General features: G+C 55.1%; 55 protein-coding genes, 1 tRNA gene and 2 rRNA genes (1 of these 58 only partly in view). 46 read left to right on the forward strand and 12 right to left on the reverse strand.

From position 1 onward, the window contains the following. The first annotated feature begins 174 nt into the window (after positions 1-174). The 3 genes from A0U94_RS13570 (at position 175) to A0U94_RS13580 (ending at position 3,239) form a co-directional block, all read left to right on the forward strand. Positions 175-2,910, forward strand: a 23S ribosomal RNA gene (locus A0U94_RS13570). Between the two features lie 87 nt (positions 2,911-2,997). Then, a 5S ribosomal RNA gene (rrf, locus tag A0U94_RS13575) occupies positions 2,998-3,112 on the forward strand. 50 nt (positions 3,113-3,162) lie between these two features. Further along, positions 3,163-3,239, forward strand: a tRNA-Met gene (locus A0U94_RS13580). 213 nt (positions 3,240-3,452) lie between these two features. On the opposite strand, the gene bfr is transcribed toward A0U94_RS13580, so the two are convergent. Further along, a complete protein-coding gene (bfr, locus tag A0U94_RS13585; RefSeq protein WP_062028124.1) occupies positions 3,453-3,941 on the reverse strand; it encodes a bacterioferritin in 489 nt (162 codons plus the stop codon). Between the two features lie 504 nt (positions 3,942-4,445). Here bfr and A0U94_RS13590 point away from each other — a divergent pair. Both A0U94_RS13590 and A0U94_RS13595 read left to right on the forward strand, forming a co-directional pair. Beyond that, a complete protein-coding gene (locus tag A0U94_RS13590; protein WP_077803672.1) occupies positions 4,446-5,531 on the forward strand; it encodes a hypothetical protein in 1,086 nt (361 codons plus the stop codon). A 306-nt stretch (positions 5,532-5,837) separates the two neighbouring features. Beyond that, on the forward strand, positions 5,838-7,409 hold the full coding sequence (locus A0U94_RS13595; protein WP_208611710.1) for a TolC family protein: 1,572 nt from the start codon (positions 5,838-5,840) through the stop codon (positions 7,407-7,409). Between the two features lie 84 nt (positions 7,410-7,493). On the opposite strand, the gene A0U94_RS13600 is transcribed toward A0U94_RS13595, so the two are convergent. The 3 genes from A0U94_RS13600 to A0U94_RS13610 all read right to left on the reverse strand — a co-directional run bounded on the left by A0U94_RS13600 (position 7,494) and on the right by A0U94_RS13610 (position 10,471). Then, positions 7,494-7,919 carry a hypothetical protein gene (locus tag A0U94_RS13600; protein ID WP_208611651.1) on the reverse strand — a complete coding sequence of 142 codons (426 nt, stop codon included), beginning with the start codon at positions 7,917-7,919 and terminating at the stop codon, positions 7,494-7,496. Positions 7,920-8,094: 175 nt separating this feature from the next. Then, positions 8,095-9,330 carry an MFS transporter gene (locus A0U94_RS13605; RefSeq protein WP_077803674.1) on the reverse strand — a complete coding sequence of 412 codons (1,236 nt, stop codon included), beginning with the start codon at positions 9,328-9,330 and terminating at the stop codon, positions 8,095-8,097. Positions 9,331-9,343: 13 nt separating this feature from the next. Then, positions 9,344-10,471 (reverse strand): alkene reductase, encoded by a 1,128-nt coding sequence (locus tag A0U94_RS13610; protein WP_077803675.1) that lies wholly within the window; start codon positions 10,469-10,471, stop codon positions 9,344-9,346. A 118-nt stretch (positions 10,472-10,589) separates the two neighbouring features. On the opposite strand from A0U94_RS13610, the gene A0U94_RS13615 reads away from it, so the two are divergent. The 5 genes from A0U94_RS13615 to A0U94_RS13635 all read left to right on the forward strand — a co-directional run bounded on the left by A0U94_RS13615 (position 10,590) and on the right by A0U94_RS13635 (position 14,083). Continuing rightward, on the forward strand, positions 10,590-11,498 hold the full coding sequence (locus A0U94_RS13615; RefSeq protein WP_077803676.1) for a LysR family transcriptional regulator: 909 nt from the start codon (positions 10,590-10,592) through the stop codon (positions 11,496-11,498). Between the two features lie 146 nt (positions 11,499-11,644). Further along, entirely contained in the window at positions 11,645-12,262 is a 618-nt protein-coding gene (locus tag A0U94_RS13620; RefSeq protein ID WP_077803677.1) for a YceI family protein, read from the forward strand. 5 nt (positions 12,263-12,267) lie between these two features. Next, a complete protein-coding gene (locus A0U94_RS13625) occupies positions 12,268-12,879 on the forward strand; it encodes a cytochrome b (RefSeq protein WP_077803678.1) in 612 nt (203 codons plus the stop codon). A 4-nt stretch (positions 12,880-12,883) separates the two neighbouring features. Continuing rightward, the gene (locus A0U94_RS13630) at positions 12,884-13,462 is read left to right on the forward strand and encodes a YceI family protein (RefSeq protein WP_077803999.1); all 579 of its coding nucleotides are present in this window, start codon (positions 12,884-12,886) and stop codon (positions 13,460-13,462) included. A gap of 210 nt (positions 13,463-13,672) precedes the next feature. Beyond that, on the forward strand, positions 13,673-14,083 hold the full coding sequence (locus A0U94_RS13635) for a DoxX family protein (protein WP_086649690.1): 411 nt from the start codon (positions 13,673-13,675) through the stop codon (positions 14,081-14,083). Positions 14,084-14,113: 30 nt separating this feature from the next. Here the strand turns inward: A0U94_RS13635 and A0U94_RS13640 are convergent, their stop codons facing one another. Further along, positions 14,114-15,034 carry a LysR family transcriptional regulator gene (locus A0U94_RS13640; protein ID WP_077803679.1) on the reverse strand — a complete coding sequence of 307 codons (921 nt, stop codon included), beginning with the start codon at positions 15,032-15,034 and terminating at the stop codon, positions 14,114-14,116. Positions 15,035-15,290: 256 nt separating this feature from the next. Between A0U94_RS13640 and A0U94_RS13645 the strand changes: the two genes are divergently transcribed. The 3 genes from A0U94_RS13645 to aspT all read left to right on the forward strand — a co-directional run bounded on the left by A0U94_RS13645 (position 15,291) and on the right by aspT (position 20,914). Further along, positions 15,291-16,127 (forward strand): alpha/beta fold hydrolase, encoded by an 837-nt coding sequence (locus tag A0U94_RS13645; protein ID WP_077803680.1) that lies wholly within the window; start codon positions 15,291-15,293, stop codon positions 16,125-16,127. Between the two features lie 322 nt (positions 16,128-16,449). Continuing rightward, positions 16,450-19,170: an aminotransferase class I/II-fold pyridoxal phosphate-dependent enzyme gene (locus A0U94_RS13650; protein ID WP_077803681.1), complete on the forward strand. Its 2,721-nt coding sequence runs from the start codon at positions 16,450-16,452 to the stop codon at positions 19,168-19,170. Between the two features lie 55 nt (positions 19,171-19,225). Continuing rightward, positions 19,226-20,914, forward strand: coding sequence for an aspartate-alanine antiporter (gene aspT / locus A0U94_RS13655; protein ID WP_077803682.1), 1,689 nt, complete (start codon positions 19,226-19,228; stop codon positions 20,912-20,914). A 236-nt stretch (positions 20,915-21,150) separates the two neighbouring features. Here the strand turns inward: aspT and A0U94_RS13660 are convergent, their stop codons facing one another. Together A0U94_RS13660 and A0U94_RS13665 are read right to left on the reverse strand one after the other, a co-directional pair. Beyond that, on the reverse strand, positions 21,151-21,339 hold the full coding sequence (locus A0U94_RS13660; RefSeq protein ID WP_062028178.1) for a (2Fe-2S)-binding protein: 189 nt from the start codon (positions 21,337-21,339) through the stop codon (positions 21,151-21,153). 80 nt (positions 21,340-21,419) lie between these two features. Next, on the reverse strand, positions 21,420-21,884 hold the full coding sequence (locus tag A0U94_RS13665) for an Lrp/AsnC family transcriptional regulator (protein ID WP_062028140.1): 465 nt from the start codon (positions 21,882-21,884) through the stop codon (positions 21,420-21,422). Between the two features lie 93 nt (positions 21,885-21,977). Here A0U94_RS13665 and alr point away from each other — a divergent pair, with 93 nt between their 5' ends. The 5 genes from alr to A0U94_RS13690 all read left to right on the forward strand — a co-directional run bounded on the left by alr (position 21,978) and on the right by A0U94_RS13690 (position 26,311). Beyond that, a complete protein-coding gene (gene alr / locus A0U94_RS13670; protein ID WP_208611652.1) occupies positions 21,978-23,150 on the forward strand; it encodes an alanine racemase in 1,173 nt (390 codons plus the stop codon). An 85-nt stretch (positions 23,151-23,235) separates the two neighbouring features. Further along, positions 23,236-23,682 carry an RrF2 family transcriptional regulator gene (locus A0U94_RS13675; protein WP_062028143.1) on the forward strand — a complete coding sequence of 149 codons (447 nt, stop codon included), beginning with the start codon at positions 23,236-23,238 and terminating at the stop codon, positions 23,680-23,682. A gap of 208 nt (positions 23,683-23,890) precedes the next feature. Further along, the gene (locus A0U94_RS13680; RefSeq protein ID WP_077803683.1) at positions 23,891-24,208 is read left to right on the forward strand and encodes a DUF2849 domain-containing protein; all 318 of its coding nucleotides are present in this window, start codon (positions 23,891-23,893) and stop codon (positions 24,206-24,208) included. After that, positions 24,205-25,878: a nitrite/sulfite reductase gene (locus A0U94_RS13685; protein ID WP_077803684.1), complete on the forward strand. Its 1,674-nt coding sequence runs from the start codon at positions 24,205-24,207 to the stop codon at positions 25,876-25,878. The genes A0U94_RS13680 and A0U94_RS13685 overlap by 4 nt, the downstream gene beginning before the upstream one ends. After that, positions 25,865-26,311, forward strand: coding sequence for a DUF934 domain-containing protein (locus tag A0U94_RS13690; protein WP_077803685.1), 447 nt, complete (start codon positions 25,865-25,867; stop codon positions 26,309-26,311). The genes A0U94_RS13685 and A0U94_RS13690 overlap by 14 nt, the downstream gene beginning before the upstream one ends. Here the strand turns inward: A0U94_RS13690 and A0U94_RS13695 are convergent. Continuing rightward, on the reverse strand, positions 26,308-27,285 hold the full coding sequence (locus A0U94_RS13695) for a magnesium transporter CorA family protein (RefSeq protein WP_062028155.1): 978 nt from the start codon (positions 27,283-27,285) through the stop codon (positions 26,308-26,310). The genes A0U94_RS13690 and A0U94_RS13695 overlap by 4 nt on opposite strands. Positions 27,286-27,465: 180 nt before the next feature. On the opposite strand from A0U94_RS13695, the gene trpB reads away from it, so the two are divergent. Further along, entirely contained in the window at positions 27,466-28,704 is a 1,239-nt protein-coding gene (trpB, locus tag A0U94_RS13700; protein WP_062028158.1) for a tryptophan synthase subunit beta, read from the forward strand. Then, positions 28,701-29,513, forward strand: a complete 813-nt coding sequence (gene trpA / locus A0U94_RS13705) for a tryptophan synthase subunit alpha (RefSeq protein ID WP_077803686.1) — start codon at positions 28,701-28,703, stop codon at positions 29,511-29,513. Before trpB ends, trpA begins: the two co-directional genes overlap by 4 nt. Positions 29,514-29,569: 56 nt before the next feature. Here trpA and A0U94_RS13710 read toward each other — a convergent pair whose 3' ends face one another. Continuing rightward, positions 29,570-30,133 carry an HdeD family acid-resistance protein gene (locus A0U94_RS13710; protein WP_077803687.1) on the reverse strand — a complete coding sequence of 188 codons (564 nt, stop codon included), beginning with the start codon at positions 30,131-30,133 and terminating at the stop codon, positions 29,570-29,572. Positions 30,134-30,420: 287 nt separating this feature from the next. Here A0U94_RS13710 and accD point away from each other — a divergent pair, with 287 nt between their 5' ends. From accD to A0U94_RS13725, 3 genes are read left to right on the forward strand one after another with little or no spacing between them, the layout of a single operon-like run. Further along, positions 30,421-31,290 carry an acetyl-CoA carboxylase, carboxyltransferase subunit beta gene (gene accD, locus A0U94_RS13715; RefSeq protein WP_062028164.1) on the forward strand — a complete coding sequence of 290 codons (870 nt, stop codon included), beginning with the start codon at positions 30,421-30,423 and terminating at the stop codon, positions 31,288-31,290. Beyond that, complete coding sequence (locus A0U94_RS13720; protein WP_077803688.1) at positions 31,290-32,612, forward strand: bifunctional folylpolyglutamate synthase/dihydrofolate synthase; 1,323 nt, start codon at positions 31,290-31,292, stop codon at positions 32,610-32,612. Before accD ends, A0U94_RS13720 begins: the two co-directional genes overlap by 1 nt. A 44-nt stretch (positions 32,613-32,656) precedes the next feature. Further along, positions 32,657-34,171 carry a replicative DNA helicase gene (locus A0U94_RS13725; protein WP_077804001.1) on the forward strand — a complete coding sequence of 505 codons (1,515 nt, stop codon included), beginning with the start codon at positions 32,657-32,659 and terminating at the stop codon, positions 34,169-34,171. Between the two features lie 551 nt (positions 34,172-34,722). Here the strand turns inward: A0U94_RS13725 and A0U94_RS13730 are convergent. Next, positions 34,723-35,031 carry a helix-turn-helix domain-containing protein gene (locus tag A0U94_RS13730; RefSeq protein ID WP_011252760.1) on the reverse strand — a complete coding sequence of 103 codons (309 nt, stop codon included), beginning with the start codon at positions 35,029-35,031 and terminating at the stop codon, positions 34,723-34,725. A gap of 196 nt (positions 35,032-35,227) precedes the next feature. Here A0U94_RS13730 and A0U94_RS13735 point away from each other — a divergent pair, with 196 nt between their 5' ends. The 23 genes from A0U94_RS13735 (at position 35,228) to A0U94_RS13850 (ending at position 54,852) form a co-directional block, all read left to right on the forward strand. Then, positions 35,228-35,533 carry a hypothetical protein gene (locus tag A0U94_RS13735; RefSeq protein ID WP_062108440.1) on the forward strand — a complete coding sequence of 102 codons (306 nt, stop codon included), beginning with the start codon at positions 35,228-35,230 and terminating at the stop codon, positions 35,531-35,533. Continuing rightward, on the forward strand, positions 35,533-36,075 hold the full coding sequence (locus tag A0U94_RS13740) for a hypothetical protein (protein ID WP_077803689.1): 543 nt from the start codon (positions 35,533-35,535) through the stop codon (positions 36,073-36,075). Before A0U94_RS13735 ends, A0U94_RS13740 begins: the two co-directional genes overlap by 1 nt. Before the next feature lie 217 nt (positions 36,076-36,292). Further along, complete coding sequence (locus A0U94_RS15970; RefSeq protein WP_143412388.1) at positions 36,293-36,640, forward strand: hypothetical protein; 348 nt, start codon at positions 36,293-36,295, stop codon at positions 36,638-36,640. A gap of 125 nt (positions 36,641-36,765) precedes the next feature. Next, positions 36,766-37,134 carry a hypothetical protein gene (locus A0U94_RS13750; RefSeq protein ID WP_244178022.1) on the forward strand — a complete coding sequence of 123 codons (369 nt, stop codon included), beginning with the start codon at positions 36,766-36,768 and terminating at the stop codon, positions 37,132-37,134. Then, complete coding sequence (locus A0U94_RS13755) at positions 37,118-38,431, forward strand: phage terminase large subunit (RefSeq protein WP_077803691.1); 1,314 nt, start codon at positions 37,118-37,120, stop codon at positions 38,429-38,431. The genes A0U94_RS13750 and A0U94_RS13755 overlap by 17 nt, the downstream gene beginning before the upstream one ends. A gap of 46 nt (positions 38,432-38,477) precedes the next feature. Further along, entirely contained in the window at positions 38,478-39,896 is a 1,419-nt protein-coding gene (locus A0U94_RS13760) for a phage portal protein (RefSeq protein ID WP_077803692.1), read from the forward strand. Further along, complete coding sequence (locus tag A0U94_RS13765) at positions 39,893-40,408, forward strand: phage scaffolding protein (protein ID WP_231865369.1); 516 nt, start codon at positions 39,893-39,895, stop codon at positions 40,406-40,408. Before A0U94_RS13760 ends, A0U94_RS13765 begins: the two co-directional genes overlap by 4 nt. Positions 40,409-40,478: 70 nt before the next feature. After that, entirely contained in the window at positions 40,479-41,858 is a 1,380-nt protein-coding gene (locus tag A0U94_RS13770; protein ID WP_062030640.1) for a hypothetical protein, read from the forward strand. Between the two features lie 54 nt (positions 41,859-41,912). Then, the gene (locus A0U94_RS13775) at positions 41,913-42,314 is read left to right on the forward strand and encodes a hypothetical protein (protein WP_062030642.1); all 402 of its coding nucleotides are present in this window, start codon (positions 41,913-41,915) and stop codon (positions 42,312-42,314) included. 10 nt (positions 42,315-42,324) lie between these two features. Then, a complete protein-coding gene (locus A0U94_RS13780) occupies positions 42,325-42,924 on the forward strand; it encodes a hypothetical protein (RefSeq protein WP_208611653.1) in 600 nt (199 codons plus the stop codon). A gap of 11 nt (positions 42,925-42,935) precedes the next feature. Next, a complete protein-coding gene (locus tag A0U94_RS13785) occupies positions 42,936-43,922 on the forward strand; it encodes a hypothetical protein (RefSeq protein WP_077803693.1) in 987 nt (328 codons plus the stop codon). A gap of 95 nt (positions 43,923-44,017) precedes the next feature. Further along, the gene (locus A0U94_RS13790) at positions 44,018-45,505 is read left to right on the forward strand and encodes a phage tail sheath protein (protein ID WP_077804004.1); all 1,488 of its coding nucleotides are present in this window, start codon (positions 44,018-44,020) and stop codon (positions 45,503-45,505) included. Further along, entirely contained in the window at positions 45,506-45,931 is a 426-nt protein-coding gene (locus A0U94_RS13795) for a hypothetical protein (RefSeq protein WP_062108428.1), read from the forward strand. Then, positions 45,928-46,245: a hypothetical protein gene (locus A0U94_RS13800; protein WP_062030648.1), complete on the forward strand. Its 318-nt coding sequence runs from the start codon at positions 45,928-45,930 to the stop codon at positions 46,243-46,245. Before A0U94_RS13795 ends, A0U94_RS13800 begins: the two co-directional genes overlap by 4 nt. Before the next feature lie 1,030 nt (positions 46,246-47,275). Continuing rightward, positions 47,276-48,190, forward strand: coding sequence for a hypothetical protein (locus A0U94_RS13810; protein WP_077803695.1), 915 nt, complete (start codon positions 47,276-47,278; stop codon positions 48,188-48,190). Between the two features lie 4 nt (positions 48,191-48,194). After that, positions 48,195-48,407, forward strand: coding sequence for a hypothetical protein (locus A0U94_RS13815; RefSeq protein WP_206034285.1), 213 nt, complete (start codon positions 48,195-48,197; stop codon positions 48,405-48,407). Next, entirely contained in the window at positions 48,404-49,465 is a 1,062-nt protein-coding gene (locus A0U94_RS13820; RefSeq protein ID WP_077803696.1) for a hypothetical protein, read from the forward strand. The genes A0U94_RS13815 and A0U94_RS13820 overlap by 4 nt, the downstream gene beginning before the upstream one ends. Further along, positions 49,462-50,085: a baseplate assembly protein gene (locus A0U94_RS13825; RefSeq protein ID WP_077803697.1), complete on the forward strand. Its 624-nt coding sequence runs from the start codon at positions 49,462-49,464 to the stop codon at positions 50,083-50,085. Before A0U94_RS13820 ends, A0U94_RS13825 begins: the two co-directional genes overlap by 4 nt. Next, the gene (locus A0U94_RS13830) at positions 50,082-50,441 is read left to right on the forward strand and encodes a GPW/gp25 family protein (protein ID WP_077803698.1); all 360 of its coding nucleotides are present in this window, start codon (positions 50,082-50,084) and stop codon (positions 50,439-50,441) included. Before A0U94_RS13825 ends, A0U94_RS13830 begins: the two co-directional genes overlap by 4 nt. Before the next feature lie 44 nt (positions 50,442-50,485). Then, complete coding sequence (locus A0U94_RS13835) at positions 50,486-51,625, forward strand: baseplate J/gp47 family protein (protein WP_077803699.1); 1,140 nt, start codon at positions 50,486-50,488, stop codon at positions 51,623-51,625. Positions 51,626-51,666: 41 nt separating this feature from the next. After that, positions 51,667-52,905 carry a hypothetical protein gene (locus A0U94_RS13840; RefSeq protein WP_077803700.1) on the forward strand — a complete coding sequence of 413 codons (1,239 nt, stop codon included), beginning with the start codon at positions 51,667-51,669 and terminating at the stop codon, positions 52,903-52,905. A 4-nt stretch (positions 52,906-52,909) separates the two neighbouring features. Then, positions 52,910-53,596, forward strand: a complete 687-nt coding sequence (locus A0U94_RS13845) for a hypothetical protein (RefSeq protein ID WP_077803701.1) — start codon at positions 52,910-52,912, stop codon at positions 53,594-53,596. Continuing rightward, complete coding sequence (locus A0U94_RS13850; RefSeq protein ID WP_077803702.1) at positions 53,596-54,852, forward strand: glycine-rich domain-containing protein; 1,257 nt, start codon at positions 53,596-53,598, stop codon at positions 54,850-54,852. The genes A0U94_RS13845 and A0U94_RS13850 overlap by 1 nt, the downstream gene beginning before the upstream one ends. Positions 54,853-54,857: 5 nt before the next feature. On the opposite strand, the gene A0U94_RS13855 is transcribed toward A0U94_RS13850, so the two are convergent. After that, entirely contained in the window at positions 54,858-56,171 is a 1,314-nt protein-coding gene (locus A0U94_RS13855) for a cytochrome c (RefSeq protein WP_077803703.1), read from the reverse strand. Beyond that, on the reverse strand, positions 56,168-56,743 hold the end of the coding sequence (locus A0U94_RS13860; RefSeq protein ID WP_077803704.1) for a GMC family oxidoreductase. The gene runs 1,200 nt beyond the window's last position; 576 of the gene's 1,776 nt are visible here — the last part of the coding sequence; its start codon lies beyond the right edge, outside the window; its stop codon occupies positions 56,168-56,170. The genes A0U94_RS13855 and A0U94_RS13860 overlap by 4 nt, the downstream gene beginning before the upstream one ends.

Here is a 56,743-nt window from a genome sequence, read left to right on the forward strand (position 1 = left end):
GTCTGACCCGTTGCTTTGAAGCTTAGGCTTTGAAGGGACGTTAAGGAAATGGAGAACACATTCAGACAGCGTGAAGAAAAGTGTGACTGACACCGCATAAGTGCGGAAGTCGGCAGCATCTTTATGGTGTGGCTGGTTTCTGTGCATGTGTCTTTGTCTTCGGATAAAGAATGGTGTGAGAATGAGAAGGGCGTTCGGTGGATGCCTTGGCACTAAGAGGCGATGAAGGACGTGGTACGCTGCGAAAAGCCATGGGGAGCCGCGAACAGGCTTTGATCCGTGGATGTCCGAATGGGGCAACCCCCTCGCAAGAGGATCATGCACTGAATACATAGGTGTATGAGGCAAACCCGGGGAACTGAAACATCTCAGTACCTGGAGGAAAAGACATCAACAGAGATTCCGCTAGTAGTGGCGAGCGAACGCGGAGCAGGCCAATGCCTGATCAGGAAGAAGCAAAACGGTCTGGAAAGTCCGGCAATAATGGGTGATAGCCCCGTATGCGTAGTGTTCTGATGAGGATTCGAGTAGGGCGGGGCACGTGAAACCCTGTCTGAACATGGGGGGACCACCCTCCAAGCCTAAATACTCCTTAGTGACCGATAGCGAACAAGTACCGTGAGGGAAAGGTGAAAAGCACCCCGATGAGGGGAGTGAAAGAGACCTGAAACCGGACGCCTACAAGCAGTCGGAGCCTCTTATGGGGTGACGGCGTACCTTTTGTATAATGGGTCAGCGAGTTTCTGTTTGCAGCGAGCTTAAGCCGTTAGGTGTAGGCGTAGCGAAAGCGAGTCTGAATAGGGCGAATGAGTTGCTGGCAGAAGACCCGAAACCGAGTGATCTAGCCATGGCCAGGCTGAAGGTGCGGTAACACGCACTGGAGGGCCGAACCCACGCCTGTTGAAAAAGTCGGGGATGAGCTGTGGCTAGGGGTGAAAGGCCAATCAAACTCGGAGATAGCTGGTTCTCCGCGAAATCTATTGAGGTAGATCGTCGGGTGTTTACCCTGGGGGGTAGAGCACTGGATGGGCTAGGGGGGCCCAAAGCCTTACCAAACCTAACCAAACTCCGAATACCCAGGAGTATAGCCCGGCAGACAGACAGTGGGTGCTAAGGTCCATTGTCGAGAGGGAAACAGCCCAGACCACCAGCTAAGGCCCCTAAATCGTGGCTAAGTGGGAAAGGATGTGGGGATTCCAAAACAACCAGGAGGTTGGCTTAGAAGCAGCCATCCTTTAAAGAAAGCGTAATAGCTCACTGGTCTATTAGAAACCCTGCGCCGAAAATGTAACGGGGCTCAAGCCACGTGCCGAAGCTGTGGGTGCATTCTTTGAATGCGCGGTAGCGGAGCGTTCCGTAAGTCTGCGAAGGAGACGGGGTGACCCTCTCTGGAGATATCGGAAGTGCGAATGCTGACATGAGTAGCGACAAACAGTGCGAGAAACACTGTCGCCGAAAGTCCAAGGGTTCCTGCGCAAGGTTAATCCACGCAGGGTGAGCCGGCCCCTAAGGCGAGGGCGAGAGCCGTAGTCGATGGGAACCAGTTTAATATTACTGGGCCTGCCAGAAGTGACGAATGAGAGATGTTGTCTGTCCTTAACGGATTGAACAGGCTTTTCAATCATTCCAGGAAATAGCTCTGGCGTATAGACCGTACCCGAAACCGACACAGGTGGACTGGTAGAGAATACCAAGGCGCTTGAGAGAACGATGCTGAAGGAACTAGGCAAATTGCTCGTGTAACTTCGGGATAAACGAGACCCAACCGTGGGCAACCATGATTGGGTGGCACAGACCAGGGGGTAGCGACTGTTTAGTAAAAACACAGGGCTCTGCGAAATCGTGAGATGACGTATAGGGCCTGACGCCTGCCCGGTGCCGGAAGGTTAAGAGGAGGTGTGCAAGCACTGAATTGAAGCCCCGGTAAACGGCGGCCGTAACTATAACGGTCCTAAGGTAGCGAAATTCCTTGTCGGGTAAGTTCCGACCTGCACGAATGGCGTAACGACTTCCCCACTGTCTCCAGCATCGACTCAGCGAAATTGAATTCCCCGTGAAGATGCGGGGTACCCGCGGTCAGACGGAAAGACCCTATGAACCTTTACTGCAGCTTTGCAGTGGCATCAGAGACATTCTGTGTAGGATAGGTCGGAGGCTTTGAAGCCGGGGCGCCAGCACCGGTGGAGCCATCCTTGAAATACGACCCTGAATTTTTCTGATGTCTAACCGAGACCAGTAAGCCTGGTCCGGGACCCTGCATGGTGGGCAGTTTGACTGGGGCGGTCGCCTCCCAAAGTGTAACGGAGGCGCGCGATGGTGGGCTCAGGCCGGTCGGAAACCGGCTGTCGAGTGCAATGGCATAAGCCCGCCTGACTGTGAGAGTGACAGCTCGATCAGAGACGAAAGTCGGCCATAGTGATCCGGTGGTCCCACGTGGACGGGCCATCGCTCAACGGATAAAAGGTACTCTAGGGATAACAGGCTGATCTCCCCCAAGAGTCCACATCGACGGGGAGGTTTGGCACCTCGATGTCGGCTCATCACATCCTGGGGCTGGAGCAGGTCCCAAGGGTTCGGCTGTTCGCCGATTAAAGTGGTACGTGAGCTGGGTTTAGAACGTCGTGAGACAGTTCGGTCCCTATCTGCCGTGGGTGTAAGAGACTTGAGAGGATTTGTCCCTAGTACGAGAGGACCGGGATGAACATACCTCTGGTGCACCGGTTGTCACGCCAGTGGCACAGCCGGGTAGCTAAGTATGGACGGGATAACCGCTGAAAGCATCTAAGCGGGAAACCCACCTCAAAACTAGGTCTCATAGAGCCGTGAGAGACCATCACGTTGATAGGCCGGGTGTGAAAGTGCAGTAATGCATGCAGCTAACCGGTCCTAATCGCTCATACTTCTCACATCAAACACATGCACAGAAATCAGCCACACTCTCTTCATAAAAACGCACCAACCTCCACCCTCTCTCAAAAGACAGGGTGGGCTGGAAGACCTGGTGGCCATTGCGAGGGCCCTACACCCGATCCCATCCCGAACTCGGCCGTGAAATCCCTCAGCGCCTATGATACTGCACCTTAAGGTGCGGAAAAGTCGGTCGCCGCCAGGTCCCCCAGCCCACTCACACCACAAAAAATACCCCAACATCAAAAACACCACCGCGGGGTGGAGCAGCCCGGTAGCTCGTCAGGCTCATAACCTGAAGGCCGCAGGTTCAAATCCTGCCCCCGCAACCATCTGAAATCGCAAAAACCCCGCCAGGTCAATGACCAGGCGGGGTTTCGCTTCGTGGACTAAGCTTAGACCGTGGAATAGCAGGTAGGCTCAAAACATGTTTGTTAATGGGTAGTTCTTTTCTTCTTTTAGCCTTGAGGCTGATCATGTCTCTCAACGCCTCGTCGCATAAAGGGCAACCCGGACGATACCGAGTTGCCTGAAAAAATATGTGCTTACTCCTGATCGGGAGCAGCTGCAGAATTTTTATGAATATAACGTTCAATTCCAATCTGTTTGATTAAATCGAACTGCCGATCAATGAAATCTTCATGCTCTTCTTCGTTAACAAGAATCTTTAAAAGCAAATCGCGTGAAACATAATCACGTACACTTTCACAGTAAGCGATACCTTCCCTAAGATCCTGAATGGCTTTCTCTTCGAGCTTCAGATCACATTCGAGAACTTCCTGAACTGTTTGACCAATGAGAATTGAATTCAGGCGCTGCACATTTGGCAAACCACCCAAAAATAGGATTCTCTCGATCAGCCAATCTGCATGACGCATTTCCTCAATAGACTCTTCATATTCTTTTTTGCCGAGATGAGTCACTCCCCAGTGTCTCAACATTCGGGCGTGAAGAAAATACTGATTGATTGCTGTCAGTTCATTTGTGAGCTGCGTATTGAGATGCTCGATAACCACCGGATCTTTAATAGCCATTTTCTAGACTCCCTAAAAATAAAATTTTATCGAAAAAAGCTCATAAAAGAAAATTATATCTCTACGAAATCTGAATTCTTGCCGCGGCATTTTGTAGTGGATTTCTTCAAAACGCCTGCCCAGCGAGCATTCAAATTCATCAAACCGTGATAAAGGCGCGTTGTTTCGACCAGTACTCTGTTTTTCTCATAGGCTAATCAGTTTCACATTAGTGGCTATAATTTCAATCAATAGTCATACATCCTGCGGCCGTACACAGGGATTGAAATTTGGAGCTGAAAGTTTTTGGACTGCATTTCCCTCGTCACGTGAAAGATAGCGCTCATAATTCATTTTTGCAGACTCCTGCGAAAAATCAAACCGACTGAGAAAATTTTTATTATTTTAACCAAAAATATACTTATTGCAATAAACAAATAATATTCTTGACAGGGAAATATTGTTTATTATTATAATTTATTCAATTAAATAAGATTAATTATACTAAAACATAGAGACTGTCGAATGTATAAAATTAAAAAAGCAATTTATATATCTTCCACTTTAATTTTAGGGGGATGTTATAATATTGGCTCCCAAAGGCTTGGTAAGGACCAGGATGAATATTCCATATCTATTATAGAATCTAACAAAAGACAAACACTGCAAAATCTTATCAGGCTGCGATATGCTGATACTCCCGGTCTTCTAGACACGACACAATTAATCTCAGGTTATCAGTTTCAGCAAAGTGCTTTCCTGGGGGTTGCTTCAGATACATTCCCCATTCGTCCAAATGGAGGAATAGCTGCGCAATTGCAGCAGAATCCAACATTTACGTTTCAGCCTGTTACTGGAGATGCTTACGCGCATAGCTTCTTGAGTCCTCTTTCTCCAGCCAGCTTATTACCTCTTGCTATGGGAGGGTTGCCAATTGATGTTTTGTTGCAGCTTTCAGCTCAATCAATCAATTCAATGAGCAATAACAGACCATTTTCAAAAAATGCTGGAGATATGGATAGTAATAATAATTATAAAATAGAGGAATTTTTTGAATTAATACATAATCTAAGATTACTTCAGGCCGCGGGATTGTTGGAAATCCAGCTTCAAAAATCTCCAAAAATTAAAGATAAATCTTATGAAACAAGCCATGTTTTTCTAAATATATACCCGACAAAAAATCCTAATTTAGAAAAAATAACGCAAAATACCAAAAAATTATTGAATTTTTCTCCTGAATACAAACATATGGAGGTTGTATATGGTTCTGGAACTCCAAAGCCAGGGGAGATCAATATTTTATCCCGAAGCATGCTGTCAATATTGGGGCAGATTGCATACCAAATAAATATTCCTGAAGATGAATTATCTTCAGGAGGGACGGCAAAAGCTATAGATGATAAAGAAAATTCCATTGTAAATATCAAATATGGAAAAATAAAACCACAAAATCAATTTGTTTCTGTGTATTATGATAGATATTATTACTGGATTGATAGACAAGATTTTAAAAGCAAGCTCGCTTTCACAATCACTCAAATGCTTTTAGAGTTATCGAAGACTACTCAATCTTCGGGAGCAATTGTAACGATACCTGTAAATAAATAAAAAAACCTAATTAATATCTGGCTTCTTTCCGCTCGTTCTCTACTTTGTGGGTTGGTACCGCTCGCGATCGGTTCCCGTTTGACGGGCGGACTACCCATATTGTCGAGCTTTTCCCCAAATGGCTTTAAATTCCTGTAAGTAGACGGAAAATGTGTATGCGCAGGCCTTGGATTGGCAATAGAGCGACAAGCGAATATGATTTATCCAGCTTGCACAGTTATTTGAGAAAATGGGGAAATATATAATATAATAAATTTTAACCTTGATATTATAAGGATAAAACATAATTCAGGAGAAACTAAATTGATAAATCATAAGAAAAAATTATTTTTCATTACTGTATTTTCAATTATTTTATCGGGGTGTGCATCTTCCGAATTGGATACTGCTCCCTCTGCTCCTGATCATCCTTGGCAGCCTAATGTTACTTCTGCAGGTGTGATTGTTCCAGGGAAAGCAAGAAAAGTATCAAAGTTATCATTTCCAGGAAAATATACTCTTCCTTCAAATCCAGATGCTATCGTTCAGGGGAGTATGCCACTGATCGATGATCGAAAAAAATCAATTTATACTTTGGCAGAATTAATTGATATTTCACAATCTTCTAATCCGCAGACAAGAAAGGCTTGGGATGCTGCGCGGGATGCTGCGCTGGCTGTTGGAATTATTAAAAGTACGTATCTACCCACATTGACAGCAACCGTTGTAGGGGGATGGTCTCGGGCAAGAAGTCAGACTACCGATGCGTCTCTTGATACAGATGAATATGGGTCTATCGGTATTAACGGTACTCCGAGGCGGCACAGTTCAGGCACTGCGGAAGTGCAGACTGTAGGGTTGCGTTGGTTGCTGTTTGATTTTGGGCGTAGAGAAGCATTGATTGGCGCTGCACGTCAGGCGCAATTGGCCACGAACGTTCTTTTTACTGGCGTTCATCAGAAAATAATTTATAGCGTCACAACTGCTTTTTATACACATGCGGCGGCATCTACTCGCGCCCAACTTTTACAAATATCTCTCGAAAATGCAGAGCATGTTCAAGCAGCAGCAGAAGCAAGGCTGAAGCAGGGGCAGGGAACAATTATGGATGTCACACAGGCACGGCAGGTTACCGCACAGGTTAATCTGCGTCTTGTGCAGGCCCAGGGTGAGGAACAGAACACCTATCTCGCGTTACTCAACAATATGGGTGTCTCAACGAATTCGCATCTCAATCTTGAAGATGTATCCGGCCGCTCCCTGTCGCTGGAAGACGTGCGTTTGAGCGACGAGGTGGTGAAGGAGGCAGTCGGGCGTCGCCCGGATGTTTTGGCTGCCTATGCGGCAGCGCGTTCTGCTCACAGCCGTATTTCTGCAGCACGGGCAGCATTTCTTCCAAGTGTTTTTATGACGGGTAACGTGGCGTATTCAACAGGGCAAACAAGCCTGACCTCCATACCGAGTGCTAGCGACAGTGTTTCTCCAACGCTCAATCTTTCGGGAAATCGTTTCAGCACCTTGATTCTCGGAGGAATCAGCGTTCCTATTTTTGATGGTGGTTTGCGCTCTGCCATTGTCAAACGTGCGCAGGATCAGGAAGACAGCGCAGAAGCCACGCTTCGGCAGACAGTGAATGGCGCGGTTCAGCAGATCGTTCTGGCAGAGAATGCCCTTCATACAAGCCTTCAGGCCTACGAGGCGGCGTCCAAACTTCGTGTGGCGTCACAAACGAATTTTGATGCAGCTTTGGTGTCCTATCGCGCGGGAACTGGATCAGTGACGCAGGCTGAACTGGCGCAGAATGGGCTTCTGGATGCCAATATCAGTCGATCGGATGCTTATTATGCCGCGCTGATTGCGGCTGCGGGGCTGGCTTTTGGAACGGGTTCGTTAGGCTAGGGTTTGTCAGGCTGGGTCGTTTTCTGAGCGATAAGCTCTCATGTTCATGAGGGCTTATCGCATAAATATTATGCTGACTGGGTTTTACCAGCCCCAACCCGGGCCGAAACCATAGTCCGGGCCGAAGCCGTCTCCCCAGGGGCCCCAGTCTCCCCAACTCCATTGAGCATCCTGATAGTCTTCTGCGGTCGTCTGCTGTTCGTTGGCGATGCTCTGCTGCTGCTGGTACGCAAGGTAGCGACCGTAAGCGGCCTGATTCCCCACATAGAGGCACCCGCAGACTGTTGGATCGGCGTAGACATAGGTGACTGTGTTGCCGTGTATCCGGCGCACGAAATGATGCGCTGGGAGTTTCTTCAGCATGGCAATCTGCTGTGGCGTTGAGGCGGGTTTCAACAGAAATCCTGCCGCAGCGAGGTGATCGTCTTTTTGAGTGGCAATCTGCTGAGGGGATTCGCAGGCAGAAAGTGCAGCCATACAAACAAGTGAGGCTAAAAAGGTTTTCTTCATTATTAAGTCTCCGTAAATAAATTCATGTATCTGTTGCCGTGCCGATCTTGATATTGCGGCATCGATATTTATGTAAAAGCCGTTCCAAAGTTCCCGGTAGGTAGGGTTTTTTGCAAAAATGCCTGGAAACCGACCGGCTAGAGCTCTTTGTCGGAATGGAAATAATATTCGAATGTTATATCTGTTCAGGCTGCTTTTTTGACAGCGTTTGACCGTGCAGCTGAAGCAGGGTGGCTGACAGGGCCAGTGCCATGCCGAGCATGACGGTACCAGTCCAGCCATATGGTTGCCATGTCCAGATCGCCGCAGCCGAGCCGCCTGCCCCTCCCAGAAACATCGTGCCCATAAAGATCGTGTTCAGTCGTGCGCGGGCCTGTGGGCGCAGCGCGTAAACAACATGCTGGTTGGAAATGAGAGCACTCTGGATCGCAAAATCCAGCACGATGACGCCTGCGATCAGGCCGGCCAGTGAGGTCCACAAACCGAAGATAATCCACGCCACAAGTGTCAATGCTGCCCCCAGAATGATGATCCGGTGGGGACCGTGCCGATCTGCGATCCGCCCAGAAAGGGGCGCGGCGAGAATTCCAACTGCTCCGACAATACCGAAGAGGCCCGCGGCATCAGCCCCAAGGCCAAAGCGGGGCTGTTGCAGGCGGAGGGCAAGCGTCGTCCAGAAAACGCTGAAAGCAGCAAACAGAAAGCCCTGCGTGAGAGCGGCGAGGCGCAGGGCGGAGAATTCCTTCCACAATCCGCCTAAGGACACCAGCAGTTGTCCGTAATTGAGGTTGGTATCGGCGGGGCGGTTCGTGGGTAGCCGCCAGGCCATCAGGGCTCCGGCACCCAGAGCAATCGGCACGGCCAGCCAGAACATGTCGCGCCAGTCGGAATATGTCGCAACCACGCCTGCCAGGGTCCGGCTTAGCAGGATACCGCCCAGAAGCCCCGCCATGACGATGCCAATTGTATGGCCACGGCGTTCAGGAGAAGACAGGTGTGCGGCAAACGGGACAATCTGCTGTGCCACGGTTGCCATGGCTCCCACGGCAAGGGAGGCGACAAGCAGGATGGCGGCACTGGGCGCCAAAGCTGCTCCTGCGAGGGCGAGAGACAGCAGCATGAATTGGCAGGCGATCAGCCGCCTGCGTTCCAGAAGGTCGCCTACTGGAACAAGAAGGAAGAGCCCTGCGGCATAACCAAGCTGGGTAACGGTTGGGATAAGGCCTGTGAAGGGGCCGGGTAGGTCGCGCTGCATGACGCCCAGCATGGGCTGGTTGTAATAGATGTTGGCGACCGCAACACCGGCCGCAACAGCCATTCCCAGCGTCAGAAATCCGGAAAGAGGCGCTGCCGGTTTGCGACCTGCTCCGGAAGCGCGTATTGCGGAATTCTGAAGGGATGCGTCGTCCATCACGGTAAATACCTTATCTGATTGTCGGCCGAGATGAGAGGTTTGACGGTTCGTTCTCTTCATCGCTGAATGTCGGATAGTCCGTATAGCCATGAAAATCACCGCCATAGAATGTTGAACGGTCATATCGGTTTAATGGCCAGTGATTCCGTAGCCGCAGGACCAGATCCGGGTTGGCGATGAAGGTGCGTCCAAATGCAATCAGGTCTGCATCGCCAGATTCCAGAAGCTTTTCGGCGCTTTCGCTCGTAAAGCCGCCTGCCGCGATGATGGTTCGGGAAAAGAGCGGACGCAGGACAGACACATCGACCGGGTCGGGTTCCGCATCGGCGCCGATCCTTGGCTGCACGATATGCAGATAGGCGATGCCCATGGTTTGCAGCATCGAGGCGACATAGCTGAATGTGGCGTGTCTGTTGCTATCGGACATCGACCCGTAAGATCCACTGGGGGTGAGGCGTACGCCGACGCGATCGGCACCCCATACGTCAATGGCAGCCTGAGTAACTTCCCGAAGAAAACGAGCGCGATTTTCGATCGGTCCACCATAGGCGTCGGTGCGGGTATTCGTGCCGTCCTGCAGGAACTGATCGGGCAGATAGCCGTTGGCGCCGTGGATTTCCACGCCATCAAATCCTGCCTGCAGGGCTCGTGTTGCGGCTTGACGGTAGGCTTCGATCAGGGAGGAGATTTCATTGAGTTCCAGAGCGCGGGGGGTGTCGTACGGGACCGGGCCGTCGAGCGTCCATGCCGTGCCATCCGCCCTGATGGCGGAGGGGGCCAGAGGTGCCGCGCCACCGGGTTGGAGACTGCGGGCGGACTGACGGCCGACATGCCATAGTTGCAGGAACATGCGTCCTCCTTTGGCGTGGACCGCATCCGTGATGCGTTTCCAGCCGGGGATCTGTGCGTCATCGTAAATTCCGGCGGCACGTTCAAAACCATATCCCGTCAGGGCAACGGGAGAGGCCTCGGAAATGAGCAGACCGCCCGGCGTGGCGCGCTGGGTATAGTATTCGAGCATCAGGTCGTTGGGCAGATTGCCGATGCTTGAGCGCATTCTGGTCAGGGGCGCCAGGATGATGCGGTGTTCAAGCCGCATGGGGCCTACGAATTTCGGGGAAAAGAGAAGATCGGCCATGGGAAACAGTCCTGTGTGAAACGCGCCATCGGCGCCGTGTTCCAGAGGATGGATATTTCCGCATTGGATTGGCAGTCGTTATTCCAGTATAAATAGAATTCCATAATGGAATACTAAAATGGATCGTCTGCAGGCCATGACCGTTTTTGTACGGGTCGTTGAGAGTGGCTCTTTCTCCGCTGCGGCGCGGCTGATGCATCTCGGGCAGCCGGCGGTCTCGAAGGCCGTCGCCCAGCTTGAACGGCAGCTGGGTGTGCAGCTTCTTCTGCGCTCCGCACATGGTCTGACACCGACCGATGCAGGACAGCGTTATTTCGAGCATGTTGTCCGGATCGTGTCCGATGCAGAGGACGCGGATGCTGCTGCACGTGACAGTACGCTCAGTTTGCAGGGAAGGCTCCGGGTGGCGGTTCCGACAACCTTCGGACGCATTCAGATCGTGCCCCGTCTTGGAGAGTTTCTGAAGGAGCATCCCCGACTGAAAATGGATATTGAACTCGATGACCGGCGGGTGGATCTCGTGATGGAAGGGATAGATGTTGCCATTCGCGTGGGGCCTCTGAATGACAGCACGATGATTGCAAAGCGCCTTGCGAGAGGGCGCCGTTCCGTTCTCGCAACGCCGCGGTATCTGGAACAGTCCCTTGTTCTCGAGACGCCGGAAGACCTGGGTCTGCATCAGGCTGTCACTTATGCGCGGGATGATGGGGTCAGATACACGTTCCGCCAGCAGGAAAGGGAGATGACCGCAACCCTGAGACCGCGCCTGAACCTGAGCGCGGCTGAAGGAATCCGGGCCGCCGTACTTGCAGATCTGGGCCTGACCATTGCGGCGGACTGGATGTTCCGGCCGGAACTGGAGTGCGGAACGGTGGTGCGCTGCCTGACAGACTGGTCCCTGCCGCCTGTTGATCTGTGGGTGGTTTATCCTTCGGGCAGGCTGACGAGCGCCAAGGCTCGGGCTTTCTCGGATTTTGTAGCGGGAGTGATTGGAGACCTGGAAATGGTGCCGCGTTCCATGCACTAAAATCAGGAAACAATGAGTTTCTGTTGTTTTTATTTATTGCTCAATTCGTCTCGCGTAATTCTCGGGTCAACAAGGATGCACGACAGGCTCTTCCGGGGGCCTGGTTCTCTGTCCCTGCTTCTTCATTCTGACCAGAGATTCCCGACATGAAATCCTCTTTTTTCCTGCTTTCCCTAGTCGCTCTGACTTTTGCATCCGGCATTCCCCATCCGGCATCGGCTCAGGTCGTAACGGATTCGGGGCAGGTTCAGTCCGGCACCTATGACGTCGAATCCAGCCATACACAGGTTGGTTTTTCAGTCCTGCATTTTGGTTTCACGAACTACCAGGGCGTTTTTTCGAATGTTTCCGGTACGCTGGATCTTAATGATAAAAATCCTGCGGCGTCCCATCTTTCCGTGACTATCCCGGTTGGATCGGTTCAGACGACCAGCGCCAAGCTGACCGAAGAACTCAAGGGCGACCAGTGGTTCAATGCCGCGCAGTATCCGAATGCGACGTTTGAATCCACCTCCGTCCGACGCACGGGCAAGGCCGATGCCATTGTGACGGGCAATCTGACGCTACATGGTGTCACAAAACCCGAGACGCTGAAGGTTCATTTCATTGGTGCAGGCGTGAACGCGCTCGACAAGAAATATACGATCGGTTTTGAAGCCACGGGCACCATCAAGCGCAGCGATTTCGGTGTGAAGATGTATGTCCCGTATGTCAGCGATGCCGTGCAGCTGCGGATCGCCGGCGCTTTTGAAAAGCAGGGCTGAGTTCTATGGCCGTGCCCGCAAACCAGAGCCGCGGGATCAAGCGATATACCGGTGTGGCGATCATCCTTCACTGGCTGATCGCTGCGGGGATCCTGACCCTGATCGTTTTGGGACTGGTTATGGATCATCTGTCTATCGACCCGATGCGGGTTTTCCAGTTGTACCAGCTTCACAAGTCGATTGGCATTACTGTCATGATCCTGATTGCCCTGCGGATCGTTTGGCGCCTGACGCACAGAGCGCCGGGACTTCCCGCTGACATGAAGGGTTTCGAGCGCATGGGGGCCCATCTGACGCATGCCGCCCTGTATGGCCTGCAGATGCTCATGCCACTGAGTGGATGGGCGATGGTGTCGGTGTCCGTTCTGGGGATTCCTACCGTTCTGTATGGGACCATTCCTTGGCCCGATCTGCCCGTGCTTTCAACGTTGCAGGACAAGCCGCCCGTCGAAGCCACACTGAAAGTCGTTCATCATTGGGGTGGCTGGTTTCTGCTGGCGCTGATTGGTCTGCACGTTGCCGCGGCCCTTCGTCATCATTTCTTTCTGAACGATCACGTTCTGCGACAGATGCTTCCTGCCATAGGCAGAAAATCTGGTTCCAGACATGGAGACTGACATCATGGCTTTTTTTAAAAAAGCAGCCTTTTCAGCGCTTGCCATGAGCTTTTTGGCCGCGACACCTGTTTTCGCCGTAGACTGGACGATTGATCCTGCTCACAGCATCATTGGTTTTTCAGGAACGCAGACTGGCAATACCTTTACAGGACATTTCGGAAAATTCGACGGAACCGTTTCTCTCGATCCTGCTCATCCCGAAGACGGGCATGCGACAATCACGATCAATATTGCAAGTGCTACGACAGCGGACAGGCAGCGTGATGGTGCCATGCCCGGGAGTGACTGGTTCAATGTCGCCAGTTTCCCAACCGCGACGTTTGAAGCCCGCAGCTTCCGGGCCAAAGGGGGCAATGCGTACGAAGCTGTTGGGACGCTCACGATCCGTGGTGTCAGCAGGCCCGAAACTCTGCCTTTCACACTCGATATCAACGGTCCGACAGCGCACGCCAAAGGCCATCTTGACCTGATCCGCTCCGCTTTTGGTATTGGTCAGGGACCGTGGGCTACCGGACAGTGGGTCGCCCTTCAGGTCGGGGTGACCATTGATATCACAGCAAACCAGACGTCAGGGAATCCATGACGTCGTTATCCGCTCTGTCAGCATCATGCGATTGTTTCCGGAGCGGGTCTTCAGAGGCTCAATAAATAAAAAATAGGAAACAGATAGTTTCTTTCATTTCCATTTATTGATGTCCGAGGCGAGGATAAAACTGACATCAGCGGTTTAGGAGAACAATGCATCAAATCTCCGACCGAATGTCAGATACTTTCAAACATGAAAGACAAACCGATGAACACGTCCTTTCCGCGCGATCAGGTTCTTTTTGCCTCACGTCTTCTTCTGGCCCTTCTGTTCGTGCTGATGGGATGGAGCAAACTGACGGGCTTTGAGGGAACCGTAGGGTATATGGCCAGCACGGGCGCCCCGGTTCCGACTGTGTCCGCCATTATTGCCATCGTCACCGAACTGGGGATTGGTCTGGCGCTCGTCGTTGGTTTCCTGACAAGACCGCTCTCTCTTTTACTAGCGATTTATACCATCGTTACGGCTTTCATCGGGCATCATTACTGGACGTTCGACGGGGTGGCCCGTTACGATATGTGGATCCATTTTTACAAGAATTTCAGTATCGCAGGTGGTCTTCTCGCTCTTGCGGCTTCAGGATCCGGTCGTTTCTCTGTGGACGCCCTGCGTCGATGAGAGCGTAATTTTGACCGGGTTTGCTGGAACCTATGCGGTTGTTCTGGCCCAGGGCGGATGTTCGAATGCCGAGACCAGATGTTCCATCAAGGCATTGACCCGGAAGGGGCGGAGCGTGCTGCTGGATGTCACGAGATAAAGCGCAATGCTCGCGGCATCCCAGTCCGGCAGGATCTGTTCGAATTGCCCTTCCTGCAGGCCATCCCAGACCATGAATTCCGGAAACAGACCGAACCCCAGATGCGCTTTCAGCGCTGGCAGAAAAGCTTCCGCATTATCGGCTCTAAAGCGTGAAGCCTGCGACAGAACATAGTCCTCACCGGTTTTTTTGGATGTGAGGCGCAGCGTACCGGGGGCGGAGGTATTTGTGTAAACGAAGCTTTTTTGCCCTTCGAGGTCACGGGGATGCGCCGGGCGTCCGATACGATCCAGATAATGCGGAGTTGCGACCAGAAGCAGGCGTACTCCACAGAGATGCCGAGCTCGCAGGGATGAATCCGCCAGAGATGCGATCCTTAAGGCCAGATCATAGCCTTCAGCCACGAGATCGACGAGGGAATCGCTGAAATCCACGGTGATGTCGATATCCGGATATCGCTCAAGAAAGGCCGGAAGTGCGGGCGAGAGATGTCTGATTCCGAAAGTCATGGGAGCGGCGACCCGGATCAGGCCTGAGGGGCGATGGGTACCTCCGCGCGCCTCGCTTTCAGCAGCTTCCGCTTCAGCGAGTATCCGGTTGGCGTGTCCAAGCAGCATACGGCCCGTTTCCGTCACGGACATCTGACGGGAATTACGGCTGAACAGCGCAACGCCCAGAGACTGCTCCAGACGGCTGATGGCTTTCGAGATCGTTGGTTTGGAAAGCTGAAGCTCTTCCGCAGCGCGCACGAAGGAACCACGTTCGGCAACTTTGGCGAAAATGGCCCAGGCCTCGAAATCCGGCAGTCTCATAACAGCAATCCTCAGAACTGAACGTCAGGCAGTATTTCCATATTTTTGATCGAACGTCATGCCGGGACAGGGATTGCTACATAGGGATAGACGTTTCGAAATCAGGACAAATAACAAATAGAAAAAACGGAAACGATTTATTTCTATTATTTCTGTATAAGTCTCTCATTCCGCAGCCTAAGTTTCATGTCGGGCACAAAACATGGTGTCGTTACTGACTTCCTAAAAATACAGGTCATTAATAAGGAATCCTCTGATGTCATTCATCAGCACATCCGATGGCGTACAGATTTTTTACAAAGACTGGGGGGCGAAAGAGGCTCAGCCGATTGTTTTCCATCATGGCTGGCCCCTCAGTTCTGATGACTGGGACGCCCAGATGCTCTTTTTCCTGCACAAAGGATTTCGCGTGATCGCTCATGACCGTCGCGGACATGGACGTTCGGCTCAGGTCAGTGATGGTCACGACATGGATCATTATGCCGCTGATGTAGCGGCACTTGTCGAGCAGCTTGATCTGAAAAACGCCATTCATATCGGGCACTCCACAGGAGGTGGTGAGGTGGCACGCTATGTCGCAAGATATGGGCAGCCCCGAGATCGCGTTGCCAAAGTCGTTCTCATTAGCGCTGTACCGCCCCTCATGCTCAAAACGGAACGGAGTGTTGAAGGAACGCCTATAGAAGCTCTGAATGGCCTGCGTGACGCACTTGCTGCCAATCGTGCGCAGTTCTTTCTTGATGTCCCAACCGGCCCGTTTTACGGGTTTAATCGGCCAAAGGCGCAGATCTCAGAAGGCACGATCCGGAATTGGTGGCGTCAGGGAAGTATGGGAAGTGCGAAAGCCCATTATGACGGGATAAAGGCATTTTCAGAAACGGATCAGACTGAGGATCTGAAGGTCATAACCGTACCGACGCTTGTTCTTCAGGGTGACGACGATCAGGTTGTCCCTTACCAAAATGCGGCCATTCTCCAGAATCAGCTTCTTCATAACAGTACATTGAAAATCTATTCAGGCTACTCGCATGGCATGCATACGACACATGCGGCCATCATCAATGCGGATATTCTGACGTTTGTTGCCGGGTAGTCCGTATTTTGAGGCTTCGGATTATGACGGTGATTGGTACTGGAGTGGTGTAGAGCAAACGGGGATCGGGTTCTGCATTTCCGTACAAAAAATACACAGGAAATTTTTTACAGACGACAACTGGAAAGACGCACGTCGAGACGGCATTTGATCGTTTTTAGCCTGCTCAGGCCTGAGTATGTATCGCGAAGTGGTCGGATAAATATCCGCACGTTGTTTCGGGTTGTTGTCTCGTCAAAATTATCAGTTTTTTGTGCATTCTGAGTCTAAACGAAACTTTCAGAGGTTGTTCAACGTTAAATAGGAAAAAGGAAATATTTTAATGATTGTTAATATCTCTGAAAATCATAATTCCCATTCAATGATTAGTGGTGTTTTGGCTACCCCTGAATTACGCGCAGACCGATGGATATCGGTACTTTATCTGGCGAGGAAATGGGGAAAAATAAAAAAAGAATCAATAAAAGAGAAGATATTATCTGCTTTAAAAAATCTGGAAGAAATAGAATTATATTTTGCGTACCCAGGATCTGTTTGTTTTAATCGTTTAATTGATTATTTAAAAGAAGATGACTCAAAAGGCTTTTTGCGTCTTTCGCAACGAATTTCAACAACTATCATTTCAAAAAAATTTCATCGTGATGTTTCGGTCTGGGACGTCGAAAACTATGAGGATGATCCTTTTAATAGGCTGCCTCAGGCAATATCGCACGTAAGAGCAAAACCATATTTTGAAGTTTTAAGTGTGGTGCCTCATGCTCGTTCGCGTTGGCAGCATATAAAAGAAGAAACACGAGGTGTGCGCCGAACTGAAGATGAGTTTATTTATGAAACGGTTGTTGTTGGTAATGCTGCCGATGCTCTTAAGGGAATTTTATTAAATTCAGATATTGGGTCAGTGGTTTTATATGAAGGATTTGAAAAAGGATCTAACGGAAAAGATTCTTTTTTGGAAGTATTCAAAGAAGTAATTGATTTTTCATCTTTAGATGAGGGCGATTTTTTATCACTGCGTTTGGCTCAGGCGATAAAGAAAATTCGACCAGAATTGGATATTTTTCTTTTAAGCGATCAAAGTATTGAAGATTTTTCGGGGAAACCGGAAAGCCGTATTTTTAGTCGTATTTTCTATCAGATGGAAGAACCTTTAGAGATCCATCTTTCAATTTTAGAAGCGATACACGTTCGTTATAGAACGCCTTTTTTTGATAATTTGAAACGCTATGCAGAACGGCCAATAGCAACATTCCATGCATTGCCGATCGCGCGAGGGAAGTCTGTTTTCACCTCCAATTGGATCAGTGATATGGGCGAGTTTTATGGCCCCAACCTGTTTCTTGCAGAGAGTTCTGCCACGACCGGCGGTCTGGATAGTCTGTTAGAGCCTACGGGTAATATCAAAGATGCACAGGAGATGGCTGCGAAAGCTTTTGGGGCTGATCGCGCGTTTTTTGTCACTAATGGGACATCCACAAGCAATAAAATGGTTTTACAAGCCCTTTTGGTGCCTGGGGACATCGTTATACTGGACCGGAACTGTCATAAGTCCCATCATTATGGTTGTGTTTTATCAGGGGCTCAGCCCTATTACGTTGAAGCTTTCCCTCTTGTTGAATACTCCATGTATGGGGGGGTTCCTCTCAAAACAATCAAACAAAGCCTGTTAAAATTGAAATCCCAAGGGGAACTCGATCGCGTCAAAATGGTCGATCTGACCAACTGTACATTTGATGGTCATGTGTATGATACGCGTCGGGTCATGGAAGAATGTCTGGCAATTAAGCCAGATCTGATTTTTCTGTGGGATGAAGCGTGGTTTGGTTTTGCTCATTGGTCACCGCTACTGCGTCAACGAACGGCCATGGGAGCCGCTTCAGCTATTAGTGAGGCTCTAACGCGGCCTGAGACGTTGGCGGCCTGGGAAGAACAACAGAAGACACTTGGTGAAAATCCCAGTGATGACATGTTGCTGGAAACTCGTCTCGTTCCTGACCCTCGGCGAGTAAATGTTCGCGTTTATCAGACTAATTCCATCCATAAATCCATGTCAGCCTTGCGTCAGGGGTCGATTGTACTGGTTAAGGATGTTAAATTCGAGCATGTTGAATCGCAGTTTCATGAAGCTATTTTCACGCATGCATCAACAAGTCCCAATTTGCAGATTATAGCGTCTCTGGATGTCGCACGGCGGCAGATGCAGCTAGAAGGGTACGGTCTTGTCGCCAATGCGATGAGGATTTCTTTAGAAATTCGCAAGCAGATTAATAACCACCCAGTAATTTCAAAATATTTTAAAGTTCTTAGTAATTCTGAAATGATTCCCGAGGTATTTAGAAAATCCGGTCTTTCTGAGTATAATGATAAAAATATAAGCTGGTCAAAAGCTGTTGAGGCGATCAAAAACGATGAATTTATTATTGATCCAAGTCGAATGACGTTATCTTGTGGCCATGCAGGCTTCGATGGCACCACATTTAAAAATATACTTGCCGATAAATTCAATATTCAGCTCAATAAAACATCAAGAAACAGTGTTCTTCTTCAATCAAACATAAACAATAATAGAAGCGATATTGCTTTGCTTATTGGGGTATTGAATGATATTTCCATAGATATTGAAAATAAATTTCAAAAAAATGGAAGCGAGTATAAAAATAATTTCCAGTATTCTGTTGATGAATTGATATACAACTTACCAGATCTGCCAAATTTCAGTAGATTTGATGATCGTTATCGTGATGATCCGGAATCTGATACACTGCATGGGGATATTCGTAGTGCATTTTATGACGCCTATGATGAGTCTGGATGTGAGTATATTCTCCTGAATAGTTCTGAAATCGAGAAAAGATTAGAATCAGGCCCGACATTGGTCTCGGCTAATTTTGTTATTCCATATCCTCCAGGGTTTCCAATCATGGTTCCTGGTCAAGTCATAACCGAAGAAATTATTACGTTTATGAGGAAATTGGACGTAAAAGAAATTCACGGATTTAATAAAGACTTAGGTTTGAAGCTTTTAAAGAAAAAAATTGCTGAATGAAATTCATAGTCTGAAAGGCGGCTCTCGCATTTCGTGAAATAAGGAATGTTTTAGAATGATTTTTCATTGGATTGCGGAGACGCTACGTTCATCCCCAGAGCTGGCAATTTTTCTGGCGCTGGCTATTGGTTTCTGGATTGGCTCCCGAAAATTTGGGAGTTTCAGTCTTGGAGCAGTAACAGGGACATTGCTGGTTGGTGTATTGATTGGACAGTTGGGAATTGTCATTTCTCCTCAGGTAAAATCAGTCTTCTTTATTATGTTTTTGTTCGGTGTCGGGTTTGGGGTTGGGCCGCAGTTTGTCCGCGGAATTGCAAATAACGGCCTATCTCAAGCGCTCTTCGCAGTTGTTATTTCATCTTTGTGTCTAGCCTGCGTCTATATTGCTGCAATTTTTTCTGGATACGGACCAGGTATGGCAGAAGGTCTGCTGGCAGGGTCTCAAACGATTTCGGCCTCAATAGGTCTTGCAACGGATGCGATTAATCGTAGCGGTCTGTCGCCTGATCACATTCAAGAGCAGTTAAATGCCATACCTGTTGCATATGCTGTAACGTATTTATTCGGAACTGTAGGTACGGGTTGGATACTTGCGTTTTTGGGGCCAAAGCTTCTCAGAGTTAATCTGGAAGAAGAATGCCAGCGATATGAACGGGAAATGAATATTAATCCTGTTAACGGTAATTCCGAGACAGGCTGGCACCAATATATCATGCGTGCATACCGGTTAAAAACTTTAGGAAAATTTGCGGGGAAAAGCGTTTCTTCTGCCGAAAAATTAGCTCAGGATAGAATTTTTGTAGAAAATATTCGACGCAATGGAAAAATAATCCCTTTTGACGGAGATACAATCTTATCTGTAGGAGATTGTGTTGCGGTATCTGGACCGCATGATGCGTTGGTCTATTGGTCCAACAATGCTGAAGAAGTTTCAGATCATGATTTGATAAATATTCCAATTGAAACGGTTAATGTTGTCATTACAAACAAAAATATTAATGGCCAGCGTCTGGGATTTTTAGCTGAGGCGGAGTATGCGCGTGGAATTTATATTAATAATATTCACAGAGGCTCTATGAATGTTGAAATTCCATTGTTGTCAGAAACTGATATTTTTCGAGGTGATATTATAAATATTACTGGAAGTCGTAGAAATATAGATAAATTGATTGGTGAAATTGGATACGCAGACCGGCCAACAGATGTGACCAGTATGGTTTTGGTTGGGGGCGGAATTTTTGTTGGTGGCCTGGTAGGTTCAATTGTTCTCCCTATAGCAGGTATTCCTATTACGCTTTCAGCTTCTGGCGGAGCTTTGATTGCGGGCCTTGTTTTAGGATGGCTTCGCGGCGTTACACCTAAGATTGGAAACGTACCGAACGCTACGGTGTGGTTTATGAACACGGTAGGGCTCAATATATTTATTGCTGTAGTTGGAATTTCTGCAGGTCCAACCTTCATTAAAGGACTTCAGGCCGCCGGGGTGAGTGTATTTCTGTGGGGACTTTTTGCCAGTGCAGTACCCATGATTCTTGCGCCTTTGATCGGGAAATACATTTTCCGATTTGATCCAGCTATAAATCTCGGATGCTGCGGAGGAGCGAGAACGAGCACGGCTTCTGTCGCTATGGTGGCAGATGTTGCAAAAAGCAATGTTCCTATGTTGGGCTATACTGTCCCCTATGCTGTCAGCAATACCCTGTTAACTATGTGGGGTTTGGTTATCGTTATTTTATTGTCGTGATAGATGGTGTTTTTGTGAAATTTGTCATGAATCAATCGGACTTATCTTATACCGATGCAAGGGTTCCTCGCCGGAATGGTCTCGGCGGCCCGATTTAGAAAAAAATTAGCCTCTTCAGCAGAGAGCAGGGGAGGGCGTTCTCCTTTTGCTCTCTAGCTCCAGTTTGATGCTGAAACAGCCTGACGTTTGGGTGAATGTCTGCCGCAGTGTGGTGTGGTTGCGGCGCTGCTTTACACCTAATGCGTTTGTTCAGACTGGGCCTTTTGAATGGCGGATCGTAGCAGGCAGATGATTCCGGGGACGCAGTTGCCGCATTTTGCCGTGCATTTCCGGGCGGAATAGATTTCTGCTGGACGGGAAGCTCCGTTGTGGATTGCGATTTCGATGTCGTGATGGGACAGCGCATTGCATGAGCAGACGATCATGAAAAAGCAGGCTTTCATTCGCGGGATCCGATCTAGAAAGCTTACCTTAAATGCAAATGGTTCGCAAACTCATTTTTCTTTTAAGGTGTGTCCTGACTGATCCAGCGTTGAACGACAGGACGGATGGCAAAATTGCTCTGGATGCGGACGACCCCTGGAAGCCGTGAGAGTTCTTCCTTGTGGATGCGTTCGTAGTCGGCAAGGTCACGGGCGGCGACGTGGAGAAGATAATCGGCTTCACCTGTCATGAGGTAACACTCCCGGACATCCGGGCACTCCCGGATGCGGGCTTCGAAACGGCGGAGCGTTTCGTCCGTGAGGCGCTCGAGCGTGATCTGTACGATGACGGTGGTCAGTTTCTGGGCGGAGCGTTCGTCAATGACTGCGCGGTAGCCGCGGATGATGCCGCGTTCTTCCAACAGGCGCACGCGCCGCAGGCACGCGGATGGAGAAAGTCCGACACGCTGTGCCAGGTCGGCGTTGCTAAGGCGTCCATCATGCTGAAGGATTCGCAGGATGGATTCGGTGATGCGGTCGAAGATCATGGTGGAACTATCGGTCTATTTTCGCAGTTTCGATCATATATTTTTCGCTTATCGGCAGATTATGCGATTATCCGGCAGGATATTCTAGAGTGTATGGCTGTAGTCTCATCTTTCATGATGAACGTATGTTCCGATCCTCTGTGGCCTTCCTCTCGTGCTGGAGCCCGCCTGACGGTGGATCTGGACGCGATTGCTTCCAATTATCGTTATCTTCAGACACTCGTTGCGGGCGCTTCGTGTGCGGCTGTCATCAAGGCGGATGCTTATGGGCTGGGTATCGAGCGCGTTGCACCGGTTCTTGAACGCTCCGGTGCCAAAGAATTTTTCGTTGCGCATGTTGATGAGGGGATCAGGCTGCGTTCCGTGGTTTCGGAAAAGGTCCGGATTACGGTGTTGCATGGCCCGAGGCCGGATGCGGCGGCAGAATGCGTACAGTATGGTCTGAGGCCGGTTCTGAACAGTCTCGATCAGATTGCGGTATGGCGCTCGCAATCGGTCAGGGCAGGGAAACCGTTGGAAGCGGTGCTTCAGGTCGATAGCGGGATGTCACGGTTCGGACTTTCCGACGGCGACCTTGATGTACTGCATGAGGACGAGATGCTTATGGATGGGCTGAAGGTCAGTCTGGTCATGAGTCATCTGGCCTGTGCGGATGCGCCGGAGCACCCTGCCAATGGCGCCCAGAAGCAGCAGATGCTGAAGATGTCGGCGCGGTTACCGTCTGCGCCGTTGAGTCTTTCTGCGTCGTCGGGGATTTTTCTGGGGCCGGACTATCATCTGGATGTCGTTCGTCCGGGTGCGGCACTTTATGGAATCGCGCCCAATCAGACTGGCCCTAACCCCTTGTCTGCGGTTGTCAGGCTTCAGGCTCATGTCCTGCAGATCCGTGAGATTTTGCCGGGTGAGGGTGTGGGCTATGGCATGACATATCGTCCCGATCGACCGCGGAAGATTGCCACCGTGGCTGTCGGATATGCGGATGGTTTCTCCCGACATGGGAGCGGGCAGGGCTGTGCGTGGTTTGAGGATATCTGTCTGCCCATTCTGGGGCGTGTTTCGATGGATTCCCTGATCGTGGACATTTCGGATGTGCCGGAGGGAAGGCTGAAGGCCGATATGATGGTGGATCTGATCGGCCCGCGGCGCAGTGTGGATGATGTGGCGGAGGCTGCAGGGACAATCGGGTACGAGGTCCTGACGTCTCTGGGGCACCGTTTTTGCCGGGAATATGTTGGAAATGCAGAAACGTCCCAAAAGGGCGATTGACATTCCAGCATGGAAAACAAGATAGACGAACTGAAATCGGACTATGTCATGATGACATCGTCTGTCGTAGCAAATCGGAATTCTCATGTATCTCCGTCGTGACAGAGCTTTGACCGCTGTATCCATCATGCTTGATGTCGCTTTCCATGCGGGGCGATCCGGGGTGGTGAGCGGCGCGGATATTGCCCGTCGTGGCGACATGCTGCGGCGGGGGATTGAGCCTGTGTTACAGGGGCTGTCGCGGGCCGGGCTGCTTGCCAGCGTGCGTGGGCCGAAGGGGGGCTATCGTCTTGGACGGCCACCACGGACCATCACACTGAACGAAATTGTCCGGACTGTGACTGAAGATCCGGATATGCCTGAGGAGGGTGTCAACCTTCTGCGGGCCAAGGTTCTTGAGCCGTTCTGGCAGCAGATGGATCAGGAGGTATCGGAAAAGATGGCGTCCGTCACTCTGGAGCATCTGCTTCAGAATGCGGAGGAAGCCGGAATGCAGCGTCCCAACCGGGCGCCCATTTCTTTTTCCATATAACATTATAAAAAAGTATTTTGAAAAAACCACAAAATAGGTTTTAGAGGACTGGATATCTTACCATAAGAGATCAATCATTGATCTGGTGTGGTGAGTTCCATGTCCTTGCTGTTTCCTCTGCTTGCCGTTTGGAAGTGAGGATGAGGACGCATTCATGACGGGGCCAGCCGCAGGGCAAGGTCCGCATTCGTCAGGAAGGTGAGCGCTGATGAAACGTCCTGTAAGACTCGAACCCGGTCAGAAATTGGTTCTGACGGCCAACCGGCTTCTGGACGGTCGTACCGTGTGGTGGCGGGAGGACGGGGCTTGGGATCTTCGGATCGGGTATGCGGTTTTGCTGGATGCGGACGGGGCTGAGGCAGCGCTGTCCCGGGCGGTGGAAGAGGCCCAGCGTGAAGGGGTTGTCGGGGTCTATGACACGGCAGTTTTACCTGTTGTTCCTCCGGAGCCTGTGACTGTTCGTGAAAAAATCCGGGCGCATGGCCCGACCGTTCATCCGGAATTTGCAGTGGAGACCGCACAGTGAGCGTTCCTGTCGGCCATTATCAGTATGACCGGATTGACCGGGATTTTCTTCAGGCGCGGATTGCCGAGTTCGAAGGGCAAGTGAAGCGCCGTCTGGACGGAACGCTGAGCGAGGACGAGTTCAAGCCTTTGCGGCTGATGAACGGGCTGTATCTGCAGCTTCATGCCTATATGCTGCGGGTTGCCATTCCTTATGGAATTCTGGACAGTCGGCAGTTGCGCAAGCTGGGGGAGATCGCCCGGCGGTATGATCGTGATTACGGGCATTTCACGACGCGCCAGAACATCCAGTTCAACTGGATCCGGCTTGAGGATACGCCGGATATTCTGCGTGAGCTGGCTGAGGTGGACATGCATGCCATCCAGACCAGTGGGAACTGCATCCGCAATGTGACGGCGGATGAGTATGCGGGGGCGGCGGCGGATGAGCTGGTGGACCCGCGGGTTCATGCGGAAATCCTGCGTCAGTGGTCCACGCTGCATCCTGAGTTCACGTTCCTGCCGCGCAAGTTCAAGATTGCGATTTCGGGCAGTCCGAATGACCGGGTGGCCGCGCGCTTTCATGATATCGGGATTCTGGCGCGTCCGGGTGAGGATGGTGCCCCGCTGTTCCGGATTTTCGTGGGCGGGGGACTGGGGCGGACGCCGGTTATTGGCGAAGAGTTGTTTGACAGCGTGCGCGAGGAGCACCTGCTGGCGACGCTTGAGGCCATTCTGCGCGTCTATAATGCGCATGGGCGCCGCGATAATATCTACAAGGCGCGGATCAAGATTCTGGTTCAGGCGATCGGGGTTGAGGCCTATCGCGAGGCTGTCGAGGTGGAACTCGCCCAGATGGATCTGGAGCGGTATCGGCTGACACCCGAGGCGGTTGCGGCGATCCGGTCGCGGTTTGCCGTCCCGTTGCTGGAGGCTCCGGCAGATGCGGATGCTGTTCTGACGGAGCAGCGGCGCGCGGATCCGCTCTTTGATCGCTGGGTGCGGAGCAATACGCATGTTCACCGCGATCCGGGGCATATCATTGCGACTATTTCTCTGAAGCCGGCGGGCGGGATTCCGGGGGATGCGACTTCTGCGCAGATCGGGCGTCTGGCGGATCTGGCGGATGCGTATTCGTTTGGGGAAATCCGGATCACGCATTTGCAGAATGTGGTTCTGGGGCATGTCCGCAAGGACCGGCTGCGGGATCTGTGGCTTGGACTGTCGGAAGTCGGGCTTGCGGAAGCGAATATCGGGCTGATCGGCGATATCGTGGCGTGCCCGGGGTTGGATTACTGTGCGCTGGCGAATGCGCGGTCCATTCCGATTGCGCAGAAGCTGGGGGCGCGTTTTGCGGATACGGCGCTTCAGGCGGAAATTGGGGCGTTGCGGATCAATATCTCGGGTTGCATCAATGCCTGTGGACACCATCACGCCGGGCATATCGGGCTTTTGGGTGTGGACAAGCGCGGAGAAGAATTCTTCCAGCTGACGGTTGGTGGCCGGGCTGAGAATGGTGCGGCGATCGGGACAATTCTGGGGGCTGCACTTCCGGAAGACGAGACTGTGGATGCGATCGCACGGCTGGTGGACTGCTATCTCGGGCGTCGGGAGAGTGGAGAGACGTTTCTGGAGACTCTGACGCGTCTGGGGCATGAGCCTTTCAGGGAGGCGGCATATGAAGCTGTTTGAACTCGGTGAGCGGACCGCGCAGGTCCATGACGTACTGGTGACGGTTGGGGAGCTGGCGGATCGGGATGATGCGCGGGCTGTTCTGCTGGAGAGTGCGGACGATCCGACGCTTCTGCGGCCTTATCTGAACCGGCTGGATCTTGTGGTGCTGCGGTTCCCGATTTTCAGGGATGGGCGTGGGTTCACGCAGGCCCGGGAGCTGCGGGAATATCTGCGGTTCTCCGGCGAGATCCGCGCGGAAGGGCATATTCTTCCGGATCAGGCGGCATTTCTGCGCCGGTGTGGGGTCGACAGTGTCGTTCTGCCGAAGAACGGCAATGGGGATCCGGGGCTTTGGGAGAAGCAGCTTCGGCAGTTTCCGGTTGCATATCAGCGGTCGGTTCTGCCGGAGCGCTCCGCAGGGCCAGGGCTGCGGGTTGAGGAAGCCTCTTAACGGGCGCCGAACCAGCCGCGTCTCCAGAACCAGAGCAGAGGCAGGATAACCGACAGCCCCATCAGAATCAGGCTGTAGGGGTAGCCGTATTTCCATGACAGTTCGGGCATGTCGTGGAAGTTCATGCCGTAGATGCCTGCGATCAGGGTTGGCAGGATGCCGATGGCGCTGACGACGGTCAGGACCTTCATACCGTCATTTTGTTCGATGCTGATGAAGCCGAGTGTGGCGTCCAGAAGGAACTGGACCTTGTTGACGGTCTGGGCATCGAAATCGTTGAGGGACGCAATGTCCCGTCCTGCGACCTTGATGCGGGTTTTCAGGGCCTGCGGCTCACTCTCGGTTCTGTCACCGAGATAGATGAGGACGCGGTCGAGGCCGAGCAGGCTGTCGCGGATCATGGAGGCGAGGTCGCCGCTGTGACCGAGGCGGCGGAGGGTTTCGCGCAGCATTTCGGCAGCCCTGGCCGGATCGCGGGGGCTGCCGGTACTGAAAACGCGTTTGGAGATGGCGTCGAGGTCCCGGCCGAGACCTTCCAGGATGTCGGCGAGGCGATTGATGACTTCCTCGATGATTTCAACGAGGATTTCGTTGGCGGAAGGATTGCCTTTGGCGGGATCACGTTCGGCCTGACGGCGACCAACGATGTCGAAGCCATAATAGTCGGTATAGCGGACCGTGATGAGGTGTCTGTCTGTCAGGACGAAGCCGATGGGCAGGGAAAAGGCCGTATTTTCCTCTCGCCGGACGAGAGGGGTCGAAAGATAGAGGGTGCCATCCTGTTCGTGGTGGCGGGAGGAGCTTTCGATTTCCTCAAGCTCGTTCCGGCGGGGAATATGGGTGTTGAGGGCTTTTTCTGCGCGGGCGACCTCGTCGAGAGTCGGGTTGATGAGGTCGAGCCAGACCGCGTTGGAGATATCGACGTCCGGTCCGGTTTCCCGGGCCGGAGCGCCTGCGGGGCGCACGAGGAACATCAGGCGGATCCTTGGGGGCAATGGAAAGGCTGTGAGGCTTCCTCATGTCTTGCCTGAGGCGGGATCGCAAGGTCCTGGTCGGGAATTGTTGCGGAACATGCCTGAAAACGGCGAGACGGATGGACGGCAGGGGCTGCTCTTGGTATCGCATTGGAGCCCTGAAGTGGAACCGAGTGCGGTATGACGAACACATCTTCCCCCCTATCTTCCTCTCTGGCCAATTCGCTTCGTTCCGGCCCTGACGAACGGGGACGGTTCGGAATTTTTGGTGGTCGCTTCGTTGCGGAAACGCTGATGCCGCTGCTGTTCGAACTGGACGAGGCCTATCGCGCGGCGCAGGCCGACCCGGCGTTCCGTGAGGAGCTGGACTATTACCTGAAAGATTATGTCGGTCGTCCGAGCCCGTTGTGGTTTGCCCGGCACCTGACGGAAGAGCTTGGCGGGGCCAAGGTCTATTTCAAGCGTGAGGAGCTGAACCATACGGGCTCACACAAGCTCAACAACGTCATGGGGCAGATCCTCGTAGCCCGGCGGATGGGCAAGACCCGGATTGTTGCGGAGACGGGTGCGGGGCAGCATGGTGTGGCGACGGCGACGGTCTGTGCGCTGTTCGGTCTGAAATGTACCATTTACATGGGCGCGACGGACGTTGAGCGGCAGAAGCCTAATGTGTTCCGGATGCATCTGCTGGGTGCGGAAGTGAAGCCGGTGACCGCCGGTGCGGGCACGCTCAAGGACGCCATGAATGAAGCCATGCGCGACTGGGTGGCCAATGTCGCGGATACGTATTTCCTCGTGGGCACGGTGGCCGGGCCGCATCCGTATCCGGAGATGGTTCGTGATTTCCAGTCCGTGATCGGGGTCGAGACCAAGGAGCAGATCACTCAGGCCGAGGGGCGTCTTCCCGATGTGATTGTCGCGGCCATTGGTGGCGGTTCGAACGCGATGGGGATTTTTCATCCGTTTCTGGATGATGCGGATGTAAAGCTGATCGGTGTTGAGGCGGCGGGGCACGGGCTGGATTCCGGGAAGACGGCTGCGTCCATTTCCCGTGGGCGGCCGGGCGTGCTGCATGGCAACCGGACCTATCTGCTCCAGGACAAGCACGGGCAGATCGAGGAAGCGCACTCGATCAGCGCGGGGCTTGACTATCCGGGGATCGGGCCGGAGCATTCCTGGCTGAACGATATTGGTCGCGCCGAGTATGTCGGTGTGACGGATGACGAGGCTCTTGAGGCGTTTCAGGTCTGTACGCGGACGGAAGGCATTATCCCGGCACTCGAATGTGCGCATGGACTGGCGCATGTCATGAAGATCGCGCCGGCGATGGCGAAGGACCAGATCATCGTCCTGAATGTCTCGGGTCGTGGAGACAAGGATATCTTTACTGTGGCGCATCATCTGGGAGTGAAGCTGTGAGCCGGATCCAGACACGTTTTGCAGCTCTGAAAAAGGAAGGGCGCGGGGCGCTGATTCCGTATCTTCAGGCCTGTGACCCGGATTATGACACCTCGCTGGAGCTGCTGCGGGCGATGCCGGCGGCAGGGGCTGATCTGATCGAGATCGGTGTGCCGTTCTCCGATCCGTCCGCTGATGGGCCAACGATTCAGGCGGCTGCCCTGCGTGGGTTGAAGGCCGGGGCGACGCTGGGGCTGGTGCTTCAGATGGTCCGGGCGTTCCGTGAGACGGACAGTGAGACGCCGATTGTCTTGATGGGGTATCTGAACCCGATCGACAGTTACGGTCCGGCGGAGTTCTGTTTCGATGCGGCGCAGGCGGGTGTGGACGGGATTATTGTTGTCGATATGCCGACCGAGGAGGCAGACCTGCTGGATGCGCATGCGCGGGAAGCCGGGCTGGACATCATTTCTCTGGTGGCGCCGACGACGTCAAATTCCCGTCTGTTTCATGTGCTGCGGGATGCGACCGGGTTTGTCTATTATGTGAGCATTACCGGGATTACCGGTACGAACAGCGCGAGTGCCGCGGATCTGGAGAAAGCGCTGCCGCGCATTCGGGAAGCGACCAGTCTGCCTGTGGCCGTGGGTTTCGGGATTTCCACGCCGGAACAGGCGCGGACGGCGTCGCGGATCGGGGATGCGGCTGTTGTGGCCTCTGCGCTGATCAAGACCATGGCGGGTACGCTTGAAGACGGACAGGCGACGGAGCGGACCGTTCCGGTTGTTCTGGAGCAGCTTGAGGGGCTGGCTGCGGCTGTCAGAGCTTGATCTTCGGGTCTGAAAGATGTGGTTCCGGCAGGCAGGGCCTGCCGGAAAAGGTCTGATCAGGTGTTGTTACGCAGGGACAGTCCGAACAGGGCGGTTGAGAAGCCTGCCATCAGCAGTTCTACAGCGATGAACATGCCGATCAGCCAGAGGCCGGACCAGGGCAGCGTCATGTAGAGCAGGATGCCGACGAGCAGTGTAATGAGGCCGCTGAAGGCGAGCATGATCCAGCTTCTGTTGTTGCGATGGCCTCCTGCCCAGAAGGTCCGGGCGAGGCCTGCAAAGATCAGGCAGCCTGCGAGAATGGCTGTGATGAAGATCGAGCCGGTTGCGGGTTCCTCGATCAGGAGGATACCGCCGAAGATGTAAAGGCCGCCGATCAGCCCGGACAGCCACTGGTTCGGGACGGGAAGGCCGCGATGCGCGAAGCTCTGCATGATCTGTGCGACGCCGCCGACGATCATCAGGGCGCCAAGGATCACCATGCTGGCGAGGGTTGTGGCGATGGTATCGAGGGCGGCCAGAATGCCGAGGACGATCAGGAAAGCGCCGAAGCCAATGAACCAGCCGGGCTTGAGGCCCTGGGGATTGGTAAACCGAAGGGTTTTGAAACTGTCGGACATGGGTTTCTCCGTTTGGAAGCGTGGTCTGTTAACAGGGTCTGTAGTGGCTGGTCGGTGTTGGAGGGCCTGCCGGTTTTGGGACACAACGCGTCATATCGTGGTTCGTATCAGGGAGGATGACATGTTTTGTATGGTCGGCGGGAGAGATAAGGTGCGGCAGCTGATGGATGGGCTGGCATAATCGATGGCCTGGCGTTAAAACGCGCCCAGAGAATGTGGCCCTTCGCCGGGCTTTACCCCCTACTCCGTCCTTTGTTCTGAAGGCGGGCAGAAAGTAATGAGACGACATGAGCTGGATGACCGACTACGTCCGACCCAAGCTGCGTGGCCTGCTTCAGCGGGATGTGCCGGACAATCTATGGACCAACTGTGAATCCTGCGGGCAGATGATGCTCACCAAGGAGCTGGAGCGTTCCGAGAAGGTCTGTCCGCATTGCGGCCATCATATGCGTGCGACGGCGAAGGAGCGTCTGGGCTGGACGTTTGACGGCGGAGAATACACCACCATCGAGTTGCCGAAGATGCCGGTCGATCCGCTGGGGTTCAAGGATTCCAAGCGTTATACGGACCGTCTGAAGGATGCGCGGAACAAATCCCATCTCGATGAAGCGCTTGTGGTTGCGCATGGTCTGATCAAGGGGCAGAAGGCCGTGGTTGCGGTCATGGCGCCGGAGTTCCTGCTTGGGACCATGGGGGCTGCGCTGGGTGAGGCATTTGTGGCGGCCTGTCGTCTGGCTGTTCTGCAGAAAGCGCCTCTGGTGGTCTACACGGCTTCGGGTGGGGCGCGGATGCAGGAAGGCGTTGTCAGTCTGATGCAGATGCCCCGGACGACGATCGGTGTGCAGATGCTTCAGGAAGCGGGTCTGCCCTATGTTGTCGTCTTTACGAATCCGACGACGGGCGGTGTCTCGGCATCCTTTGCGATGCTGGGGGATGTGCATATTGCCGAGCCTAACGCGCTGATCGCGTTTGCGGGGCCGCGCGTCATTCAGGATACCGTCCGTGAGAAACTGCCGGAAGGCTTTCAGCGGTCGGAGTATCTGCGCGAGCATGGGATGGTCGATATCGTAGCCAAGCGGTCCGAGCTTCCGGAACTGCTGGGGCGGATTCTGGGCATTATGACGCGCCAGAAAACCGTTTCTGACTCGGCGATCTGATGACTGCGGAGCGTGGGGCGCCTGTTCGGCTGTCCGGCGAATATCAGGGGCGGTCGGGTGCCGTGCTTGCGCGCTTGCAGGAGCTTTATCCGGCGCTGATTGACCTCTCGCTGGGACGGCTTGAGGTGCTTCTGGCGAAGCTGGGCCATCCCGAGCGTCATCTGCCGCCTGTCATTCATGTGGCGGGTACGAATGGCAAGGGCAGTACATGCGCCAATCTGCGGGCGATTGCCGAAGCAGCCGGGTTGCGGGTGCATGTCATGAGCAGTCCACATCTGGTGAGCGTGACCGAGCGGTTCCGGCTGGCCGGACGGTTGGTGGATGAGGATGTGCTGGTTGCCGCGCTCGAGGAAGTCGAGCAGGTCAATGCAGGCGCTTCGATTACGGTTTTCGAGGTTCTGACGGCCGCGGGGTTTCTGCTGTTTTCGCAGGTGCCTGCGGATCTGGTGGTTCTGGAAGTCGGGCTTGGGGGGCGGTTGGATGCGACCAATGTCGTGCCGAAGCCTGCTGTCTGTGTGATTACGCCGGTCAGTCTGGATCATGAAGCGTTTCTGGGTGGCACTGTCGCGGCGATTGCCGGGGAAAAGGCTGGAATCATCAAGGCCGGAGTTCCGGTTGTTTCGGCCGCTCAGGCGCCGGATGCTCTGGACGTCATTCGGCACCGTGCTGAGGAACTGGATGCGCCGCTTCGGGTGGTGGGACAGGATATTTTCGTCACTGAGCGAATGGATGGTCTGGATTACCGGGATGCGGACGGGACGCTTTCGCTGCCTTTGCCGGCATTGAAAGGCCAGCATCAGGACGGGAATGCGGCGCTGGCCGTAGCGGCTTTGCGTGTGTCTGGACTGAAGCTGCCGCCTTCCGCCTATCAGGGTATTGCCCGGACATTCTGGCCTGCACGCTTGCAGCGGCTGGACGGCTTGCTGGCCCAAATGCTGCCTGAGGGGTGGGAGCTGTACCTGGATGGCGGGCATAACCCCGATGCCGGGCAGGTGCTGGGGACGGTTCTCGACGGCTGGAAAGATCGGCCTGTCCACGTGATCGCGGGGGTGAAACAGACCAAGGATGCGTCGGGTTTTCTGAGGCCGATTGTTGAAAGGGCGACGTCGGTTCAGGCTGTTTCAGAGCCGGGGCAGCATCTGGCGATGTCAGTTGAGGAAATCGTTGCAGCTTCTGGCGGACGTGCGATTGCCGGGCCGACGGTCAGAAAGGCGCTGGAGCGTCTGGTTGCCGAAGGGGGTGCTCCGGCCCGGGTGCTGATCTGTGGTAGCCTTTATCTGGCGGGTGTGGTTCTGGCAGAGGATGGCTGGATCGCCAGTTAATCCGTTTCTGGTGACAGCGCGGGATGTTAGAAGGGCGCGTGAACATGATCGAATTGCATTCCTCTCCGTCCGCTTCTGATGTTTCCTCGAACGATGGAGATCTGGGTCTCCTGCTGAGGCGCAGTCCTCCGTCCAGCGTGGCTGCCGAACAGGCGTTGCTGGGCGCCATCCTGACGAACAACAAGGCGTATGAGCGGGTTTCGGACTTTCTGGAGCCAGCTCATTTTTCTGATCCGCTGAATGGTCGGATCTATGAAGCGATTGCTCGTCGGATCGAGCGGGGGCAGTTGGCTGATCCCGTGACCATGCGGGCGGAATTCGAACATACGGGCGTTCTGGATGCGGCGGGTGGGCCTGCGTATCTCGCCAAGCTGCTGACGGCGATGGTCGGAATCGTTAATGCGGGTGATTATGGGCGGGTGATCCATGATGCCTGGGTGCGGCGGCAGCTGATCGATATCGGTGAGACGGTCGTGAACAATGCTTTTGGAGCGCGGCCGGATCTGGACGGATCGGATCAGATCGCGGCATCCGAAGAAGCGCTGTTCAAACTGGCGACAGAGCGGGGCCAGGAAGGCGGTTTTGTTTCGTTCACCAATGCGCTGACGGAAGCAGTCAAAGTTGCGACCAAGGCCTATCAGCGGACAGGCGATGTGGTGGGGCTCACGTCGGGTTTGCGGGACTTCGACAAGCGGACAGGCGGTTTGCATCCTTCCGATCTGATTATTCTTGCAGGGCGTCCTGCGATGGGCAAGACGGCGCTTGCGACCAAGATTGCGTTCTCGGCGGCTCGGTCGATTCTGCGGGATGCTGAGGATAGTGGGGAAAAGCCCAAGGGGTCGGTCGCTATTTTCTCGTTGGAAATGTCGTCCGAGCAGTTGGCGACCCGTATTCTGTCGGGCGAGGCTGAGGTCTCGGGTGAGAAAATCCGACGTGGCGATATCGGGCAGAAGGAATTCGACCGGTTTGTCCGTGTGGCGCGGGAGCTTCAGAGGTTGCCGCTTTATATTGACGATACGCCGGCGATTTCCCTGTCCGCCATGCGAACGCGTTGCCGACGTCTGGCTAGGACGCAGGGACTGAGCCTTGTTGTTGTGGATTATCTTCAGTTGATGCGGCCTGCGATCGGGACCAAGCCTGACAGCCGTGTTCTGGAAATTTCGATGATTACGCAGGGGCTCAAGGCGATTGCGAAAGAGCTTTCTGTTCCGGTGATTGCGCTGTCCCAGCTGTCTCGTCAGGTCGAATCGCGTGAAGACAAACGACCGATGCTGTCGGATCTGCGCGAATCGGGCTCCATCGAGCAGGATGCGGATGCGGTCATGTTCGTTTATCGCGACGAGTATTATCTGCAGCAGCGTCAGCCCAAAGACAGTGCCTATGACAGCAACGACAAGTTTCAGGTCGCCACAGAAGAATGGCAGCGCAAGATGGCGTTGGTGCATAACAAGGCTGAGCTGATTCTTGAGAAGCAGCGGCACGGGCCTACTGGAATGATCCAGTTATATTTCGAAGGCGAATATACCCGATTTGGGGATCTGGACGTTATTCACGAGTAGCGCTCCGCAGAGGGTGAGTACTGTGAAAAACATCGCGATTTAGGAAAGGTGTCCCGTTAATGGGGCGCGCTTTAGAGGCGGTAAAATCGTTACGGCCTTTTCGAGAATTCCGCGATTAAAGAGCAGACACAGAACGTCGCAATCGGTTAATTAATATAAAACCGGTACGATTTTCACGAAAATCCCGCGCTTGAAAAAAGCTGAAATATGAAACTCTTCCCATCAGTTTTGCGGGAAAATCGCGAAAGGGAGAAGGTGTTTTCTGTCCTGGAGCATGGCTGCAATGCGAGAAAGTGGTAGCAGCTAAAACCTGTCATAATGGCTCAAAGCCACATTTGTTTCTTGACCCAGTGGCAAAGTGCCATTAATTTATCGTTAATCGGCAGTCGCCATGGGGGTGGCTGACGAGGAAGGAAGGGAGCCGGTCATGAGTTTGGAATATCTGATGACCGGAAATGTTTCTGATTTGTTCATTCCATCGATGAAGCGAATTGATCGTGTTGTATCGAATGGGGGCACTTAGATGCGTACGGAAACCAGTGAAACGGCCACTAATGGATCTCCTCATCTGGTCTCTTGGGCGGATCAGGTGTGTCGGAAGACGTGTTTCTGTCCGTGTTCGGAGCCATGTCTTGCCGCTGGAGCACCAGTTCTGGGTGCAGGGCAGCCAGCCGCAGGGCCAGTTCTTCGTCGGTACGACCGTTCAGGACGCCTTTCAGAAGAAAATCGGTCGATACGCGCAGCCGGTTCGAGAGCGCCGCGATGAGAAAGACGCTAGGCGCACGGTCGCCGCGTTCGATCTTGTTCAGCGTGGAAGCATCCACGCCCAGCAGGCGGGCGCATTCGCTCTGGTTGGGCATGACGAGCTCACGGGCCCAGGAAATGCGAGTTCCGATGGCTCGTTGGAGTGTGGTCAGAGAGTCAGGGCGCTTGTGTTTGGCCATGAGGCCTTTTTAGCAATGGCTTTATGCCAAATCCAGAAGAAGTTTTTTTTATCACATGCTGTGGCATTTTGCCAAAATTAATCAAAGTTTCGTATTAAGGAAGGATATTGAAATGAGGCAGGTCAAATCAGGTTCCGTACCGCGTCGTGTATCCGCAAGCTCCCTTGCTGCCATGCTGGCATCTGATGGTTGGCTACCCGAGCGTGGAAGTGCGCGCAAGGGGCGTCGTCGTTCCGCTCAGAAAACATCCGGGGCATCGTCGCTGCGGACGCGAGTGATCACGGACAGGGAGACGACCGACGCTCTTCCTGCGGGGCATCCTGTAACCTGGAATGCGTTGTGGGGAGCCGATCTGGTGCCGGTTTTTCCGGGATTGCAGCCGATGGGTGGGCGTGACACCGGCATGGAGATCAACTGATGTTCGGCCTGGTGCAGGAAGTGCCTTTGGCAGGTGGTCATGGGGGATCTGAAGTCATGGTGAAGCCGACTGCGGAACGGTATCAGCATTCCGAGATCCGTGAGGAAGACAAGATATTCCGGGTCGTGAATGCGGTGCAGTCCATGTATGATGCGGGCGATATCGGAGATGAGGAACTGGCGGCTGCGGATCGCTGGTATCGCGAATATGTTTTTGCCTCTCTTGGGGTGATGGAAAATCCATCGTCTGACGGTCGTGTCCGGGAGCGGGGTGACATCCACACATGGATGATCGGGCGCGGGCAGTGTTCTGCGCGGATGACCCAGATCCGCGAGATGCTTGGTCTTTGTGCGCATGTTCGTCTTGAGATGCTTCTGGCGCGCGAGATGTCGTTTTCGGCCATGGCGCGTCATCTTTATCCTGCTTTGTCAGAGGGGCGTGCGCGGATGAAGGTTTCGGCCCAGTGCGCGCTGCTTCTGGAGCAGCTTGCACATGTTTATGATGTGATTTCCAAAAAGAAGAACAGGAAAAAATCCTGTTAACGATAAATTATCGCTTGCTATCTGAGCGCAGTTTTGATATAAAGAATGCATACTGAAGAATTATACATAAATATCCAAAGCCGATCTTCTTAAAAGGAGATCGGCTTTTATTTTGGAAGTTTCCTGATCGATGGAAAAATGTGACATTTCTTCTGGTAGCGTTGTGTTGTCTGGTCGCCAGACATTTATTGTCCTTCAAAAAAAATCAGACTCAATCGTGGGGTGTCCTCTTGTTTATGAGGGGGAGCCGCTTCATCGGGCTGATGTCGCTCTAGAGTGGCATGAACTGGTGGATGCCGGTCTTTCACGTCTGGATGTGAGGTGCAGGTCCATTCCCTGTCAGCGCCCGGTTCTTTCCGTCCGGATGATTGGGCAGGTTGCGCCGGCGACCCTTGCGCGTGTGGCAGTGCGGGCCGAACGGGAGCAGGCGCAGCGCAATGTGGAGACCCAGGCACGGAAAGGAACGTGTCAGAGCGGACGTTCGCGGCCCAAGCCGGTCCGGACTGTCTGGCTGGAGGGGGGCATGATGATGAGCCGCAGGGAGGCTGCGCTGAGAGCGGGCTGATGGTCGGCTCTCGGGGCGATCTGGGGAAAAGGTTGAAGCAGATGGGTGAAGAAATATCCGGTAAGTGTTCCTTGCGGCGGGGACAGTCAGAAGAACGGAAAAAGAGATTTCTCGAGCATCTGTCTGTGAGTGGAAATATTTCGGAAGCCGGACGTGTCGCGGAGGTCCGGCGGAGTACGCTGTATCTCTGGAAAGAGGCGGATAAGGATTTTTCATCCCGCTGGGAGGATGCTCTTGAGGAGGCTGCGGACGCTCTGGAAGCGGAAGCGCGGCGCAGGGCGGTAGAGGGATATGATGAACCCATTACGTATGCGGGACGTGTTGTCTGTGATCCGGACACGGGAAATCCCATTGTCCGCAAACGCTACAGCGACGGCTTGATGGCGTTTCTGCTTCGGGCGCATCGTCCGTCCCGTTTCAGGACTGGCATGGAGGCTGATGGGCGTTTGGGGACGATCTCGATCAATATCAGCAGTGATGACAGCGCCCTTTAGGCTCAATGACTCGCAGCGTGAGGCGGTGCGGCTGCTTGGTGGGCCAGCAAGGCATATTCTTCTGAGAGGTGGGTCGCGGTCGGGAAAGACCTTTGTTCTGGTTCGGGCGGTTGTGATACGGGCGCTGAAGGCGTCGCAAAGTCGACATGGCATTTTTCGTCATCGTTTGACGGCGCTGAAGGCGTCGGTTTTGCGGGATACGTTTCCGAAGGTCATGCGGATGTGTTTTCCGCAGGTCGGGTGGAAGCTGGACCGGCAGGATTGTGTTGTGACGTTCCCGAATGGATCGACGATCTTTTTCGGGGGGCTGGATGACGAGCAGCGGACCGAGAAGATTCTGGGTCTGGAATTTGCGACGGTTTATCTGAACGAGGCCAGTCAGATCAGTTATGGCGCGCGGAATATGCTTCTGACGCGTCTGGCGCAGAAGACGGATCTTGCGGTCAAGGAATATATCGATGCCAACCCGCCGAGCATGGGGCACTGGCTTTATGCGCTTTTCGAAAGCGGGATCGAGCCCAAGTCGGGGGAGCCGCTGGAGGATCGGTCGCTGTATGCAACGATGATCCTGAATCCGCAGGCGAACCGGGACAATCTGAGTGAGGATTATCTCGTCAGTCTTGAAGCGCTTCCCGAGCGGGAAAAGCGGCGGTTTCTGTATGGTGAATATCAATCCGTTGTCGAGGGTGCGCTGTGGCGGCTGGAGATGTTCCGCCGTGAGACAGCGATTACGGCGCAGAGCCGGGCGGATGTCGCGGCCCGGATGCGGCGTATTCTGGTGTCTGTTGATCCTTCGGGCGCTGCGGGACCGGAAGATTACAGGTCCGACGAGATCGGGATTGTGGTCTGCGGCGTTGATGCGGCTGGTGTGGGGCATGTTCTGGAAGATTTGTCTGCCAGGGATAGTCCGGCGGGCTGGGCTGCCAGGGCCCTGCGGGCATTTGATGAATGGGGTGCTGAACGCATTGTTGCGGAGCGGAACTTCGGCGGGGCTCTGGTAGAGGGCACGATCCGGAGTGTGCGGGCGCATGCCTCGGTCAAGCTGGTGACGGCGGCGCGGGGGAAGGCGGCACGCGCAGAGCCGGTTGCAGCGCTCTATGAGGTTGGCAGGGTTGTTCACCATGGCCGGTTTACGGCTCTGGAGGATCAGCTCTGTCACTTCTCGGTCAGCGGATATCGCGGGCCACGATCTCCGGATCGGGCGGATGCGATGGTCTGGGGGCTGAGTGAACTGATGCTTGCCGGAAGTGGCGGCATGACGGGCTGGAGTCCGTCTGGATTTTCGCTGGCGCGTTGAGCCGACCTTTTCAGGTCGGTAAGCGGCCTGAAACAATGGAGAACACATGGACTGGTTGTCCCTGCAACAGCGTTATGCTGTTCCTGCGGGTGCGTCCGCGCGGACGGCGCGGCTGCTGGCGCTCAAGCGTGTTCTGGACGGCACGCAGTATGATGCTCTGTCGCATCCGTTCTCGATGGAGAAGTCGGGAGCGGGCGAATATATTCCGTTATCCAGTCGCCGTCCTTCGGTCCGGACCAATCTGTGCCGGACGGTTGTGGATGAGTCGGTTTCGCTGCTGTTTGGCGATACGCACTGGCCCGGGCTGGTGACGGATGATGCGCGTGTAACGCATGCCATGAGCACATTCGCGTCGCAGACTAGGCTGGCATCGCTTTTGATGGAGGCGGCGCGGCTGGGTTCTGTCGGATCGGTTGCGATCCTGTTCGAAGTGTCGGCTGGGGTTCCGAAGCTGTCTGTTCTGGAGACGGCGTATCTGACGCCGTTCTGGGATGATGCGACGGGGGAACTGTTGCGGGTCGAGGAAAGGTTTCTGGTTCGGGGACGGGATCTGGCGGCGCAGGGCTATCCGATTGCGGGTGAGCTTCTGGGCGCTCAGTTCTGGTGGCAGCGGGTCTGGACGCCGGTCGACTGTGCGGTGTCCGTGCCCTGGCTGGTGGGAATGGATGGCGGCGTTCGGGATGAAAGCCGGTCCGTTCGGCATGGGCTGGGGTTTGTGCCAATTGTGTGGACGCGCAATCTGGGTGGGCCCTGTGGGCGCGATCCTGAAGGCGAGTGCACGTTCGAGCGGGCCATCGATACGGTGATCGAAGCGGATTATCTGCTGTCTCAGGCGGGGCGGGGGCTGAAATATGGCTCCGATCCGACGCTGGTCCTGAAAACGGGTGGTTTTTCCGACGGGGTGGCGCATCAGGGCGGTGCGGCTTCGGCGCTGACGCTTCCGCCTGAGGGAGATGCGAAGCTTCTGGAGATCAACGGAAATGCTGCGGGTGCGGTGCTCGATCATTATCGGGAACTGCGGCTGGTGGTGTTGGAGCAGCTTCACGGAAACCGTGCGCATGGTGACCGGGTTGGCGGGGCGCAGTCCGGCAAGGCCATGGAGATGATGTGTCAGCCGCTGATCTGGCTGGTGGATCGTCTGCGGCATTCCTATGGGGAAGGTGCGCTGCTGTCGATTTACAGGATGGCGTGTCGCTTTTCCTGTGTGCTGGAAAACGGGCTGCGGCTTGGGGGCGAACTGGTCAAGGATCTGCCATATTGCCGCATGAGTTTGCGGTGGCCGGCGTGGTTTCCGTCCACGGACCCGGAGTTGCTGTCTCTGGTGCAGGGACTGGTGGTGGCGGTCTCCAATGGAATTCTGAGCCGCGAGACTGCGGTTCGGATGTTTGCAATGGCATCGGGAAATTCTGATCCGAATACGGAATGGAAAATGCTGGAGCAGTGGTGTGCTTCTGAACAAGCATGAGTGTTGACGGGGGAATGATGTCCGGAACTGATGACACCATTGAGGATGTGGATGCTCTGCGTCAGGCGCTGAATGAAGCGCGGAGCGAAGTTGAGGCGGTCCGTCAGGAAATGACGGATGTTGTGACGCGGCAGGAGACGCTTCAGCGTAATCATGAAGAAGCGCTGGCCCGGATGCGGGAGGACAGTAACCGGGAAGTTATTGTGGCGGCGCTCAGGGCGGAAGCGATCCGCAATGGTGCACATAATCCTGATGATGTTGTGCGGCTGATTGATCTCAACGGGATCGAGCGGGGCGAAGACGGCTCGGTGGTCGGTGTGTCCGAAGCTTTGCAGCAGGCCCGTCAGGAACGGGCCTATCTGTTTGGTGAGGTATTGAGGCCTGGATATTCGAGCGGGACGACGGTCGGGCAGGCTGCGCCTCGTCCGGGTGGGATGGAACCGTTCAATGCGCGGGCCGTCAGCGAGGCGGATTACGAAACGCGCAAATGGCAGTTTCTGGCTCAGAAGTGAGCTTCGGGACGATATTTGACCGGGTCTGATGGCAGGCCGGGTTCAGACAACACATTTACGGAAAAAATACATGAGCATTGATAATTTTCCTGTTCAGCTTCAGGCCGCCATCCAGCAGGGTTTTCTGGCCCGCGAGTTTGAGAATGGCCTGAAATCCCGTCTGGGTTTCCGCCAGGTTGCCGATCGCGAAGTGTTCCCGAACGCCATTGGCGAGACGCTGACGAAAACCCGCAAGAGCCTCAAGGCGCCTGTGACGACGCCACTTAATCCGACGGGAAATACCAATTTTGATAATGGTCTGAGCCCTTCTGGCTGGGCCGTTGAGCAGTATACGCTGTCGATCAACCAGTATGGCGATACGATTGACCTGAACATGGTAACCAGTGGTGTGGGGATTGCGTCGCAGTTTCTGGCCAATGCCAACACCAACGGTGTGCAGGCGATGCAGTCTCTCGACCGGCTGGCGCGCAATACGCTGTTTGGTGGCGCGCAGAATGGTGTGGGCGGCTATCTGGGCGGCAATACACGTGTGACGGCGACGCTCGGGAGCGCTGGAAATACCATTTCGGTTGATGACATCCGTGGTTTCCAGTCCGTGATCGTCAATGGTCAGGTCACAGCGCTCAGTGCGACCTACGGCATGACAGTGACGGTCGGCAGCGATGTCTATACGCTAGTCAATGTTGTGGCCGATGGAACGAACGTATCTACGGCGCCGGGCGGTATTTCGGGGCAGATGACGTTCTCGGCTTCCGTGTCGGTTGCGGATGGTACGGAAGGTCAGGCCGTTGTGGCGTCCACTGCGCCGATGGTAATCCGTCCGAATGGTCGTCTGACAACTGCGGCGTTGCAGACGGCGAGTGCGAACGGTCTGGCAGATACGCTGGGCATTCAGCAGGTTCTGGCCGGTGTGGCGACACTGCGGCGTAACAACGTGCCGATGATCAATGGTGCGTATCACTGTTATCTGGATGATCTGCAGCTTCTGTCGCTCTTCCGTGATCCGGACTTCAAGCATCTGTATCGTGGTGCCTACGGTTCGGAAGAGTATCGTTCCGGACAAGTGATTGAGCTTCTGGGGGTACGGTTTATTCCGACGACGGAAGCGCCGCAGCAGGCGTCGCTTGGAGCGGGTTCCATTCATCGCGCGCTTCTTCTCGGCCAAGGCGCACTGATCGAGGGCGACTGTGCGCTGACGGGTCATTCCGACATTCCGGATGCCGAGCGGGCGCTGATCGAGATGGTGGACAGCGTGGCGATGGTGACGCGTGAGCCGCTGGATCGACTGCGTCAGATCATTGCGCAGTCCTGGTACTGGATTGGCGGTTTTGCTCTGCCGACCGACGTGACGGCGGACATGACTGTCATTCCGACGGCGACGAACAGCTATCTCAAGCGGGGTGTTGTGATCGAGAGCCTTGGTACGGATGCGCTTGGTCTGACGTTCTGACCTTTTTTCGGCCCCTGTCTTTGAGGCGGGGGCCTTTCTTGCGGGGGGAATGACATGTCCGGAACGGTTGGTTTATCGACGGATATTCTCTCGGAAGGAGAGAAAATGGATGTCCGTCGGTTCTGTGGATATCCCGCGATCGGATCGCGGGAGGGGAACCAGGAATCCTGGCGTTTCTTTCAGGTGGAAGGCGCGCTGGAATGGCGGATGAATTATCTGTCTGCAGCGGAATTACAGCAGATCCGGCTTTATCTGTCGCAGCTTTATCCGCTGGAGACGGCGATTACGGCGTCGTCGGACAATCTGGATACGGCACGGGCAGCAAGCTGGTATCATAATGGTCGCGAAGTGCAGGATCGGATGATGCTGTTTACGCTGTGGCGTCGTCGTCTGTGTGCGTTTCTGGGTGTGACGGGTGGACTGGAACTGCAGGACGGCCGAGCGATCGTGGTTTGAGGAGAGCGGTGTGCAGCAGGCAATGATCGCAGCCCGGCTCTCCAGGGGATATGCCAAGGCGGCCCAGGTTCTCGGGGCTTCGGGCGAGCAGTATCGTCCTTCGGGCGGTCTGACGCCGATGGATGTGCTTTATGCGCAGCCCATGCTGGCTTTCGATGTGGATGCCGGATTTTCGTTCGAGCGTCCGATCGGATGGGGGATTCCGACGGAATATGTTCTGACGGATCGCCGGGATGATACGCAGGTGGGCGATATTCTTGCTGCGAGTGGCCGGACGTATTTCGTGGCGTCTGTGGAGCCTCTGCGGCCGCCGCTGTGTGTGGTGTGCAGCCGCACGGTCTCGGTCAGTGGTGTTACGGGAGTGGTGCAGACGCTCGTCTCGGAGTGTCCGGCGGCCATCATCATGCGCGCGAAGGGAGAATCTTCGGGAAGTGGTGTTCCGGGGGCGACACGTCCGGGTCAGTCCGTGATGTATCTTCCGCTTCTGCCGGGAGTTGTGCTGACGCCGTATATGACGGTCACGACCGATCTGGGGACGACTTATACGGTCAATGCGGTGGAAATATCCGGGTTCGGTATCCGGTGCACCATGTCGTTTCAGCAGGTCTGAGGGGGAGAAGAATGACGGATGCCTCCAAAGTCGGGCTGGCGCTCGCCTATAACTGTGCGCAGGTTCTTTATCCGCAGGGGCCGTCAGGTGTTTCGGTAACGGGGCGGCAGGTGGTGTTGCGGCGGGGATGGCTTTTGCCGAGCGATCTTTTCGCAGCCCAGAATATTCGCAACAACACCGATTTCGTAACCGTTACGATGGCGCCCCGGAAAATGCCGGAATGGGCGGAGCCACTAGGGCGGCCCTGGCGTGTCCAGCAGAAGGTTGAGCCTACGGTCGGGGTTGTCGTGACGGGAGCGACGGTTGAGATCGTCTTTTCCGGGACTGCGACGCCTGTGGGAGTTGTGGCGGTCTGGCTGGATGATATGCCGCGGGGAGGAGAGCCGTCTGCGGCCTATGCGGTGATGGCACAGGATACGCCTGAAACGGTTGCTGCGGCTTTGGCGGCGGCGTTGACTGGCGGTGTGGCGAATGGTGCGGTTGTCAGTGTGCCGGGGCGGGTTCTGAATGGTTATGCCGGTGGGTACGGTCAGTCGGTGCGGGTGACGCGGCGGCAGGCGCAGCTCTATCGGGTTTCGATCTGGACGGCGGATGCGACGGCGCGGGAAACGCTGGCATCTGTTCTGGATACCGCGCTGGCGGAGCAGAGTTGGATCACTACTCTGGACGGGTGTGAGGCTCAGCTCCGGTTCCAGAGCGTGGAAGATGTCGACACGATGCAGAACGAAGCATTGTATCGGCGGGATTATTTCTATGAGCTGGTATTCGACACCCTGCAGGTGCAGTGGGCGTCCGAAATGCTGTGCGGGATTGGCACCCTGTCCGCGGGGGAGGGGCTGTCGGCACCGTTCGGAGTTCTGGCGCCCGGGGCGGCGAACCAGACGGTGACGGCAGCGCTGGATGCCATGCAGGCTGTGGTTGCGGCGCAGGCTGCAGCTTCGGCCTATCCGGGCCTGGGCGTCGACCGTTTTGGGACGGTGGTTGCGCTCGGCGGCTGACGCAGAAGCTGAGTCACAAGGCTGAAATTTCATCAGGAAAGCGGGTGACCTTCATGGAGGTGCCCGCTTTCTGCATTTTGGAGAGCGATCCGGGGATGTCTCTGGTCTATCAGGCGGGAACGCTGAACACCACGGCACTGACCGTGCCAAATCTTTATGTGCAGATTGCCCAGCCGCAGACGCTGGCCCTGGCCGGCGCGTCATCTTCGGTGCTGGGGATTGTGGGAACCGCTGGCTGGGGACCGGTGGGAATGCCTCTGCCGATCGGGGGCATGAGTGATTATGTCGCTGCGTTCGGCGCCAAGCAGAACAAGACGACGGATGCGGGTTTGGCGGTCAATATCGCCGTGATGCAGGGAGCGTCGACATTCGTGGTTGTCCGTGTGACGGATGGGACGGATGTGGCGGCTTCCGGTGCGCTTGATGGGGTGACGGTTCAGGCTGTCTGCACCGGAAGTGCGGGAAATGGCCTTGTTGCTGCAGTGACGGCTACGGGGTCCGGCTATGCGCTTGCGGTGACTCATGCCGAGCTGGGTTCAAGGACCTATGCCGGTGCGGACTGGTCCGGGATTGCCGCTGCTGTGGCGCAGGATCTGAGTGCGCTCGTGAAGGTTGTGCTGCCAGAAACGGTGCCGGCCGTTGCGGCTGCGAGCGTGACGCTCTCAGGCGGCACGGACGGCGGCGTTCCCACGACAGCACAGTTCCTGGGGCAGGACAGCACGGTCCGGACAGGCATGTATGCGCTGCGGGGGCAGGAATGTGCCGTCGGGCTGCTGCATGGTGTGTCGGACAGTACATCCTATACGGCGCAGGCCGCGTTCGGAACGTCCGAGGGGGTCTATATGATCGCCGTGGGGCCCGCTGCGGATACGGTGACGAACGCGATTGCCGTCAAGGCATCAAGTGGTCTGGATGCGGCTTCGGTCAAGCTCATGTTCGGGGACTGGCTGTGGTGGAATGATGACAGCAATGGCGTGATTCTCGTGAGCCCGCAGGCGTTTGCAGGGGGCAGGCTGGCCGCGCTTTCACCTGAACAGTCCAGTCTGAACAAGGCGCTGTCGGGGGTTGTGGGAAGCCAGAAGGCCGGTCTGACGGGAAGCAGTGCGACGTATTCCATGGCGGAACTGTCGGTGCTGTTTACGGCTGGAATTGACGTGATCTGCAATCCGGCGCCGGGCGGAAGTTACTGGGCGGTGCGGTGTGGGCATAATTCGTCCAGCAAGAGCACCATGAATGGCGACAACTACACACGTCTGACAAACTATATTGCGTCTTCGCTTGCGGGGGGTATGGGTGGTTATGTCGGCGAAGTCATTAATGACACGCTGTTCAGCGATATCCGCTCGACGCTTCTGGGTTTTCTGTCGTCTCTGCTGTCTCAGGGTATTCTGGGCGTTCAGAATGGTGAACTGCCCTACAGTGTGGTCTGTGATTCGAGCAACAATCCGCAGTCCCGCACGGCGCTCGGATATGTGCAGGCGGATGTGGCTGTTCGATATCAGGGTATCAACGAGAAATTCATTGTCAATCTGCAGGGCGGCGCGTCTGTCACTGTGTCGTCTGCGTCGGGGAGTGTCGGCTAAATGGCAAATCCATACAGCATTGGCCGGGACTGCCGGATTACGGTTCTATGGAATGGTCAGCGGGTTGATCTGAGGGATGTGACGTCTTTCAGTGCGGCGCAGGAAACGCATGCTCTGCGTGCCAATCCGCTGAATGGTGTCCCGCTGGAATTCAATGTTCCGAATGGCTGGCGGGGAGCGTTTCAGATCGCCCGCGCCAATGCGGCGCTGGACAATCTGGTGGCGGCTGTGGAAGCAGCCTACTGGAATGCGGGAACGGTCGGAAGCGGGACGATTTACCAGTACGTTACGGAACCGGATGGTTCGACGAGCACTTGGGAGTTCAGCAATGTTTCCATGCAGCTGAAAAGTGATCCCTGGCAGGCGGATCACATGATCCATCAGACAGTTCAGTTCTTTGCTTCTACGAGGACGAAGATTTCGTGAGTGATTTTCCGCAGGAAATTGTTCTGTCAGATAAGCGCCGTCTGACGTTGCGCGAGATTGATCCGGCGGACATGCTGGATCTGATCGAAGCGGCAGGAAGTGCCATTAATGGGGCTTCGGCGTCTGCGTGGCTGGGCTACGCGGAAATGATCTGTTCCGTGACGGCCATTGATGGTGTGCCGGTCCAGATGCCACAGAGCAAGGACGAAATCCGCGACCTTGCGCGGCGCGTTGGAAAGTCTGGGATTGCTGCGCTGACGCCGCTGTTTGAACGTGATGCGGATGACGATATCCGGGACGTCGCAAAAAACTGAGTCGGCACTCCGGGTTTCAGGAGATGCTTTATCTTCTGGATCACGGGGTGCCGTGGGATGTTTTGCGAGGGTGGTCAGGGGCGCGGCGTCTGGCTGCGTGTGTCATTACCGGTGAACGGGAAGGGCATTGTTTTGATTGGGGAATGATGCGTTATCAGGGAGAAATATGATGCGGGAGGCCATCTGGCGGAATATTCTCTTGGTCAAGACATTTTTCGATCAGTCTGCCAGAGGGTTGCTGCGGAGGGGAGAGTCAGTTTCAGCTGTACCCCGTCTGCGAAAACAGGGTGGTGTTACAACGCTTCGCGCCAGAAGCCATCTGGGCTCTGTCATCAGGATCACGCGTTCCGAAACGCAGGCAGTGTCCAATAACCGGGAAGCGCCTGGCACGGGGAAACCTACAGGATTGCGGTATGGAGCGCTTTCCTTAAGGCGGAAAGAAATTCAGCTTTCGATGCCCCGCTCTTCTTCTGTCAGACCTGTTGTTGCTTCAGTGGGGAACAAGGGAAGGGCTAAGCGGGTATCAGCTCTTTCGGTTTCCGCGCGGCAGGTGTTTCAGTCTCGTGTCAAACAGGGTCAATATGTTTCGATTAAAAAACATTTTGGCCTTGATGCTGGGGGAGGATCCTCGTCGGCAAGACCGACGGGAGTGTTGGAGAAAATCTCCCGTCCGAAGCCTGTCAGGCGGACGGGGACTGATATGCAGTCTGTTATTTGTGGGGCAACGAGAGGAGCTGGAAACTCGCTGTTTGTGCCGCCGCCCAGGGCTCTGTTTGCGAAAGACCGAGTGTACGAAACGACCGGGCGGGAGCAGGATTCACAGCATGTTTTTTCAGGATCCCGAACATATCACGACACTGAGGTTGTGAATGATCGTCTGGAACATGAGGTGAGGAGCGGGGATTTTCTGCTGGGTCATCGTGAGGCTCGTCTGGCGGCGCGTCGGTCCGGCGGGGGCGTGGATGAGATCATGCAGCCTCAGTATCCCGGTCGAAGTATCGGGTTTTTCTGACAGAGGAGATATTCCCTGATGGGTGTTGGCCTTTCTGACATAGAAAATGCCATTGGCACGGTGGGGCGTTTGGGCGCGTCGTCGCCTGTCATACTGGGAAACCTGGTTCTGACGGGAATTGAAGTTCCGGATACGCTTCAGGTTGGTGGCCGTCAGATGCTGGTTGTGCACCGTCTGCCTGGTGGTGGACGGGTTGTGGATGCGCTGGGTAATGATCCGGGACGGCTGGAACTCAGAGGACGTTTTCTGGGCCCTGATGCGCAGATGCGGGCGCAGGCAGTCGAGCGCATGCGTATGGCAGGCGCGCAGGTTGCTTTCTCGGCGGCGGGCCTCTCCGTACAGGTATGGATTGCGCAGTTTACCTATGCCTATCAGGCGAAGGGGGCTGTCTGTTCCTATAAGCTGGTCCTTGAGAGGCCTCAGGAAACGGCGTCCGTTCAGAGTCTGTCGACCTTGTCCGGTTTGCTGGGAGATGACGTCGGAAGTGCTCTCGACAGTTTTTCCGGGACCGTTTCGGGTATCTCCGAAGGGGTCTTTACGCCGGCGGGACAGGTGTCTTCGGTTGTCGGGCAGGTGATGCCGCTGGCCAGTCTGGTTGGTGCAGGCGGTTTTGCTTCGAAAGTCACGGATGCGCTGGGGACGGTCAATGGCGTGGCGCAGAGCGGGATGAATCTCGCGACCGTTCCCTCTGCGCTGGCGTCTGTTGCGGGAGGGCTGCAAAATGCGGGAAGCGGTTTGCAGTCCATTATTGCCGGGGCGGGACAGAATGTTGAGGCCATCCAGCCGGTCAACAGTGTTTCGCTGAATACTCTTGGTCAGAATGCTGCACTTCTGAGTGCTGCGGCTGATGCAGGGGGGCTGGTGAACCGGTCTGCGGCGAATATTGCGGTGGCCCAAGGGCAGGAGACGGCTTTGCCGTCGGTTTTCGCATGAGGAAATGATGCAGGATATTATTGTCAGTGCTGCGGATATTTCCCTGTTTCATGTGGCGGCGCGTGAGCTTGGGGATGCGTCGCAGTGGTGGAGAATTGCGCAGGTCAACGGGATGGCTGACCCGGATCTGGGAAGAATTTCTGAAACGGTTGTTCTGAAGGTTCCGTCGGTTGAGCCTGATCTGGTGTCTGGTCTGCCTGATGGAGCACTGGAATGAGTGTCAGAAACTTGGAGGTTCAGATTCTTTTTGACGGTCAGGTCGATCCTGTTCTGGCGCTTGTGCAGTTTGAAATCGATGCCAGCCGGTATGAGGCATGCGATGTCGCCACTCTCCGTCTAGCTGTCAGAAAACAGGGAGCGGAAACGCCCTGGTTTGAGGGGGAGCAGCCCACGCGGAAATGGGTGACACTTCAGATGCGGGATACCCAGAATATTGCTGCCGCTTGGACGACCCTGTTTCAGGGGCGCCTTGATCATATCGACTATGTGGCGGAGCACGCCATTCTGGAGATGGAATGCCGTGATGCGCTGGCGGCGTTGATGGATCTGCGTGTTCAGGATGCGTGGCTCAACCATACCCAGCAGGAACTGCTGGAAATCATGGCGCAGGCGGCGGGGCTTGAGGCGCAGATTACCTTGCCTTCGGATCAGGCCACATTGATGGCGGGTCAGTTCTGGCAGATTGAACACAAACGGGGCGCTCTTATGGGGCAGCACCGTTTTCAGACTGCGGCGGATCTCGCGTTTACGATTGCAAGGGACGCTTTTTGCGATCTTTATGCCGACGGAACCTCTCTTGCCTGTCAGCCGCTGGGAGCTGCTTCGGATGCGGGTGCGCAGGTGACGGATATGCGTCATGCGGTTCTTGAAACCGGTATTGCGCGCGATTTGCAGTTGCTGGCTGGCGTGGTCGTTCATATGGCGTCTTGGGATTCCCGGCAAAGAAGTACGACACATGTTTATTACGATGGTGTTTCTTTTTCTCAGGACGCGCCATCGGGAAATTTCAGTATCCACACATTTCGTGTTCCTGGACGTCGGCTGGAAGACTTGCAGAGGCTGGCACGGGGCAAACATGCTCGCATTGCGGCTCATGCGTTGTCTGTCCGAATTAAAATTCCTGGAATTATTGGAATTGCACCGCGGAATTTCATGACTGTAGCGGTGGGAAGCAGCGAAAAAACTCTGGGGGTTGATCAGGTTCTTTCCCACTTTTCTGTGGAGAAGGGGTTTGTGCAGCATGTCGTTTTAAGGGATCGCGGAGGTGAGACATGAATGACGCCCGTTTTGATGCGGCCGCTCTGCAAGGCAGAACGGCGCATACAATGTTTGGGATCGTGTCTGCTGCTGATCCGGTCAATCATGCCGTAAAAGTCCGGATCCAGCCTGAAAACATAGAAACAGGCTGGATCCCGGATGCGTGCGGCGTGCATGCGGGAGATCTGCGGATTGCATGTCCGTCTTCTCCGGGAACGCATGTTGTGTTGCAGCCGGTTGAAGGGGATGGGGAGCATCTGGTGGTGACGGGAAGCGTGTATGACACGGTGGTCATGGCGCCCGTGTCTCCGCTGACGGGTAAGGTTGCACAACCTGGCGAACTGCTTGTCAAAGGCGGGTGCGGTCTGCCGCCGCTGTCTTCGTCGGGAAGTGTGGGGGCGTCATCTTCGAGTGCGGGCTGGCTGCATATTGGTCTGGATGGTGTTGCGGCGGGTGCAGGAAATGCGTCTCTCCTTATCAAGGACGGGACTATAAGCCTTTCTGTTGGTGGAACGGATATGACGCTGACATCTGCCGGACTGACTCTTTCCGGAGGTGATATTCGCACCAACCAGCATTCTCTTAATGAGCATATTCATCTGGCAGGAAGTCAGAAAACGGGAGGGCCGCTTGGATGATCGCTCTTTCACATGTTTTCGGGAATGATCTGGTTCTGTCCGAAGGGGGGCTTCAGACTGTTTCCGGTACGGAACTCACGAGGCAGGGTCTGTTGAGAAGGCTTCTGACGGTTGCGGGAAATTATGTCTGGCAGCCCGATTATGGGGTGGGGCTTCCGCTCATGGTGGGGCAGGTCATTGCTCCGGAAGCCATGGAATCCGTCATCCGGGCGCAGGTTCAGGAAGATGCCAACGTGAACCCTTCACAGGTCGTGACTGTGACCGTGACGGATGAGGGGCTGGGCATTTGCAGATGTGATGTTTCGTATGTGGATGCCGGGTCCGGCCAGCAGCAGAGCCTGTCTTTTTCCTACTGAAATGATGAGAGCGGCACAGTATTGAACCGCTCCAAGAGGATGCGATGTCTCTCTCCCTACGTTCCTTTTCCACGACCGTTTCCACTGCGGTGACAACGGCACAGGCATCCTGCTCCCAGTTGCTGGACGTTTCCATCGGATCTCCTGTTCGGGCCCTGATGGAAAGTGTAGGCGGTGTTGGGTTGTGGTTGCAGTACCTAGTGTTGCAGTCGCTGCTGCGGACCCGTCTGTCGACGTCTACGGGGTCCGACTGCGACAGTTTTGTCTATGATTTCGGTATGAGCCGACTGCCCGGTACGGCAGCGACAGGTGTTGTGACGTTTGCCTCTTTTCTGGCCAGCGACCAGTCGGCGGTTGTTCCTCCAGGAGTGATCGTGAGGACGGTCGGGGGAATCTCCTTTGCGGTGACGCAGGATCAGACTTTGCCGACATGGTCCGCCTCTGCGGGAGGATATGTGCGGGAAGCTGGCGTTTCAACCTTGTCGGTTCCTGTCGCATGTCAGGTGGTGGGGGAGTCCGGAAACGTTTCGGTCGGTGCGATCTGCCTGATGGGGACGGCTGTGGCGGGGCTGGATACGGTGACGAATAATGCGCCGTTCCTTAATGGTTCCGATCAGGAAACGGATAGTCAGCTGAGGGCACGTTTTCCGCTGTGGCTGGCGGCAAAGGCCTCTGCCAGCAGGGCTGCGGTTGGGAATGCTATTGCCAATGTCCAGACGGATCTGAGCTATTCGCTTCGGGATGGTCTTAATACGGCGGGAAATGCACGCAGCGGGTATTTTACGGCTGTGGTGAATGATGGAAGCGGTGTTCCTTCGGACCAGCTGTTATCGAGCGTCTATGATGCCGTTGATTCGGTGCGGGCCCTCGGGGTCGGTTTTGCCGTGCAGGCGCCTCAGGATCTGACGGTGAATGTGTCCATGGATGTCGTGGTGCCTTCGTCTGTTCCGGTTCAGCAGGCTGTGAGTGCCATCCAGTCGGCTGTGTCCAAGGATATTGCGTCAATGACGGTGGGTGATGGCTATCCGTACAGCCGCCTGTCCTATCTGGCTTATGCCGGTGCGGGCATTACCGTGACGTCTGTTCTGAATGTCCGGTTGAACGGTGGGCAGGCTGATATTCCCGCAAACGGAAACCAGGCTCTCATGGTTGGAAGTATTCAGATCAATGTCACTCAGGGTTGAGGGGGTGAATTCTGAAATATTTGGGCGGATGAGGACTTCTTATGGCTGTATTTAATACATATCCCAAACTCGACTCCCTGACGGGGGAAGAAGTTATAGTTCTGGCTGATTCCAGCGGCACGCGAACCGTTACGGCGACCGTCTCCCAGATTATCGAGGCGCCTGTCAGTGTCACGGCCAGCGGTCAGTTCTATTCCGACAAGGGAGCACAGGTAAAACGGTTTGCGGACCGGCTTCTGGTTGGCGTGGCGGCGGATAATCCAACTCTGAGCGACAGGGCCAGTTCGTCGCAGGATGACTGGCTTTCAGAGACCATGGGGGCAACGTCGATTGGGCCCTGGGCGTTGCAGGATGCCCAGTGTGCGTCGCTTGCCCAGTTTGGCAACAGTGCGTTTGTCGCAGGGTCTCGTACCTCCGATGCCGTAAATGGCAAGTCATTGCTGGGCTTTCAGCCGAGCTCAATCGGGGTGGCGTCATGGGGAATTTCCGATGACACGTCCAACCCGACAACCACGACGGCTTATGCCTATTATGGCGAAGCCTGGCGTCTGGCCGGAGTAGATTACCAGCCGACTTTCGGAATGGAGCTTGAGGCTGTCAATTTTGGTGGCCTCGCGGTGGGACAGTCGACGCCTTATGCGCCGAATGTTGGCGGTGGTGTGTACGGTATCCAGCTTGGTGCGGGTGGTGGCCAGACGTCGGGTACTTCCGATGCTGCAGCGGGTATGGTGTTCGTTTCCAATCCGAATTCATGGCAGGCGGGCATCGTCTTTGGTGCCCAGTCCCTGACCGGAACGGACGGCAAGGACTCCGGATACGCCTCGGCCGTTTCCCTTGCGCGCAACCAGGCTGTGGAATGGCATACGCCTGAAACCGTTTCCGGCGTGGCCGGGGCCAATGTCGGTGCGTTTGTCCGCTCTACAGTGACGGAACGTACCAACGGCATGCGTCAGGAATTTACGGATAACGGGATCCTGTTTGGCAATATTGAAGGTGAAACGCTGTTCTCGGTCGCCAGCATGCCCAGCCCGACCAATGCGCTTCAGGTTCAGGCAGGCGCCGGGACACAGGCCGCGGGTCTGTATGTGCAGGAAGGAACGGGAGGATCCGGAAATCTGGGGCTGTTCCCTGCAAGTGGCGGGGAGTTGCAGATTACGTCTCCGGTGACGGGGACAGGGGGGACGGTGCCGACGGTTGCCAATGGTGGATTCCTGCATATCAACATCAATGGGGCAGATTATCGTATTCCGCTGATGTCTCCAGACCAGGTCGGGGGATGATGGGATGGCGGTTCTCTACGATGAAGACCAGGATATCCTTCGGGCTTCTGATGGCAGCGTCCTGCTGGATACGGGGCCAGCCCCTGGGTCGGTAGAGGATTTTGCGGGGCGGTTCCGGCGTCTTTTGCCGACAGGGTGGTTTCCGCCGGCGCCTCAAGGTCTGGAAGTAGAATCCGCGCCGGTACTGGCGGCGATTCTGCACGGTTTTGGCGCGGTTCTGTCCGGTATCTGGCAGTTGATGCAGGAATGTTCCCTGCAGATGCGTCTTGCGACGATGAGTGGCGCCTTTCTGGATATGGCGGCTGAGGATTATTTCGGTGACGGCGGACTGGTCCGTCAGTCTTCCGAGCCAGATGTCATGTATCGCAAACGCATCCGGGCCTCTCTGTTTGCCGAACGCAACACCCGTCAGGCCGTAACGGACGCACTTGTCGCGGCGACAGGCGTGCAGCCGGTTATTATCGAAACCCTGAATGCGTCCGACTGCCATGCACTCGCCTGCGCTTCAGCTCCTGCCATGGGTGGAGGATACGGTTATGGTGCGGAGGCCCTGCGTTATGGCAGCCTTCAGGGCGGCCAGTTTTTTGTGGAAACACAGTTGGGAAAAGCCGCAGATCTGGCAACAGTCTGCCGTGTCGTCGATCAGACGGCAGCTATGGGCGTTACCGGCTGGATCAAGGTGAAAAATTAATGGATCGGGCAATCGTTTATGCGGGATCAATCCCGCTCGATACGGATCTTCTGCGGGCCGGGCGGTATACCAAAGCAGCGTTCGGCAATCTGGCTTCGATGCTTTATGGACCCAATGTCATGGCGGCGTCCGGTCTGGGGTATTCGGCATCTTCCAGCAGTCTGAACCTGACGATTGATGCGGGTTCTGTTCTGGCTCCCGGCGTCATGGATGCTTCTGCCATTGGTGGCAATGGTGGCGGTCTGGCAGCGGATGCGACGGCTCTTACATGCCAGTATATCAGCGCGGCGTCGCAGACCATCACGCTTCCCGGCTCGGGCAATACCTATACGATTTATGCCCTCTGCTCCGAGCAGGATGCTGATCCGACGGTGCTTCCGTTCTTCAATGCCAGTAATCCTTCCCAGACACAGGCCGGTCTCCAGAACGATGGTGGTACGCTCCCTGTGCGCCGGACGGGTACCATGACCCTGGTCGCTGCGACCAACCCTCCCGTTCCACCGGCAGGCGGGTGTGTCGTGGCACTTTATACGATTACTGTACCGCAGGGGGCGTCCGGGCTGGCGGGTGTGACGGTTCAGCCGGGTCAGGTTTTCTGGCCGACCATTCCGGAGCTGGCGACGCAGGCCCTGCTGAAAGCCTCTACCGAACCCATGACACTTGTGACCGGAAATAGCTCGGTTTCCATTCCGGCCTGGGCGTCCAGAGTGGAACTGCGCGCTATCGGTGCCGGCGGCGGCGGGGCGGCCTCGCAGGCGACGACGACCGCCAGTTCTTTTTCTGGCGGCGGCGGCGGCGGCGGCGGTGATGCCTGGGGTATTTATACCGTTAGCCCGACGCAGGGCAACGGACTGGCGATTACGGTCGGAAGCGGCGGTGGATCCGAACAGACAGGTGGCACGTCTCTTGTCAGCTATCTGGGGCAGACACTGCTGCAGGCTGAAGGCGGACAGGGCGGCACGTTCTATTCCACCACGGGCTCTGCGGGTGGAGTTGGCGGAAACGCATCGGGCGGCACCGTCTGGAACCAGAGCGGAACGTCGGGTGGTGACGGGCAGTGCAACGCCTACACGTTCTCCGGCTATGGAGGAGATGGTCCATGGGGCGGCGCAGGGCGGTGCGGAAATCAGGGAGGCCGCACCGCCACCCGGTATGGTGCGGGTGGCGGAGGCTCCTATTCAGCGACGACCGACGGTGCATCGTCCAGTGGTGGCACGGGATATCAGGGCTGTGTCCTGTATCGTTTCCTGCCCTGACAGGTTCAGTTCAGCGCAGGTGTGTCATCCGCCATATCGGAGGGTGGCATGCTTTTGCTGAACTGTTTCACGTCGTCCGCCGAAACAGGGGAAGCGTTGTTTCCCCATGCCTTGCGGATGAATGTCACGACATCGGCGATCTGCTGATCGGTTAGCTTGTGGTTGAACGCAGGCATCGCGATGGAGGATGGAGCGGCCATCATGGCGGGGAGGGTCGCGCCCGCCTGAACGATATGAACGAGCGACACCGGGTCGCTCTGCATCACGACGGGATTGCCCGCCAGTGGGGGGAAAACCGCAGGATATCCCTTGCCGTCCGTACGATGGCAGGCTGCGCAACGGTCAATATAGACCCGTGCCCCCCGTGATGACAGATTCGCTTTGTGAAGCTGGTCCGTAATGGTGGGGTCATAGGTCCAGGGTGTCTGGGAGTGGTCGGCAGCCTGAAGGCTTTTGAGGTAATGTGCGATAGCCCGCAGATCCTCATCTGTCAGTTTCTGTGTGCCATGCAGCACGGCAGACGTCATGGAACCGAAGACGCTTCCGGTCTCGGCGCGGCCGGTCTTGAGAAACGCCACGATGTCCTCTTCGCGCCAGCGGCCCAGTCCGGTCCGGTTTTCCTGCCGCAGGGAGGGCGGAGTCCAGCCATCCACTACGGCCCCACCAGACAGATAAAGACTGCCACCATCGGCCGTCAGGGCTTTTTCCTGCATCGTGATGGCGCGTGGAGAATGACAGGCTCCGCAATGGGCAGGCCCTTCCACGAGATAGGCGCCTCGCGCAAGCTTGGGATCAGTGAATTCTCCGGCGGTCCGGGGTATGGCCGTGTGAGGCGTGGGGGCAAAAACCCAGCGCCAGACCGTTAGCGGCCAGCGCATGGAGAGCGGCCATGGAATCTCGTTGTCCGGCGTCGGAACGGAAGCTGCTGGAACGCCTTTTCTGAAATAGACAAACAGTGCGTGGATATCGCTGTCTGTCATCCGGGCATAAGAGGGAAAAGGCATGGCGGGATAAAGGGTTGAGCCATCACGCCGGATGCCTTCCCGTACGGCGCGGCCAAACTGTGCTTCCGTATAGCTTCCGATCCCGTGTTCGGGATCCGGGGTGATGTTGGTGGAGTAGATTTTCCCCATAGGAAGGGAAAAAGATACTCCTCCGGAATATTCCGGTTTTCCGTGAACGGAATGGCAGGCTGCACAATCAGAGGCTGCCGCCAGATAGCGTCCTTTTTCTGCAGTGGCTTTGTCAGCATCCTGCGCGGTGGCAGATCCCGTAAGCCCGGCTCCGAGAAGGCAGGCGACAAACAGGCGCCACTTCATGCTTTCACCATCGGACCAGGGGATTTGAGATAGGTCGCACGAATGTGGTGTGCGGCCCAGTATGCGAGCGCAGCTACCATTCCTGTCGGGTTGTATCCCATGCCCTGCGGAAACGCATTCGATCCGATGACAAAGACGTTGGACACATCCCAGCTCTGAAGGTAGCGGTTGATCGCGCTGGTCTGGGGGTTATCTCCCATGATGGCACCGCCTCCCAGATGTGTGGTCTGATAGGTGCGTGTGTCGAAGGGCTGACCCGCGTTGAGATGAACCAGATTCATTTTCGTCGCCCCCATGGCGCGGGCAATGGGTTCGATCTTGCTCACGACATACTGGTTCATGCGGATGTCGTTGTCCTTCCATGTGAAGGTCATGCGGAGCAGCGGCTGTCCGTAAGCGTCTTTCCATGTTGGATCGAGATCCAGATAGACATCCCGATACGCCATGTTGCTGCCATGGGCGTCGATACCGAGCGAATGTTTGTAAGTATTGACGAGGGAGTCCTTGTATGCGGAGCCCCAGCGTGGCGTGCCTCCCCCTCCGGCGCCGAGTGCGACGGCAATCGGTTTTAC

This window comes from Gluconobacter albidus, from assembly GCF_002005485.1.
In the GTDB taxonomy this organism is placed as follows: Bacteria; Pseudomonadota; Alphaproteobacteria; order Acetobacterales; family Acetobacteraceae; genus Gluconobacter; species Gluconobacter albidus.

Excerpts from the sequence above, each read along its gene's own strand:
- bfr (WP_062028124.1), bottom strand. The coding sequence starts at position 3,941 with ATGGCTATTAAAGATCCGGTGGTTATCGAGCATCTCAATACGCAGCTC.
- A0U94_RS13590 (WP_077803672.1), top strand. The coding sequence starts at position 4,446 with ATGTATAAAATTAAAAAAGCAATTTATATATCTTCCACTTTAATTTTA.
- A0U94_RS13600 (WP_208611651.1), bottom strand. The coding sequence starts at position 7,919 with ATGAAGAAAACCTTTTTAGCCTCACTTGTTTGTATGGCTGCACTTTCT.
- A0U94_RS13605 (WP_077803674.1), bottom strand. The coding sequence starts at position 9,330 with ATGGACGACGCATCCCTTCAGAATTCCGCAATACGCGCTTCCGGAGCA.
- A0U94_RS13610 (WP_077803675.1), bottom strand. The coding sequence starts at position 10,471 with ATGGCCGATCTTCTCTTTTCCCCGAAATTCGTAGGCCCCATGCGGCTT.
- A0U94_RS13615 (WP_077803676.1), top strand. The coding sequence starts at position 10,590 with ATGGATCGTCTGCAGGCCATGACCGTTTTTGTACGGGTCGTTGAGAGT.
- A0U94_RS13620 (WP_077803677.1), top strand. The coding sequence starts at position 11,645 with ATGAAATCCTCTTTTTTCCTGCTTTCCCTAGTCGCTCTGACTTTTGCA.
- A0U94_RS13625 (WP_077803678.1), top strand. The coding sequence starts at position 12,268 with ATGGCCGTGCCCGCAAACCAGAGCCGCGGGATCAAGCGATATACCGGT.
- A0U94_RS13630 (WP_077803999.1), top strand. The coding sequence starts at position 12,884 with ATGGCTTTTTTTAAAAAAGCAGCCTTTTCAGCGCTTGCCATGAGCTTT.
- A0U94_RS13635 (WP_086649690.1), top strand. The coding sequence starts at position 13,673 with ATGAACACGTCCTTTCCGCGCGATCAGGTTCTTTTTGCCTCACGTCTT.
- A0U94_RS13640 (WP_077803679.1), bottom strand. The coding sequence starts at position 15,034 with ATGAGACTGCCGGATTTCGAGGCCTGGGCCATTTTCGCCAAAGTTGCC.
- A0U94_RS13645 (WP_077803680.1), top strand. The coding sequence starts at position 15,291 with ATGTCATTCATCAGCACATCCGATGGCGTACAGATTTTTTACAAAGAC.
- A0U94_RS13650 (WP_077803681.1), top strand. The coding sequence starts at position 16,450 with ATGATTGTTAATATCTCTGAAAATCATAATTCCCATTCAATGATTAGT.
- aspT (WP_077803682.1), top strand. The coding sequence starts at position 19,226 with ATGATTTTTCATTGGATTGCGGAGACGCTACGTTCATCCCCAGAGCTG.
- A0U94_RS13660 (WP_062028178.1), bottom strand. The coding sequence starts at position 21,339 with ATGATCGTCTGCTCATGCAATGCGCTGTCCCATCACGACATCGAAATC.
- A0U94_RS13665 (WP_062028140.1), bottom strand. The coding sequence starts at position 21,884 with ATGATCTTCGACCGCATCACCGAATCCATCCTGCGAATCCTTCAGCAT.
- alr (WP_208611652.1), top strand. The coding sequence starts at position 21,978 with ATGGCTGTAGTCTCATCTTTCATGATGAACGTATGTTCCGATCCTCTG.
- A0U94_RS13675 (WP_062028143.1), top strand. The coding sequence starts at position 23,236 with ATGTATCTCCGTCGTGACAGAGCTTTGACCGCTGTATCCATCATGCTT.
- A0U94_RS13680 (WP_077803683.1), top strand. The coding sequence starts at position 23,891 with ATGAAACGTCCTGTAAGACTCGAACCCGGTCAGAAATTGGTTCTGACG.
- A0U94_RS13690 (WP_077803685.1), top strand. The coding sequence starts at position 25,865 with ATGAAGCTGTTTGAACTCGGTGAGCGGACCGCGCAGGTCCATGACGTA.
- A0U94_RS13695 (WP_062028155.1), bottom strand. The coding sequence starts at position 27,285 with ATGTTCCTCGTGCGCCCCGCAGGCGCTCCGGCCCGGGAAACCGGACCG.
- trpB (WP_062028158.1), top strand. The coding sequence starts at position 27,466 with ATGACGAACACATCTTCCCCCCTATCTTCCTCTCTGGCCAATTCGCTT.
- A0U94_RS13710 (WP_077803687.1), bottom strand. The coding sequence starts at position 30,133 with ATGTCCGACAGTTTCAAAACCCTTCGGTTTACCAATCCCCAGGGCCTC.
- accD (WP_062028164.1), top strand. The coding sequence starts at position 30,421 with ATGAGCTGGATGACCGACTACGTCCGACCCAAGCTGCGTGGCCTGCTT.
- A0U94_RS13720 (WP_077803688.1), top strand. The coding sequence starts at position 31,290 with ATGACTGCGGAGCGTGGGGCGCCTGTTCGGCTGTCCGGCGAATATCAG.
- A0U94_RS13725 (WP_077804001.1), top strand. The coding sequence starts at position 32,657 with ATGATCGAATTGCATTCCTCTCCGTCCGCTTCTGATGTTTCCTCGAAC.
- A0U94_RS13730 (WP_011252760.1), bottom strand. The coding sequence starts at position 35,031 with ATGCCCAACCAGAGCGAATGCGCCCGCCTGCTGGGCGTGGATGCTTCC.
- A0U94_RS13735 (WP_062108440.1), top strand. The coding sequence starts at position 35,228 with ATGAGGCAGGTCAAATCAGGTTCCGTACCGCGTCGTGTATCCGCAAGC.
- A0U94_RS13740 (WP_077803689.1), top strand. The coding sequence starts at position 35,533 with ATGTTCGGCCTGGTGCAGGAAGTGCCTTTGGCAGGTGGTCATGGGGGA.
- A0U94_RS13755 (WP_077803691.1), top strand. The coding sequence starts at position 37,118 with ATGACAGCGCCCTTTAGGCTCAATGACTCGCAGCGTGAGGCGGTGCGG.
- A0U94_RS13760 (WP_077803692.1), top strand. The coding sequence starts at position 38,478 with ATGGACTGGTTGTCCCTGCAACAGCGTTATGCTGTTCCTGCGGGTGCG.
- A0U94_RS13765 (WP_231865369.1), top strand. The coding sequence starts at position 39,893 with ATGAGTGTTGACGGGGGAATGATGTCCGGAACTGATGACACCATTGAG.
- A0U94_RS13770 (WP_062030640.1), top strand. The coding sequence starts at position 40,479 with ATGAGCATTGATAATTTTCCTGTTCAGCTTCAGGCCGCCATCCAGCAG.
- A0U94_RS13775 (WP_062030642.1), top strand. The coding sequence starts at position 41,913 with ATGTCCGGAACGGTTGGTTTATCGACGGATATTCTCTCGGAAGGAGAG.
- A0U94_RS13785 (WP_077803693.1), top strand. The coding sequence starts at position 42,936 with ATGACGGATGCCTCCAAAGTCGGGCTGGCGCTCGCCTATAACTGTGCG.
- A0U94_RS13790 (WP_077804004.1), top strand. The coding sequence starts at position 44,018 with ATGTCTCTGGTCTATCAGGCGGGAACGCTGAACACCACGGCACTGACC.
- A0U94_RS13795 (WP_062108428.1), top strand. The coding sequence starts at position 45,506 with ATGGCAAATCCATACAGCATTGGCCGGGACTGCCGGATTACGGTTCTA.
- A0U94_RS13810 (WP_077803695.1), top strand. The coding sequence starts at position 47,276 with ATGGGTGTTGGCCTTTCTGACATAGAAAATGCCATTGGCACGGTGGGG.
- A0U94_RS13815 (WP_206034285.1), top strand. The coding sequence starts at position 48,195 with ATGATGCAGGATATTATTGTCAGTGCTGCGGATATTTCCCTGTTTCAT.
- A0U94_RS13820 (WP_077803696.1), top strand. The coding sequence starts at position 48,404 with ATGAGTGTCAGAAACTTGGAGGTTCAGATTCTTTTTGACGGTCAGGTC.
- A0U94_RS13825 (WP_077803697.1), top strand. The coding sequence starts at position 49,462 with ATGAATGACGCCCGTTTTGATGCGGCCGCTCTGCAAGGCAGAACGGCG.
- A0U94_RS13830 (WP_077803698.1), top strand. The coding sequence starts at position 50,082 with ATGATCGCTCTTTCACATGTTTTCGGGAATGATCTGGTTCTGTCCGAA.
- A0U94_RS13835 (WP_077803699.1), top strand. The coding sequence starts at position 50,486 with ATGTCTCTCTCCCTACGTTCCTTTTCCACGACCGTTTCCACTGCGGTG.
- A0U94_RS13840 (WP_077803700.1), top strand. The coding sequence starts at position 51,667 with ATGGCTGTATTTAATACATATCCCAAACTCGACTCCCTGACGGGGGAA.
- A0U94_RS13845 (WP_077803701.1), top strand. The coding sequence starts at position 52,910 with ATGGCGGTTCTCTACGATGAAGACCAGGATATCCTTCGGGCTTCTGAT.
- A0U94_RS13850 (WP_077803702.1), top strand. The coding sequence starts at position 53,596 with ATGGATCGGGCAATCGTTTATGCGGGATCAATCCCGCTCGATACGGAT.
- A0U94_RS13855 (WP_077803703.1), bottom strand. The coding sequence starts at position 56,171 with ATGAAGTGGCGCCTGTTTGTCGCCTGCCTTCTCGGAGCCGGGCTTACG.